Origin of the sequence: Streptomyces sp. NPDC056231, assembly GCF_048270745.1 — a bacterium.
Classification (GTDB): Bacteria; Actinomycetota; Actinomycetes; order Streptomycetales; family Streptomycetaceae; genus Streptomyces.
The window spans coordinates 114117-171442 of sequence record NZ_JBLVKW010000009.1; the positions used below are offsets into that span (position 1 = coordinate 114117).

46 protein-coding genes, 1 tRNA gene and 4 pseudogenes (1 of these 51 only partly in view) are annotated in these 57326 nt (G+C 68.4%); 22 read left to right on the forward strand and 29 right to left on the reverse strand.

Annotation, left to right across the window (positions count from 1 at the left end; all coding sequences use genetic code 11):
* Positions 1-50 precede the first annotated feature (50 nt).
* The 4 genes from ACNPQM_RS10635 to ACNPQM_RS10650 all read left to right on the forward strand — a co-directional run bounded on the left by ACNPQM_RS10635 (position 51) and on the right by ACNPQM_RS10650 (position 6491).
* The gene (locus ACNPQM_RS10635) at positions 51-1799 is read left to right on the forward strand and encodes a type I restriction-modification system subunit M (RefSeq protein ID WP_418083814.1); all 1749 of its coding nucleotides are present in this window, start codon (positions 51-53) and stop codon (positions 1797-1799) included.
* Between the two features lie 83 nt (positions 1800-1882).
* The gene (locus ACNPQM_RS10640; RefSeq protein WP_418083815.1) at positions 1883-3016 is read left to right on the forward strand and encodes a restriction endonuclease subunit S; all 1134 of its coding nucleotides are present in this window, start codon (positions 1883-1885) and stop codon (positions 3014-3016) included.
* Positions 3016-6165 (forward strand): type I restriction endonuclease subunit R, encoded by a 3150-nt coding sequence (locus ACNPQM_RS10645; protein ID WP_418083816.1) that lies wholly within the window; start codon positions 3016-3018, stop codon positions 6163-6165. Before ACNPQM_RS10640 ends, ACNPQM_RS10645 begins: the two co-directional genes overlap by 1 nt.
* Before the next feature lie 32 nt (positions 6166-6197).
* The gene (locus ACNPQM_RS10650) at positions 6198-6491 is read left to right on the forward strand and encodes a hypothetical protein (RefSeq protein ID WP_418083817.1); all 294 of its coding nucleotides are present in this window, start codon (positions 6198-6200) and stop codon (positions 6489-6491) included.
* 63 nt (positions 6492-6554) lie between these two features.
* On the opposite strand, the gene ACNPQM_RS10655 is transcribed toward ACNPQM_RS10650, so the two are convergent.
* The 9 genes and pseudogenes from ACNPQM_RS10655 to ssd all read right to left on the reverse strand — a co-directional run bounded on the left by ACNPQM_RS10655 (position 6555) and on the right by ssd (position 18749).
* The gene (locus ACNPQM_RS10655) at positions 6555-7283 is read right to left on the reverse strand and encodes a hypothetical protein (protein WP_418083818.1); all 729 of its coding nucleotides are present in this window, start codon (positions 7281-7283) and stop codon (positions 6555-6557) included.
* Positions 7284-7518: 235 nt separating this feature from the next.
* Positions 7519-8745, reverse strand: coding sequence for a reverse transcriptase family protein (locus tag ACNPQM_RS10660; RefSeq protein ID WP_418083857.1), 1227 nt, complete (start codon positions 8743-8745; stop codon positions 7519-7521).
* A 105-nt stretch (positions 8746-8850) separates the two neighbouring features.
* Positions 8851-10434, reverse strand: coding sequence for a hypothetical protein (locus ACNPQM_RS10665; protein WP_418083819.1), 1584 nt, complete (start codon positions 10432-10434; stop codon positions 8851-8853).
* A 141-nt stretch (positions 10435-10575) separates the two neighbouring features.
* Complete coding sequence (locus ACNPQM_RS10670; RefSeq protein ID WP_418083820.1) at positions 10576-11004, reverse strand: hypothetical protein; 429 nt, start codon at positions 11002-11004, stop codon at positions 10576-10578.
* The gene (locus ACNPQM_RS10675) at positions 11004-13376 is read right to left on the reverse strand and encodes a hypothetical protein (RefSeq protein ID WP_418083821.1); all 2373 of its coding nucleotides are present in this window, start codon (positions 13374-13376) and stop codon (positions 11004-11006) included. The genes ACNPQM_RS10670 and ACNPQM_RS10675 overlap by 1 nt, the downstream gene beginning before the upstream one ends.
* Complete coding sequence (locus tag ACNPQM_RS10680; protein ID WP_418083822.1) at positions 13373-15349, reverse strand: hypothetical protein; 1977 nt, start codon at positions 15347-15349, stop codon at positions 13373-13375. The genes ACNPQM_RS10675 and ACNPQM_RS10680 overlap by 4 nt, the downstream gene beginning before the upstream one ends.
* The gene (locus tag ACNPQM_RS10685) at positions 15349-16827 is read right to left on the reverse strand and encodes a site-specific integrase (protein WP_418083823.1); all 1479 of its coding nucleotides are present in this window, start codon (positions 16825-16827) and stop codon (positions 15349-15351) included. Before ACNPQM_RS10685 ends, ACNPQM_RS10680 begins: the two co-directional genes overlap by 1 nt.
* Before the next feature lie 75 nt (positions 16828-16902).
* A pseudogene (locus tag ACNPQM_RS10690) lies at positions 16903-17625 on the reverse strand (CpaF family protein); the annotation flags it as partial.
* Positions 17622-18749, reverse strand: a complete 1128-nt coding sequence (ssd, locus tag ACNPQM_RS10695) for a septum site-determining protein Ssd (protein WP_418083824.1) — start codon at positions 18747-18749, stop codon at positions 17622-17624. The pseudogene ACNPQM_RS10690 and the gene ssd, both read right to left, overlap by 4 nt.
* A 500-nt stretch (positions 18750-19249) precedes the next feature.
* Here ssd and ACNPQM_RS10700 point away from each other — a divergent pair, with 500 nt between their 5' ends.
* A complete protein-coding gene (locus ACNPQM_RS10700; RefSeq protein WP_418083825.1) occupies positions 19250-20089 on the forward strand; it encodes an HAD family hydrolase in 840 nt (279 codons plus the stop codon).
* A gap of 552 nt (positions 20090-20641) precedes the next feature.
* Here ACNPQM_RS10700 and ACNPQM_RS10705 read toward each other — a convergent pair.
* Positions 20642-21466: an oxidoreductase gene (locus ACNPQM_RS10705; RefSeq protein WP_358857107.1), complete on the reverse strand. Its 825-nt coding sequence runs from the start codon at positions 21464-21466 to the stop codon at positions 20642-20644.
* 102 nt (positions 21467-21568) lie between these two features.
* Between ACNPQM_RS10705 and ACNPQM_RS10710 the strand changes: the two genes are divergently transcribed.
* The gene (locus tag ACNPQM_RS10710) at positions 21569-22564 is read left to right on the forward strand and encodes an ATP-binding protein (RefSeq protein ID WP_418083826.1); all 996 of its coding nucleotides are present in this window, start codon (positions 21569-21571) and stop codon (positions 22562-22564) included.
* Positions 22565-22621: 57 nt separating this feature from the next.
* Here the strand turns inward: ACNPQM_RS10710 and ACNPQM_RS10715 are convergent, their stop codons facing one another.
* Positions 22622-23947, reverse strand: coding sequence for a hypothetical protein (locus ACNPQM_RS10715; protein ID WP_418083827.1), 1326 nt, complete (start codon positions 23945-23947; stop codon positions 22622-22624).
* Between the two features lie 286 nt (positions 23948-24233).
* Between ACNPQM_RS10715 and ACNPQM_RS10720 the strand changes: the two genes are divergently transcribed.
* The 6 genes from ACNPQM_RS10720 to ACNPQM_RS10745 all read left to right on the forward strand — a co-directional run bounded on the left by ACNPQM_RS10720 (position 24234) and on the right by ACNPQM_RS10745 (position 32805).
* A complete protein-coding gene (locus ACNPQM_RS10720; protein ID WP_418083828.1) occupies positions 24234-26852 on the forward strand; it encodes a bifunctional SulP family inorganic anion transporter/carbonic anhydrase in 2619 nt (872 codons plus the stop codon).
* Between the two features lie 169 nt (positions 26853-27021).
* On the forward strand, positions 27022-29019 hold the full coding sequence (acs, locus tag ACNPQM_RS10725) for an acetate--CoA ligase (protein WP_358857103.1): 1998 nt from the start codon (positions 27022-27024) through the stop codon (positions 29017-29019).
* Between the two features lie 451 nt (positions 29020-29470).
* Positions 29471-30877 carry a Na+/H+ antiporter NhaA gene (gene nhaA, locus ACNPQM_RS10730; protein WP_418083829.1) on the forward strand — a complete coding sequence of 469 codons (1407 nt, stop codon included), beginning with the start codon at positions 29471-29473 and terminating at the stop codon, positions 30875-30877.
* 47 nt (positions 30878-30924) lie between these two features.
* Positions 30925-31464 (forward strand): phage holin family protein, encoded by a 540-nt coding sequence (locus ACNPQM_RS10735; protein WP_418083830.1) that lies wholly within the window; start codon positions 30925-30927, stop codon positions 31462-31464.
* Positions 31461-32438 (forward strand): alpha/beta fold hydrolase, encoded by a 978-nt coding sequence (locus ACNPQM_RS10740; RefSeq protein WP_358857100.1) that lies wholly within the window; start codon positions 31461-31463, stop codon positions 32436-32438. Before ACNPQM_RS10735 ends, ACNPQM_RS10740 begins: the two co-directional genes overlap by 4 nt.
* Before the next feature lie 163 nt (positions 32439-32601).
* Complete coding sequence (locus ACNPQM_RS10745; RefSeq protein WP_418083831.1) at positions 32602-32805, forward strand: hypothetical protein; 204 nt, start codon at positions 32602-32604, stop codon at positions 32803-32805.
* Between the two features lie 55 nt (positions 32806-32860).
* Here the strand turns inward: ACNPQM_RS10745 and ACNPQM_RS10750 are convergent, their stop codons facing one another.
* From ACNPQM_RS10750 to nth, 3 genes are all read right to left on the reverse strand, one after another.
* Positions 32861-34066 carry a MarP family serine protease gene (locus tag ACNPQM_RS10750; protein WP_418083832.1) on the reverse strand — a complete coding sequence of 402 codons (1206 nt, stop codon included), beginning with the start codon at positions 34064-34066 and terminating at the stop codon, positions 32861-32863.
* Positions 34067-34155: 89 nt separating this feature from the next.
* Complete coding sequence (locus ACNPQM_RS10755; RefSeq protein ID WP_358857097.1) at positions 34156-34881, reverse strand: NUDIX hydrolase; 726 nt, start codon at positions 34879-34881, stop codon at positions 34156-34158.
* Positions 34882-34942: 61 nt separating this feature from the next.
* Positions 34943-35842 (reverse strand): endonuclease III, encoded by a 900-nt coding sequence (gene nth / locus ACNPQM_RS10760; protein WP_418083833.1) that lies wholly within the window; start codon positions 35840-35842, stop codon positions 34943-34945.
* A gap of 313 nt (positions 35843-36155) precedes the next feature.
* Here nth and ACNPQM_RS10765 point away from each other — a divergent pair, with 313 nt between their 5' ends.
* A complete protein-coding gene (locus tag ACNPQM_RS10765; protein ID WP_030925113.1) occupies positions 36156-36830 on the forward strand; it encodes a Crp/Fnr family transcriptional regulator in 675 nt (224 codons plus the stop codon).
* 127 nt (positions 36831-36957) lie between these two features.
* Here the strand turns inward: ACNPQM_RS10765 and ACNPQM_RS10770 are convergent, their stop codons facing one another.
* The 4 genes from ACNPQM_RS10770 to ACNPQM_RS10785 all read right to left on the reverse strand — a co-directional run bounded on the left by ACNPQM_RS10770 (position 36958) and on the right by ACNPQM_RS10785 (position 39500).
* Entirely contained in the window at positions 36958-37788 is an 831-nt protein-coding gene (locus ACNPQM_RS10770; protein ID WP_358857095.1) for an MBL fold metallo-hydrolase, read from the reverse strand.
* The gene (locus tag ACNPQM_RS10775; RefSeq protein WP_418083834.1) at positions 37785-38699 is read right to left on the reverse strand and encodes an NUDIX hydrolase; all 915 of its coding nucleotides are present in this window, start codon (positions 38697-38699) and stop codon (positions 37785-37787) included. The genes ACNPQM_RS10770 and ACNPQM_RS10775 overlap by 4 nt, the downstream gene beginning before the upstream one ends.
* 172 nt (positions 38700-38871) lie before the next feature.
* Positions 38872-39342: a RidA family protein gene (locus tag ACNPQM_RS10780; RefSeq protein WP_358857093.1), complete on the reverse strand. Its 471-nt coding sequence runs from the start codon at positions 39340-39342 to the stop codon at positions 38872-38874.
* Positions 39342-39500 (reverse strand): DUF4177 domain-containing protein, encoded by a 159-nt coding sequence (locus ACNPQM_RS10785; RefSeq protein ID WP_019992579.1) that lies wholly within the window; start codon positions 39498-39500, stop codon positions 39342-39344. The genes ACNPQM_RS10780 and ACNPQM_RS10785 overlap by 1 nt, the downstream gene beginning before the upstream one ends.
* 71 nt (positions 39501-39571) lie before the next feature.
* Between ACNPQM_RS10785 and ACNPQM_RS10790 the strand changes: the two genes are divergently transcribed.
* Positions 39572-40558, forward strand: coding sequence for an ArsA family ATPase (locus tag ACNPQM_RS10790; protein ID WP_358857092.1), 987 nt, complete (start codon positions 39572-39574; stop codon positions 40556-40558).
* Positions 40555-41925 (forward strand): ArsA family ATPase, encoded by a 1371-nt coding sequence (locus ACNPQM_RS10795; RefSeq protein ID WP_418083835.1) that lies wholly within the window; start codon positions 40555-40557, stop codon positions 41923-41925. The genes ACNPQM_RS10790 and ACNPQM_RS10795 overlap by 4 nt, the downstream gene beginning before the upstream one ends.
* A 33-nt stretch (positions 41926-41958) precedes the next feature.
* Here ACNPQM_RS10795 and ACNPQM_RS10800 read toward each other — a convergent pair whose 3' ends face one another.
* Positions 41959-42306, reverse strand: a complete 348-nt coding sequence (locus ACNPQM_RS10800; RefSeq protein ID WP_037690812.1) for a WhiB family transcriptional regulator — start codon at positions 42304-42306, stop codon at positions 41959-41961.
* 408 nt (positions 42307-42714) lie between these two features.
* On the opposite strand from ACNPQM_RS10800, the gene ACNPQM_RS10805 reads away from it, so the two are divergent.
* Complete coding sequence (locus ACNPQM_RS10805) at positions 42715-44928, forward strand: transglycosylase domain-containing protein (protein ID WP_418083836.1); 2214 nt, start codon at positions 42715-42717, stop codon at positions 44926-44928.
* 82 nt (positions 44929-45010) lie between these two features.
* On the opposite strand, the gene ACNPQM_RS10810 is transcribed toward ACNPQM_RS10805, so the two are convergent.
* Entirely contained in the window at positions 45011-45475 is a 465-nt protein-coding gene (locus tag ACNPQM_RS10810; protein ID WP_358857089.1) for a GatB/YqeY domain-containing protein, read from the reverse strand.
* A 79-nt stretch (positions 45476-45554) separates the two neighbouring features.
* Here ACNPQM_RS10810 and ACNPQM_RS10815 point away from each other — a divergent pair, with 79 nt between their 5' ends.
* Positions 45555-46493, forward strand: a complete 939-nt coding sequence (locus ACNPQM_RS10815) for a metallophosphoesterase (RefSeq protein ID WP_418083837.1) — start codon at positions 45555-45557, stop codon at positions 46491-46493.
* Positions 46494-46592: 99 nt separating this feature from the next.
* Positions 46593-46666 (forward strand) — tRNA-Pro (locus ACNPQM_RS10820).
* Positions 46667-46682: 16 nt separating this feature from the next.
* On the opposite strand, the pseudogene ACNPQM_RS10825 reads toward ACNPQM_RS10820, so the two are convergent.
* A pseudogene (locus ACNPQM_RS10825) lies at positions 46683-47261 on the reverse strand (hypothetical protein); the annotation flags it as partial.
* Positions 47262-47292: 31 nt separating this feature from the next.
* A pseudogene (locus ACNPQM_RS10830) lies at positions 47293-47403 on the reverse strand (TerD family protein); the annotation flags it as partial.
* 151 nt (positions 47404-47554) lie between these two features.
* On the opposite strand from ACNPQM_RS10830, the gene ACNPQM_RS10835 reads away from it, so the two are divergent.
* Both ACNPQM_RS10835 and ACNPQM_RS10840 read left to right on the forward strand, forming a co-directional pair.
* Complete coding sequence (locus ACNPQM_RS10835) at positions 47555-47989, forward strand: sec-independent translocase (RefSeq protein ID WP_418083838.1); 435 nt, start codon at positions 47555-47557, stop codon at positions 47987-47989.
* Positions 47990-48021: 32 nt separating this feature from the next.
* Complete coding sequence (locus ACNPQM_RS10840) at positions 48022-48237, forward strand: hypothetical protein (RefSeq protein ID WP_358857086.1); 216 nt, start codon at positions 48022-48024, stop codon at positions 48235-48237.
* Positions 48238-48252: 15 nt separating this feature from the next.
* Here ACNPQM_RS10840 and tatA read toward each other — a convergent pair whose 3' ends face one another.
* Positions 48253-48540 carry a Sec-independent protein translocase subunit TatA gene (tatA, locus tag ACNPQM_RS10845; RefSeq protein WP_418083839.1) on the reverse strand — a complete coding sequence of 96 codons (288 nt, stop codon included), beginning with the start codon at positions 48538-48540 and terminating at the stop codon, positions 48253-48255.
* Between the two features lie 385 nt (positions 48541-48925).
* On the opposite strand from tatA, the pseudogene ACNPQM_RS10850 reads away from it, so the two are divergent.
* Positions 48926-49111: pseudogene (locus ACNPQM_RS10850) on the forward strand (undecaprenyl-diphosphatase); the annotation flags it as partial.
* Between the two features lie 22 nt (positions 49112-49133).
* On the opposite strand, the gene ACNPQM_RS10855 reads toward ACNPQM_RS10850, so the two are convergent.
* The 6 genes from ACNPQM_RS10855 to ACNPQM_RS10880 all read right to left on the reverse strand — a co-directional run bounded on the left by ACNPQM_RS10855 (position 49134) and on the right by ACNPQM_RS10880 (position 57124).
* The gene (locus tag ACNPQM_RS10855; RefSeq protein WP_418083840.1) at positions 49134-50843 is read right to left on the reverse strand and encodes an LCP family protein; all 1710 of its coding nucleotides are present in this window, start codon (positions 50841-50843) and stop codon (positions 49134-49136) included.
* A 323-nt stretch (positions 50844-51166) separates the two neighbouring features.
* The gene (mgtA, locus tag ACNPQM_RS10860) at positions 51167-53818 is read right to left on the reverse strand and encodes a magnesium-translocating P-type ATPase (RefSeq protein WP_418083841.1); all 2652 of its coding nucleotides are present in this window, start codon (positions 53816-53818) and stop codon (positions 51167-51169) included.
* Positions 53811-54173 carry an ArsR/SmtB family transcription factor gene (locus tag ACNPQM_RS10865; RefSeq protein WP_418083842.1) on the reverse strand — a complete coding sequence of 121 codons (363 nt, stop codon included), beginning with the start codon at positions 54171-54173 and terminating at the stop codon, positions 53811-53813. The genes mgtA and ACNPQM_RS10865 overlap by 8 nt, the downstream gene beginning before the upstream one ends.
* Positions 54174-54290: 117 nt before the next feature.
* Positions 54291-54647: a hypothetical protein gene (locus ACNPQM_RS10870; RefSeq protein ID WP_418083843.1), complete on the reverse strand. Its 357-nt coding sequence runs from the start codon at positions 54645-54647 to the stop codon at positions 54291-54293.
* Between the two features lie 426 nt (positions 54648-55073).
* Positions 55074-56456 carry a sensor histidine kinase gene (locus ACNPQM_RS10875; protein WP_418083844.1) on the reverse strand — a complete coding sequence of 461 codons (1383 nt, stop codon included), beginning with the start codon at positions 56454-56456 and terminating at the stop codon, positions 55074-55076.
* Positions 56453-57124, reverse strand: a complete 672-nt coding sequence (locus tag ACNPQM_RS10880) for a response regulator transcription factor (protein WP_418083845.1) — start codon at positions 57122-57124, stop codon at positions 56453-56455. The genes ACNPQM_RS10875 and ACNPQM_RS10880 overlap by 4 nt, the downstream gene beginning before the upstream one ends.
* 171 nt (positions 57125-57295) lie before the next feature.
* Between ACNPQM_RS10880 and ACNPQM_RS10885 the strand changes: the two genes are divergently transcribed.
* Positions 57296-57326: the 5' end (the start) of a DUF4956 domain-containing protein gene (locus ACNPQM_RS10885; protein WP_418083846.1), read on the forward strand. It continues 635 nt past the right edge of the window; the window shows 31 of its 666 coding nt (coding positions 1-31); its start codon is at positions 57296-57298; the stop codon falls past the right edge of the window.

Consider the following 57326-nt stretch of genomic DNA (forward strand, 5'->3'; position numbering starts at 1 on the left):
TGTCTCCGGCAAGATGACATCCGTCTAGCTGATCCCCCGTAAGGATTGTTGTGAGCACACTCGGTAGCTTCATCTGGTCGATTGCTGACCAGCTTCGGGGCCCCTACCGCCCCAACCAGTATGGAACCGTGATCCTGCCGCTCACGATCCTGCGCCGCCTCGACTGCATTCTCGAACCCGACCGCGCGACCGTGCGCGAGCTGGCCGCCAAGTACGACAACCCCAACCGGCTCAAGGTCGAGGTCGCCAAGGCGACCGGCAGGCCGTTCTACAACACCTCGCACTACTCCTTCGCCAACCTCCTTGCAGATGCCGACGGTCTTGCGGACAACCTCGCCGACTACATCGACCGGTTCTCCGCGGACGTCGACGTGTTCGACTACTTCGACTTCAAGAAGGAGATCCTTGCGCTGGAGAAGGCAGGGCTCCTGCGCGAGATCGTCAAGGCGTTCGGAGCCGTCGACCTCCATCCCGACGTGGTGTCCAACTCGGACATGGGGGACGCGTTCGAGTACATCATCCGCAAGTTCAACGAGGCCGCCAACGAGACTTCCGGTGACCACTACACCCCACGCGACGCAATCCGTCTGCTGGTCGACTTGCTCTTCGCCGAGAAGGACGCCGACCTGACTGAAGCGGGCATCATCCGGTCGCTCTACGACCCCACCGCCGGCACCGGCGGCATGCTATCGCTCGCCGAGGAGCACCTGCTCGCGCAGAACCCGGGCGCCCGGCTGGGCCTGTACGGCCAGGAGTACAACCCGCAGTCCTACGCCATCTGCAAGTCCGACCTGCTCGCCAAAGGCCACGACGCGACCAACATCTCCTTCGGCAACACGCTCACCGACGACGCGTTCAAGGGTCGCCAGTTCGACTTCTGCATGTCCAACCCGCCCTACGGCGTGGACTGGAAGCAGTACGCTAAGACCGTCACAATGGAGCGCGACTCCGCAGGCCCCCACGGCCGCTTCGCGCCCGGCCTCCCGGCCACCTCCGACGGGCAGATGCTGTTCCTGCTGCACCTAGCCCACAAGATGCGGGCGCCGGAGGACGGCGGCGGCCGGGTCGGGATCGTCATGAACGGCTCCCCGCTGTTCAACGGCGCCGCCGAGTCCGGCCCGTCGAACATCCGAAAGTGGCTGCTGGAGAACGACCTCGTCGAGGCCATCGTCGCGCTGCCGACCAACATGTTTTTCAACACCGGCATCGCCACCTACATCTGGATCCTCGACAACACCAAGCACCCCGACCGCAAGGGCACGGTCCAGCTCATCGACGGCTCCTCGTTCTGGACCAAGATGCGGAAGAACCTCGGCGCCAAGGGCCGCGAGATCAGCGACACCGACCGCACCGAGATCGTCAAGCTGTACGCCGACTTCACCGACGCCGACCCCGACACCTCCAAGGTGCTGCGCAATGACGAGTTCGGCTACTGGACCATAACCGTCGAGCGGCCACTGTTGGACGAGGACGGCAAGTCGGTCACCGACCGCAAGGGCAAACCGAAGCCCGACACCAAGAAACGCCTCACCGAGAACGTGCCCTTCACCTACGGCGGCTCCACCGCTGGCCCGGCAGGCAAACTCGATGTCATCCAGTCCTACTTCGACACCGAAGTGAAGCCGCACGTCCCCGACGACGCCTGGATCGACTGGACCAAGGTCAAGACCGGCTACGAAATCCCCTTCACCCGCCACTTCTACAAATACGTCGCGCCACGGCCGTTGGCCGAGATCGATGCGGACCTGGAGAAGCAGGTCACCAAGATCCTCGACCTCCTGCGGGAGGTGGAGCAGTGACGCGCGCTGGCTGGTTCGGTGTGTCGCCAGCGGGCTGGTCGTCGGCGCCACTTGGCTACTACTCAGACGTCATGCTCGGGAAGATGATCAACGCGAGCAAGGACTCCGGTGTTGCAAGATCGGCGCCGTACCTCGCAGCTGGGTCGATCCAACCGGAACATCTGATCCTTGACGAGACAAGGACTATGCCTTTCTCCGACACCGAACTTGTCCAGTGCGATCTGCGTAAGAACGACATCGTCGTTGTGGAGGGCGGCGCCGGGTACGGACGCAGCCACTTGCTCAAGCAAGACTTGCCTGGTTGGGGTTTCCAGAACCACGTTGCCCGCGTACGGCCCTACGAGGCGGTCAGTCCAGGATTCGTCGTCTATTGCTTGAAAGCATGCCTCGCCAGTGGCTATGTCGAGGCCAACAACCGGACGGCGACTCTGCCTTCGCTCTCGCGCGACGTTCTCCGGTCGATTCCGATTCCCCTTCCTCCTATCGAGGAGCAGCACGCCATTGCTGACTACCTCGACCGTGAGACCGCCCGCATCGACACCCTCATCGAGGAGCAGCAGCGCCTGATCGCCCTCCTCCGCGAGCGTCGCGACGCCGAAGCCGATGACCTTCTCCGGTCGCCGTCAGAGGCACGGCACACGACTGTCAAGCGGGTACTTCAACCTCTTTCTCGCCCTGCCGCGTCAGGACTCGGCGTCATTACTGCCTTTCGGGACGGCATTGTGACTCTCCGAAGCAACCGCCGCGAGGAGGGGTATACGTTCTCCAACACAGAGAACGGATACCAAGAAGTCCGCCCAGGCGACCTCGTGTTCCACGCTCTCGACGGTTTTGCCGGTGCGGTCGGAGTGTCCGACAGCCACGGAAACGCAACGCCGGTCTATCACGTTTGCGTTGCCACGGCCGGCGACGATGTCGCATATGTTGCGCGGTTGCTCCGTTACTTGGGACGCAGCGGATTTCTTGCCACCCAAGCCCCGAACGTGCGTGAACGGAGCGTTGACTTCCGAAACTGGTCGATGTTCGGTCGGTTGCCTCTGACGTTGCCACCAGTCGATGAGCAGCGCCGCATAGCTGCGCATCTCGATGAGCAGGCCGCCAAGGTCGACCAGCTCATCACGGAGACCGAGCGGTTCATCGAGCTCGCTCGGGAACGCCGCGCGGCGCTGATCACGGCTGCGGTGACGGGTCAGATCGACGTGCGAGAGGCGGCGTGATGGCTGACCACAACGAGGTGGTCTTCGAGACCGAGATCTGTGAGCACCTCCACGCGCACGACTGGCTGTACTCGGACAAGGACACCGGCTACGACCGCGAGCGGGCGTTATTCCCCGAGGACCTGTTCGCCTGGCTGGAGGCGACGCAGAAGCCGAAGTACGAGAAGGCTTTGAAAGCCGCTGGCTCGCAGGAGAAGTTCCTCGATGTGCTGGTCGCGGCGCTGGACAAGCCCTTGGAACACGGTGGCGGTACACTCAACATCCTCCGCAATGGCGTGCAGTACATCGGCGGCGGGCGGCTGAAGCTGGCCCAGTTCCGCCCCGAGACGACGCTGAACGCGACCACCAACACCGAGTACGCCGCGATGCGGGTGCGGGTGATGCGGCAGGTGCACTTCTCCACCGCCGACCGGCGCAGCATCGACCTGGTCTTCTTCGTCAACGGCCTCCCGGTTGCCACGGTCGAGTTGAAAACCGACTTCACGCAGTCCCTGGAAGAGGCGATCAACCAGTACAAGAAGGATCGCAACCCACTGACGAACGGCCGCCCTGAGCCGCTGCTGTCCTTCGGCCACCGGGCGCTGGTTCACTTCGCCGTCTCGAACGACCTCGCCGCGATGACCACCAGGCTGGAGGGGGAGAAGACCCACTTCCTACCGTTCAACACCGGATTCGACGATGGCGGCGGGAACCCTCCCGGCGAGGACGGGAAATCCGCGACCGCCTACCTGTGGGAGCGGGTCTGGGAGAAGCACGCCTGGCTGGGCATCATCGGCCGCCTAATGATCGTGCAGACCAAGGACGAGTGGGACGTCGCCACCGGCACCTCGGTGCGCCGCACGAGCATGCTCTTCCCTCGGTTTCACCAGTGGGAGGCGGTGACGAACATTGTGGCCGCGGTGGCCGAAGAGGGTGTGGGCCATCGCTATCTGATCGAGCACTCGGCCGGGTCCGGGAAGACGAACACCATCGCCTGGACAGCCCACCGCCTGGCACGACTCCACGTCGAGGACAAGAAGGTCTTCGACTCGGTCATCGTGGTGGTGGACCGCACCGTGCTCGACGGGCAGCTACAGGACGCGATCCGGCAGATCGACGGCCCCGGCAAGATCGTGGCCCCGATCAGCCCCGAGGACGTCCGCAAGGCGGGCGCGAAGTCGAAATCCGGCCTGCTCGCACAGGCATTGAAGAACGGCGAGCTGATCATAGCCGTGACGGTGCAGACGTTCCCGTACGCGCTGGAGGAGATCCGGGCCGACTCCGGTCTGAAGGGCAAGCGGTTCGCCGTCATCGCCGACGAGGCGCACTCGTCCCAGTCCGGCCAGATTTCGACCAAGCTCAAGCAGGTGCTGACCGCCGATGAGCTCAAGGAGATCGAGGACGGCGGCGCGGTCGGCGTCGAGTCGGTCCTGGCCTCGGAGATGTCCGAGCGCGCCGAGTCGCCGAACATCTCTTACCTCGCCTTCACCGCAACCCCGAAGAACAAGACGCTGGAGCTCTTCGGTCGCAAGGGCCTCGACGGCAAGCCGGTCGAGTTCCACCTCTACTCGATGAAGCAGGCGATCGAGGAGGGCTACATCCTCGACGTGCTGAAGGGCTATCAGTCCTACGACACCGCGTTGAAGATCGCGGGCAAGGCCGCCGGTGCCAGTGCCGGTGACGGGAGCGACGGCGACGAGGTCGAGGAGGCTGCTGCCCGTAAGGGTCTGATGCGGTGGGTCCAGTTGCACCCGACGAATATCGGCCAGAAGGTCCAGATCATCGTCGAGCACTTCCACGCCAACGTCGCGCATCTGCTGGACGGCAAGGCCAAGGCGATGATCGTGACCGGCTCGCGCAAGGCCGCGGTGAAGTACAAGAAGGCGATCGACGCCTACATCGCCAAGCGTGCGGCCGAGGACGCCTCCTACGACTACCGGACTCTGGTCGCGTTCTCCGGGTCTGTGTCGATGGCCGAGGACGAAGAGTGGGGCACAGACTGGGGACCGGCGCCGACCAAGGACGACGAGTTCACCGAGGCGAACATGAACCCCGGAGCCGGCTCCGATCTGGCCGTCGCGTTCACAGGCGAGACCTACAAGATCATGCTGGTCGCCAACAAGTACCAGACCGGGTTCGACCAGCCGCTGCTCTCCGCGATGTACGTCGACAAAAAGCTGTCCGGCGTCACCGCGGTACAGACGCTCTCCCGGCTCAACCGCACCCACCGCACGGCGAGCGGGGAGCAGAAGCGCAAGACGTTCGTCATCGACTTCGTGAACAAACCCGAGGACATCAGGGCGTCCTTCGAGCCGTACTTCAAGAACGCCACCTTGGAGACCGAGACCGACCCGTACGTCGTCATCCACCTCGCCACCAAGCTCGCGCAGGCCGGGATCTATACCGAGGACGACGTCCGCAAGGTCGCCGAGCTGTGGGTCACCCGCAAGGGCAACAACGCGCTCTCCGCAGCGATCAGCCCGGCGCAGCACGACTTCCGGCGCCGCTACGCCAGAGCGATCGAGGGAGAAGACAAGGTCACGCTCACAACCCTCGACCTGTTCCGCAAGGACGTCTCCACCTACGTGCGGCTCTACGACTTCATAAGCCAGATCGTCGACTACGGCGACCCGTACATGGAGATGCTCTCGATCTTCCTGCGCCTGCTGGAGAAGGTCATCGCCGAGTCAGCCTGGGCCGCTGAGGTCGACCTCTCCGACGTGGTGCTGGTCGGGGTGAAGCACACCAAGGCGAGCATGGTCGACATCTCGCTGACCGGCGACGGCGAGCTGAAAGGCATCAACGCGGCGGGCACCGGCACGAAGAAGGAACCGAAGTACGTCGCGCTCCAGGTGGTCATAGACAAGATGAACGACCTCTTCGGGGCCGAGTCGTTCGTCGAGTCCCAGGTCCGGGAGTTCGTGCATGGACTGGTCCAGCGGCTGCTGGCCTACCCTGACCTGGTCAATCAGACCAAGGTGAACTCGAAGAAGCAGTTCATGGAGTCGCAGGACTTCCAGGTGGCGGTCACCGAGGCAGTTGTGGACAACCAGGACGCCCACAACACGATGGCTGACTACTTCTTCAGCGACGGACCTGCGATCAATGGCGTCATCGTGGCACTCGCCGACGCCTTCTACGAGGCGGCGGTCGATCAACCCGCGAGCTAACCAACCCAACTGGATAGGAAAACTCAAAAACTATGCCTCAGCTGCACCGCTTCGACAACGACAGCAAGATCGGCGACATCTCCGAGGAGCAGCTCCGGTTCCTCAACCACCACCTCGCGAATGACGAGGACACAGAGTTCTACGTTGACTACACCATCCTCAAAGGCCTCGCCGCCAACGGGGCCGACCCGAAACTCATCGGCATGCTGGAGAACTCCCTCGGCCACCACAGCTGGATGAAGTTCACCTGGAGCACCAGCGGCACACACACGCCGTGGATCCACGTGGTGCCCGCCAAGCCCGACCGCAGTGGCGGCCGGGCCTGACGCGGGTCCGTGAGTTCATCCACCGCCCCGCACCGGACTCGGCATCGCAGCCTGAGCTGCCGTTCAAGTCTTGGGCGACTTCTTGGCCAGCGAGGGATGAAGGCCCAGCAGCAGACGCGGCATTTCCTCCCACTTCGGCGATGGCTGGCCCACATACTCTGCTGCGGCTTCGGCCGTGACTCGGACGACCGAGGTAAAGAAGTTCCGGCAGTCGATCGCATCGGTCAGCCGGAGTGTCGGGTTGGCCTTCAGCTTGGCGGATGCCTTCGGGTCACGGACGGCAGTCAGGATCGGGAGGGCGTGAACGGTTGCGTGGCCATGGGCGACGTCGTGACGAATTCGCAGCCACATCCCGATCACGTCAACCACGTGCTGGGGGTTCACCTGCACCGGGCCGCTGCCCTGACCGCCTCGCTGTTGCCATGCCCAACTCGGTCGGGGATTGAACCCTGCCCTCTTCAGCAGTGAGATCGTCTGATCGGCATCTGGCGTGGAGAACTTCTTCGTTGCGCCGTCGAAGTCGGACCTCCACTGCGTCATCGCCGAGGTCAGGAGGGGGCGGTCGAAATCGCCACCCATCTCGGTGAAGGTCGCGTCCCGCAAGGCCGTGGCCAAGTCCTGGACAAACGCCTGCCAGGCAGCAACGGTCATGACTATGGCGCCGCGGTTGATCGAGGTCTCGGCATCGCGCCGTCCGCGTCCACCGTTTCCTGCGGCCCGGTGAGCCTTTTCAAGATTCTTGCAGTGCTTGATCGCGCTCGCGTAGTTGCCCACCGCGGTCTGAACGTCCACCCTCTGCCCCCTCGGAGACCGTTGAGGCCCCATCGTCGCGGACCTCGGCGTATTGAGCACCGCGTTCGATGTCGCCGCTTGATCACGTTGCCGCATGCTTTCCCTCCTCAGAGGGGAAACGGACGAACGTCCCCGGTCGCGTACGACTCTGTCGTGCGCCACGACGTACGGATACCTGTGCTCACGTTCATGAGGGGCGCTGCTGGCCTGCACGATAGGGGAGGCCGACCTCTGCTCACCAGAGGCGACGTTCCTGGGCCGTAAGACCCGCAGCATTCATCAGGTGCTCCCACTGGGCAGCCAGCGGCTTCGACCACGCAGGGTCTACGCCATGCCCGTACGCAAGCAGCCCGTCGATGTGGTTGACGAACCCTTGCAGGGAGCTGTAGCCGGCGTGCTCGACGTGGGTCCCAAGCCCGAACTTGGCGACACCACGGATGTGATCTTCGAGTCCCCTTCTCGTGTGCCGCGGCAGTCGGAGTCTCTCGCCGTCCACCAGGAGGCCCAAGACGATCTTGCGGGCACCTGGCGGCACAACGCGGGTTTTTTTCCTGTGTAGCCGGAACCGGGTGGCGGACACCGTTGCCGAGATCTCGGAGACGCAGCGTGTGAGCGTGGAGCGGTCGAGGCTCCTCAGAGTTGAGAAGGTCATGTCGTCCGCATAGCGTGTATACGTCATGCGGTACCGGTCGGCGACGGATGAGAGAGCCTCGTCCAGTGGGCGGGCGGCCAGATTGGCAAGGGCGCCACTCGCGGGGCCTCCCTGTGGGAGGTAGCCCAGGTCCTGCGCTCTGTAGGTGGGGATGGCCTGGTACGCACTCCTGAAGTACGGCCAGGTGATTCCGCCCGGGACGCGGGTACAGACGCGGGCGATTTCGAACGAGACGAGACTGTTGTAGCCGACCGCCCGCAGGATCGATTGAACTGCACGCTCGTTGACGGAGTGGAAGAAGTCATGAAGATCAAACTTCAGTAACCACGAGGCACCAAGGTGAAGCTGCGCGCACTGCACGGCAGAGCGTCCCTGCTGGTAGGCGTAGCTCGCCCCGTGCGCTGGGATCGGGCTGACTACGTTGGTCAGGAGCCAGCGTTGCACGTCCATCAATACGGGCGCTGGGGCCGCGATTGTGCGAGATTTGCCGGGCTCACGCTTGGGGCGGGAGAACTCGGTGTATGGGTCCTGTCGCCGCTGGACGATCCTTCGTAGGTAGAGGTAAGGCGCGCCAGTCTGGTGGGCCAGGTGCCCCAGCGTCAGTACAGGCGTGAGTCCTTGACTTCGAACTCGTCGCATCTGCTCCAAAGCCTCGTCGATGACTGAGGAAGTGACGCCGTTCCTGCGGCCGAGGCTCCTGTAAAGCGCGGGAGAGTCGATGGGGTGGCCTACCTTCGGTGTATCCCGCCCCCGGCGGGTGGTGCGAGTCGCGCGCCAGGCCCACGTAGGAGACCGTGCGCCTTGCACCATCCAGGCGTTCGACAGCTTGTCCACAGCGTGCGGCTCACGACCGCAGCCTGACCTACAAATGCAGATCGTTGACTCGGCGATGACCTCGCCGATTGCGCTAGGCCGTCACCGACTCTCCCGCAAGGTGCCAGGGTAGTAAGGCTCCTGACTGCCCCGCAAGCGGCTCACGACGAGCCGGGGCTTCGCTTTGGCTGCCCGCAGCTCCTTCCATCCTGCGTCGGTAGGCCGCGTTTGAGAGTCCACCAAACCCAGCTTCTGGGCCTGGAGGACGAGGTTTCTGGCCATCGGAACGGAGACCGAAACATCGGTCGCCAGTTGTTCGGGGTGCCTATGGCCTTTCGCGATGTGGCCAAGGACCTCAACAAGGTCCCTGATGCCGCCGCGATAGCGCACGTGTAGCTTGCCCGATCCTGTCAGCTGGACTCGCCCCATGCCACGCGGCCTGGGTTCTGCGTTGCGCTCTGGCCGGTATCCGACGAGGTCACGCATGAGCCCCGGCGGCGCAGTGCGGTGCTCGAAGAACGGTGCCCACTTCCCGTCGGGACGCCGAGTCCGGCCCCTGGATTGGCGCAGGATGGATGGCAGATTGTTCGGCACGGTGTGCTCGAACACGAGCAGCCCCTCGCTGCCCGACCAGCCTGCACCGTCTTCGGGCCGCCGTGCATAGTCTTCGCACAGCTTCCTGATCCTCCAGAGCTCGTCCGTATGCCACTGAGCCGAGGGAAGGTCCATCCCGCGGTGCAGCACCGACACCCCGTCGTACAGCCCACTGGCACGGATGCGCCGCAGTCCGGTGGTTGCTGCGGCGAAGAGGACCAGGTGCAGCCGGACCAACCTCAGGGAGCGCCAGCTGCGGATCGTCGCATTCCGCAGCCAGGCCCGCGCGTACGCCAGAGACTCCTCGCCGGAGCCGGCGTAGTCGGAAACGAACACTAGACTCCGTGCACGACGCTCCCGAAGAAGATCAATCGATATAGCGTTGCGCGTCACGACGGAGGTATCCAGGCTCCGCTGCACATCACGGATGATGTTCTGGACTATCAACTCGCTACCGCCGCCATCTCCGCCAGAAACCAGTGGTGACACGTTGTTTATGAACATCGTGTCCGTCGGTTTGCAGGAGCGGACGCCATACAGTGCCGCCGGTTTCTCCATGCTGGCTGCACCAGCTAGGACTGACCCCAGATGTTCCAGCAGCCCCTGCCTGAACGTCGTCTCCGACACGATATGCAGGCTGTCGAGCAACTGCGCAGCCGTCTCAGTGTCCCTGGGGGCGAAGTTGGTCAGCCACTCGATCCCCTGATGGGTTTCGCTTGGCCTCGTTGGCTCCCCCACGGCACGCATGTGCACCGCGCCCCCTTGTGCCTGATTTCGTATCTGAGTTGGCGTACCCCACCGTAGCGACTGCCCAAGCCTGTGTGGGCGTAGAACCCCAAGGCATAGCTCGCCTGGAACCAGCGGGCTGCCGCCATTCCCTCCGGGGTCTTCACCCGTTCCGTCGGGACACGGCTCGCGATCGTCGGGACCGCCCACCTTCAGGCCCGCGACCTCGACCAGGGTCTCAATCTCGGGAACCGGTCCGTCGACATCCTCGCCCGAGTCCAGTCCTCCCGGGCCAAGGACTTCGTCCGCGAGTTCAACACCGCCCTCGCCCCCCTGGCGCCGCGAGCCGGCCGTCCGCGAGTTCATCCACCGCACCCGCACCGAACTCGGAATCGCGGCCTGAGCATGCCGTCTGGTTCCTCCCCCCTCGAGGAGGGGGGAGGAACCAGCAAACACACCCGGCCGCGTACGACTCTGTCGTGCACCACCACGTACGGATCTGTGTGCTCAGCCATCCGTTCGAACGGGACCGGGCTCCGCGGCGGGAGCCGGGAGGGAGGCCAGGCGTCGGCTGGTGCCGAGCTTCCTCTTCAGCGCGAGGTTCTCGTGGTAGAGGTTCGCGGTCACCGCGGCGAGTGCATCGAACTTGCCCTGCAATTCCGTGACTTCGGCCTTGGACTCGCGAAGCTGTCGACGGAGCTTTGCGATCGTCTCGTCCCGTTCGACTTCGCCCGGGCTTCGCAGGACCGGGCGGGCGACCTTGGCGTCCCACTGGGCAAGGATGTCCTCGGCCCGGTGGATGGTGGCGTGGCTGACCTGGGCCTCGCGGGCGAGGTTCTCCTTCGTCAAGGCGCCGTTGGTGTGCAGGGGCTCACCGGCCAGCAGCCGGGCCATGGCCTCGCGGATCTTGGTGGCGGTCGCGGCGGATACCGGCATCAGAGGTCACCTTCCAGGGTGGCGAATTGTGCGGTGACCGACTGCACCTCGGCGAGCCGGATCTCGAGGGACTCACGTCGCGGTGGGGAGAGCCGTTCGCGTCGCAGGGTGTCCCGCAGATCGCCCTCTTCAGCGATCCAGTACGGAGCATTCTTCAAGGTCAGCACGGAGTTGCGGCACTTGCCGGGCTGGCAGGCGCCGAGCAGGGGCTGCTTGCCCCGTTGCTCGGCCGGCAGCTGGTTCTGGCACTCGGCGGTCGATGCCTGCCACAGACAGTGGTTGACCGTGCCGAAGTGCAGCTGGGCGAACTCATCCCGCAGCAGGCTGACCTGCATCCGTTCGTCCGCGATCTGAGCCTGGAGGTGCGGGTCGCTGTCCATGGTCGTGATGACCTTGTCCAAGCCAGCGTGCAGCCGGGCGGCGCCGGGGCCGATAGCGACCGGCTCGCCCTGCCAGCGGGCTTTGAGGAGCTCGACGAGTTTGCGGGCCGCGGCCAGCTCGAGCTGGTTGTCGAACTCTTTGCGCCAGTTCTGGTCGAGCTGGCCGTAGCCGGCGGTGACCCGGTTGGCCAGGGCCCGGCGGGCGGCGTGCTTGAGCTGGATGCCGAGCGCGATCTCCCCGTCGGGCTGCTGTGCGGTGATGATCGCCATGGTCCTGCGGAACATGTGCGGCCTCACCAAGCCTGCGGGGATGGCCTCCAGCCCGGTCTGGTCCAGCGTCCTGTTGATGTTCTCGATGAAGAAGTCGATGTCGCGGAACGCGTCGAACCCGGCCCGGCCGCGGGTTCCTTCCGGCAGGAACCCGCTGGGCGGGGCCAGGGTGGCGAAGATGTGGCTGTCGTGCCAGGACAGGCGTTCGGCGACCGCCACGGCCTGTGCGACCGGCTCGGTGATCCACCACTTGAGGCGGGGCCGGGATTCGTCGTGCTTGACCTTCCGCGAGGCCAGCGCCGGAGAGCCGAAGTGCTGGACCACGGAGTTCCGTTCGATCTCCTGCAGTTCGCTGTCACGCATGAGGGTCAGTGCGGCGATGAAGATGTAGCAGGCCGCTCGGACCATCCGCAGGGCGTGCTCGAGATCGCCGTCCTCGATGTAGTCGGTGCGGTCCTCGGTGATCGCCGCACGGACCCACTGCTGTCGCTGCCGGGTGCGGGCGGTGCCGCTCGTGAAGACGTTCGCCCTGGTCACCGTGCCGAACACGCGGCCTTCCAGGGTCAGCCAGACCGGCTCGCCGGCCGGCCCGTGGGGGCTGTTCTCCCGGCGGACCGGGATGCGGTTCGCCGGGTCGGCCAGCCACTGCCGGACCTGGGCGTCGAGCTCGTCGGGCCGCCGGTTGCGGCCGCGTGCGGGACGGGCGATGTCGCCAAGGGCAGCCCGGCCCTCGGTAGCTGTGATGGGTCGGACCCGGCCGGCATCGACCAGCCGTTGCACCATCCTGCGCCTCATCTGGTGGCGCTCGGAGTCCCGGCCGGTCTTGAACATGCCCTGGCTGATGCCGTCTGTCAGCCACAGGCTCAACGTCGACCACATCACGGTGCCCGCCGGGTATCCGCGGTAGTCCCTGGCGTGGACCGGCACCAGGGAGACGGGGTCCTGCACCCACGCGGCGAGCTTGGCGTCGATGTCCCGGGCGTGATGGGTCTGGCGCCGCGTCCCGGCCGATGCGGCCACGGCCGCGGCCTGCTGGTCTCGGCGTTCAAGGATCTGCGGGGCCATCTCCTCGATGTAGAACCAGCTGGCCCGCAGCAGCGGCCACCAGATGGCCGGGGGGATGGAAGGGGTAGTCAGCTCTCCCGTGAATGTCCGCTCAGCCACCTCCGCAGCGGATTTGCCGGGCCAGGGATCCTCGAGCAAGCCCCCGCCCGTCAGGAGCGGAGCGAAGTCCAGGAGGCGGCGAATGGTGAGGACATCGTTGGCCAGAGTCGATGTTCCGGACGTCAGGGCGTGATGGTCGAGGTAGTTCTGCCAGTCGTCCGCCGCCCAGGCCGCCAGATCGTGCGGCATCTTCTGCTCGACCGCCCATTTGGCGATGAGCCGCATCTTGTCGCACGTCAGCTTGACCGAAGGCAGGCTCCAGTTCTCGGCCCGGAAGAACAGACCTGCATCCCGGAGGATCTTGTGGCTGGAGTTGAGCATCCCGAAGGAGATCTCGCGGGTCCGCAGGTTCCAGAGCGGGTCCGTGGGGAACGAGGCCCGCCAGGCGCTCTTCACTCGGTTCGCCGGCCGGCGCAGGCAGTCGCCGGGCCAGTACCCGGCCTGCCCGAAGAGCGGGACCTCCGCTCCGAGGATGAGGTTGCGGTGGCCGCCGAAGACGGGTGTGTCGTCGGGGATGGTCTGCGAGGGCAGCGACTGGAAGGCTGCGGCGGTCGTCATCGGTCGTACTCCGTTCGCATTCCGAGCGGCAGATCGAGGCGGAATTTGCCCTCCTCGATCTGCTGACGGGCATCAGGAAGCTGTTCCGCGCACTCGGTGAACACTTCCTTCAGTGCCGCTGCCTGAACGCCCCAGGTGGCCTGCCAGACCGGTGGGGTCAGCACCTTGCGCATGTGGGCGATGTGGTCGTCGAGCATCAGCAGCCGGGGCAGCTGCGAGGTGAACACCACCGCGTTCGGGCAGATCATGCACATCGCCGGCGCGACATGGCAGAGCCTGCCCTTGGGCGTGTGCGGGGAATCGTGCGGATTTCGGCAGTTGACGACACCCATGTCGAGCTCTCCGTGCTGCAGGGCTTTGCCCTGCTCGGCCGAGATGCCCAGTTCAGCGGCTGTTTCGGGCTCCGCCAGCATGGCCTCGGCCCCCTCGATGACCAGCACGGGCCTGCCTGGTTTGATCTTGTTGAAGACTCCGCGCTGGGCCCGGTTGACGGCCCGGCCTGCGAGGACGTGTGCGGTCGTGCCGTGGGCGTAGTGGCCGCGGAAGACCTCGATGTGGTGATCATCGCCGGCCAGGTCGCTCAGGCTGCCGCCCAGAGCGGCGACCCGGGTGGTCTTCGACGTCTTGCGCAGGCGCCGCACGTCGTGCGGCAGGGAGATCTTCGCCGGTTCGCCCTCCATGTCCGGATGGGTGGTGATCCAGTCGGAGAAGCGGCGTCCGGGGGCTCGAAACAGTGCCCGCCCCGCGATCATGTGACGCCGGTAGTCGGTGGATTCGACGGCCGTGAACAGCCACGGCTCAGTCTCGAATGCCTCCCGCGTCATGGTGTTCACCGCGATCAGGCGCCGCAGCAAACCCGGGACGTCCCAGTTTCCGGCCCCCGGGTAGGCCGACTCACCAGGTGCCTCGTCTTCCTCGAGCGGGCGCTCGTTCACCCGCGGCCCGTCGTTGCCGTGCAGATGCGGTCGGATCCGCTGGGCTCGCAGCTTGGTCTGCACCACCCGCACTCCCTCGTCGCTGAACTCCAGGTCATCCAGGGCGAGATCGTGCACCTCCTCGGAGGTGGCGTCGCCCATGGCCAGCAGGAGCAGGACACGGAACGGCTGCAGGTCGAGTTCGGTGGGGAACAGCAGGCCGCTGACCGCGGTCATCACGCCGTACTTCCCGCCGAAGCGGGCCATGTAGAGCGGGTCGGTCACCACATCCCGCAAGCGCTTCGGCCACCACTTGAAGTGCGACGGGAGATGAGACAGCAGAGCGGGCATGTCCAGCACTCCGTGCCAGGCCGCCCAGACCAGATTCGGCAGCGACCGCCAGCCCTCGCTTCGCGGGTCCTGCCCCTCGGCGAGCAGGGCCCGGCCAACGGCGAGCCGCTTCTCAAGGGCCCGGATGTCGGCTTGGGCACTGTCCCGCAGGAGCAGACGCTCGTGGTTGGCGAACTCATCCAACGGCTCGCTCGAGCCGCCCCGGAACGTCGGGGGTCCCTCCGCCCGCCGCCTCAGACGCTCGGGCACCTTCGCGTCCCGGACCGCCCGGTGGCCCACAAGGATGAGCAATGCCCCGGCCAGCACATTCGGCCGGTTCGAGCCCGGCTTGTATCGGGGCAGGAGGTCTTCCTCCCACTGGTAGATGACCTCGGTCAAGTCGATGGGTCCGCCATCCAGCCGTGCTTCACGCGGGTCGAGGCCCGCGGCCGCCAGATGTGTGTCGGCGAACGCCAGAAAGCTGCGGATCGCCGAGACGTACTGGTTGCTGGAGGTCAGGCTCGCCTTGTGGTGATAGTCCAGCCAGGCGTCGGCGAGCTGGCCGGCCAGGAGCGAGCACCGGAAGTCCACCGGATCGATCCGGTGGGCCATCCGCTGGTGCCGGTAGACGTAGACCAGTTCCCGGACCGCGATCCGCCCCTGCGGAGCCAGTGGCTTCGCGGTAACCGTGGGACGCGGCCGGCTCTTGCGTTCTCCCCGGCGCGGCATCAGGCAGCCCTCCCCGGCGCCAGACGGGCCGCGTAGTCGGCGTAGGTGGTGTCCTGGGCGTTCCAGTCCGCGATGGCCCGGGCGACCAGCAGGTTCGTCTTGCGGATGTAACGCAGGTAGCGCATGGTCGACGTCGCCTGGCGATGGCCGAGCAAACGCTGAACCGTCAGCTGCGGCGACCTGCTGATGTGATCGGCCAGGTAGACGGTGTGCCCGCCCAGGCGCCGCAGTTCTGCCTCTTGGGCCGCCACCAGCTCGGTCAGCAACTGGAGCATGAAGATCGCGAACGTGTGCCTCAGATCGTGAATCTTGAAAGCCCGCGGAACCACCGTCTCGAGCTTGTGCTCCTTGCTGATCCTCAGGGCCCGCACGTGGGCGTCCTCGAAGACCTGGTGCCAGCGCTGAGGGGACAACATGCGCCCGCCACGACCGACGAACAGTGCCATCGGCTCCAGACCCCGGTCGCCCTCGATGACCGCGATCCGGCGCGTGGCCACGTCCATGTCCTTGACCGTGAAGGTCCGCCGGCGCCCGTGCAGGACTCCGCTGACCTTGCCTTGCCGGGAGTTGATGTCGTCGACGACGAACAGCTCCGCCCGGTGACGGTGCAGCGTGCGGGCGGCAGCGTGCACGATCTTCGCCCGCTCGGTGCGCCGGTAGAAGTCGATCTCCCTCAGGGTGGCGTGCTGGATCTCCACCGTGCGAGGCAGCTTGTACTTGGCCATCTCCCGCAGATCCACCAGGGCCGCCGAGCCGTCCCGGCGTGGCGGCCCGACCTCGATGTCGAGGAGAGTGCTGAACTCCCGCAGACGCATACCGGTCGTCACCGCCACCTCCGCCGCCGCGCTGTTGCGCAACGGCGCCGCCCCACGGAACGACCGGTCCACCCGCTCGTCGGGCAGCAGGCCGCGAAGGCCCACCTGCTTCAGGAACCGCCACTGCGAATAGGTCAGATGCCGGACGTCAAGATCGTTGACCACCGACACGGACAGAACGTCCTTGCCGTTCTTGCGCCGGTGGTACGGGCGCCGGTCCAGCAGCTTCACGTCCTCGACGGCCCAGTCGTAGAAGTTGTGGATCGCCGCCCGCCGACGCATCCACGTCGCCGCCGACACCGGCTCGTCCCGGTACTCCATGAGCTCGTCCTTGTACGCGACGAGGTCGTCCTCCGTGGCCGACAGTAGATCCGTCGGCGGATCCAGATCCTCGAGGAAGCCGACCAGGTCCATCAGGTCGTAGGCGTAGTCCTCGAGCGAACCCGCATCCAGACGCTTGGCCAACTCGAAGAAACACGAGGTCAACGGCTCCAGTGGACGCAAATCCGAACCCAGGAAGAACGGCGTGCCCTCCTTGAGCGCCCCCGCACGGGTCACGTACTCGACCCAGTCCAGATCCACACCCTCCACGGCACCCGCGTGTCGCCGCACCTTGCGGTGCGACACGAAGACGTACTCCACAATGCCCCCACTGTGAGACATGAACGATCCCTTGAAGCTAACAGCGACCCCTGGTGTACCGCTGAGACAGAGAGACATCTATGAACTCTTGATCTAACCGGCACCCTCCTGGTTGGCAGGGCGTGACTCCAGCCGCACCACATGCGGATGGTCCGGCCGCAGCTCCGCCGAGTCCTCGGCGAGCACGATCCGCTCCCGCTCCCCGACGGCACCCAGCAAACTCGACAGCAATGTGGTCTTCCCCGCCCCCGTCCCGCCACTGATCAGGTACGAAACCCGGGCCTCGACCAGCGCCCGCAGCACCCGGTCACCGCCCGGCGGTACGGTGCCCGCCGCGACCAACTCCGCCAGCGAGAAGGCCCGGGGGCGCACCACCCGCAACGACAGACAGGTGGAACCCACGGCCACCGGTGGCAGGACCGCATGCATCCGGGTCCCGTCCGGAAGCCGCGCGTCCACCCAGGGCCGGGCATCGTCCAGCCGCCGCCCTGCCACCGCAGCGAGCCGCTGCGCCAGCCTGCGCACCGCCGGAGCGTCGCGGAAGGTCACCCCGGTGAGTTCGAGCCCACTGCCCCGGTCCACCCACACCCGGTCCGGTGCGGAGACCAGCACATCCGTCACCGCCGGATCCGCGAGCAGCGGTTCCAGCACTCCCGTACCGACCAGTTCGCCGCGCAATTCCTCTGCCGCGCCGAGCACTTCGGCATCGCCGAGAAGCCTTCCCTGGGCGCGCAGCGCGGCCGCCACCCCGGCCGGGGTCGGTGCGGTGCCGCTCTGCGCAAGCCGCTGCCGCACGGCGTCGAGGAGCCCGTCGGTCATGACGCGCCTTCCCCACCGAGGCCCCCGCCGGCTTCACCGGCAAGCGCCCTCTCCCAGAACGCCGTACAGAATCTGGCGAGCGGTCCGCGGGCGCCCGAGCCGGGCGGCGCCCCATCGTCCTGAGCCGCCAGCAAACCCGATTCCAGCGGGAGTTCACCGGCGAGCGGCAAGCCGAGCGCCTGCGCCACCCAGCGCTCGTCCAGCCCCGCCGCGTAGGGGCCGCGTGCCACAACTCGCAGGTCGCCCAGGACCATCCCGGCCGTCGACGCCACGCGTTTTGCCGCCGCGACCGCCCGCAGTTCACCGGGGACCACGAGCAGCCCGAGGTCCAGCTGCGCAAGCGCCTTCGCCACCGACTCGTCGACCCGGCGCGGCAGGTCGACGACCACCACCCCGCCGAGCCTGCGGGCGGCCGCCAGCACCGCCTCCATGGCCTGCGGCGGGATAACCACCCAGTCGTCACGCCCCCAGCTGAGCACCCGCAGCCCGTGCAGTGCGGGCAGCGACTCCTCCAGGGCGCCACCGCCCACCCGTCCTTTGGAATGAGCGAAATCCGGCCACCTCATCCCCTCAGCCCGCTCACCCCCGAGCAGCACATCGATGCCACCACCCAGCGGATCGCCATCGATCAGCATCGTCCGCCGCCCGGCCTTGGCTGCGGTCACAGCGAGAGCACAAGCCAGCGTGGACGCGCCGGCGCCGCCCCGCCCGCCGATCACTCCGACGGTGAGAGCGGGCCGCCCCACCCCTTCTGCAGCATTGGCGATCTGATCGACGAGCCAGCTCTCCGCATCGGGCAGCCGCAGCACATATTCGGCCCCGATCTCGACGGCCTGCCGCCAGACATCCGGTGCGTCCTGGTCGTGCCCGACGAGCATCACGCCCTGTCTGCGCAGCGCTCCGCGGCACCGCGGAGCCGCGTCATCACCCACCAGGACCATCGGTGCCTGCTCCCAGCCGCCCCTGCCCTCGGGCAGCGTGTGGTGCACCTCAGGCTCCGCGCCGGCGGCCGCGCACAGCCGCAGCAGATCGTCGAGCAGTTCCACATCCTCGGTCACGATCAACGGTCCGCCCCGGCGTTCTCCGACGACCGGCAGACGATCCCGTGCGATGGATTCAGCCACGGTCTCCGCCCCCTTCTCACTGCACCTTCACCGCGGTTTCGCAGCGACCTCGGAGCGTTCCGAGTTCGGCGATATCCGGAACCCGCGGACTTCGCGGGTGGAATCACCGTGCAGCGCTTCGGAAAATCGTGTGGATCTTGCTCTAAAACTGTGGACAACTCCACCGTTGTGAATATCTCGGTCACCCAAACCGACGACTTCCGGAGAGCAGCACATCCGTTACACACTGTGACGACAAGAGTCGTGCGGGACTCAGAAAAGACAGGCCGTCGCGGCCGAGAAGGAGGCAGAATGCTTGATTCCGAGCAGCAGAAACGCGTCCGGACATGCGACGACCCCCGCCGGGGGGGAGAGCGGGGGTCGTCCCCACGGCCGACTCGGGGGGGGAGGAGTCGGACCGGGTTAGCACGGTCGCGAACGATCCGTGACTTCCATGGTGTACCCGAGAGCCTTCTCAGGCAAACCCGCACACCAGAGTTTACGCCGAATGGTGCCCCCCTATGCTCTGCCTTGTGGAAAACCACTCCTTGCCGCGCACAGCGGCCTTCTTCGACCTGGACAAGACGGTCATTGCGAAGTCATCGACTCTGACCTTCAGCAAGTCCTTCTACCAAGGCGGACTGATCAACCGCCGCGCCGTACTGCGCACCGCGTACGCACAGTTCGTGTTCCTCGCCGGGGGCGCCGATCACGACCAGATGGAGCGGATGCGCGAATATCTCTCCGCGCTCTGCAAGGGCTGGAACGTCCAGCAGGTGAAGGAAATCGTCGCCGAGACCCTGCACGATCTGATCGACCCGATCATCTACGACGAGGCGGCGACCCTCATCGAGGAGCATCACACCGCCGGACGCGACGTGGTCATCGTCTCCACCTCGGGCGCCGAGGTCGTCGAGCCGATCGGCGAGCTGCTGGGCGCCGACCGGGTCGTCGCCACCCGGATGGTCGTCGGCGACGACGGCTGCTTCACCGGCGAGGTGGAGTATTACGCGTACGGGCCGACGAAGGCCGAGGCGGTCAAGGCGCTCGCCGTGTCCGAGGGATACGACCTCTCGCGGTGCTACGCCTACAGCGATTCCGCGACCGATGTACCGATGCTGGAGTCCGTGGGCCACCCGCACGCGGTCAATCCGGACCGTGCGCTGCGGCGTGAGGCGACGCTCCGGGAATGGCCGATTCTCGTCTTCGACCGCCCGGTCCGGCTCAAGCAGCGGCTGCCCGCCCTCTCGATGCCGGCGCGCCCGGCACTCGTCGCCGCGGCGGCGGTGGGCGCGGCGGCCGTCACAGCGGGGCTGGTCTGGTACACCTCGCGCCGGCGCACGACCACAGCATCCGGCTGACCTCCCGCATCCAGCCAGGATCGACATCCGGCCCGGACCTGCACCCGAACCCGGCCCGCACCCGAACACGCCCTCGACCGCCGTCCCAGGACGTGAACCGGGGTGCCACCCACTCGCATCCGGCACCCGCCGCCGTCCGGATCCCCCCGACCGCCCGCCCGGCCCATCCATATTTGAACGCAAAAGTAAAGAAGTACGGCCAGCACTACCGTTCGTCCTGGCCCTGGAGTACAAAGGACTCAACGGCCCGCGAGACCAAGGACATCCGAAAGGATTAACCTGAAAACGCAGAGAAGGCCCCACGGACCGAGCATGAATACCCAGCACCCACGCGACGTCGACCCGTCGATTACGGGCCAGCTGCACCAGGGAACGGGCTGAGTTCCCGACCTGATGGGCAATTTTCGAGGACGCATGGTAACAGGGTGGACGTGCCAGCGGCGGTACCGCGGACGGTACCGCCGCAACCCTTTTATCGGGCAGTGAAACTGACGAAGCACAATGAGCTTGACTGTCCCGTCAGTGGAGGCGCGTACCGGCAGCCCCGGACGGTTAAGCGGCTCCGCGCTGAAGCGCTTCGCAGACCGCCGTCGATTCTCTGACTCCCAGTTCCACCGCGCGCCCACAGTGTGCGATCCAGGCGGACATCCCGTCCGGCGTTCCCGACCGATACCCCTCGAACGCTGCGACGTACGCGGCCCTGCCCAGCTCGGCGTAACCGACCTCGGCGGGACAGATCGCTTTCGGGTCGAGCCCGCTTCCGATCAGGACGATCCGCTCGGCGGTCCGCGCGACGAGGCCGTTGCACGAGCCGAAGGGACGCAGCGCCAGCAGTTCGCCGTGCACGACCGCGGCCGTCACCAGCGCGGGCGCCGCGCTTCCCGAAAGGATCAAGCCGGAGAGCCCCTCCAGCCGGCCGGCGACCTCGTCGGCATCAGGCAGCGGCGCTTCGATGAGCGGCTCGTCGACCGGCTCACCGGCCAGCCGCGGGCGGCCGACCGCGTCGTCGGGCGCGGCCCCGCCTGCCGCCACGAGGTGCAGCCGGGCGAGGACCCGCAGCGGCGACTGCCGCCAGATGGAAAGCAGTTGGCCGGCCTCCGCGGTCAGCCGCAGAGCGGCGCCGATTACCCGCGACTCCTCGTCGCCGCTGAAGTCGGTGCGCCGGCGCACCTCCTCCAGGTTCCAGTCGGCACCGGAGAGCGCGGCGGAGCCGCGAGCGCCGCGGAGCGCCGCCTCCGCGGTGACCTCGTTGCTGCGGCGTCGCATGACACGGTGGCCGTAGACCCGGTCGACGGCCTTGCGTACGGAGTCCACCGCATCGGTGACCCCCGGCAGGGCGCCCAGGGCGGCGAGCGGATCTGAGGCAGTCGTACTCATAAGTAGGGAGGCTACGCGCCCCCCGCGCCCTCACCACCCCGGAGTGGCCTTCTTCACGAAGTGTGACTGCGTAGCGCAGTTACACCGCTACCCTAGGTGAACATGAAGATCGCTTTCGTGGGGAAGGGCGGCAGCGGCAAGACCACGCTGTCCTCGCTGTTCATCCGCCACCTTGCCGCCAATGAAGCCCATGTCGTCGCGGTGGACGCCGACATCAACCAGCACCTCGGGGCCGCGCTCGGCCTCGACGAGGAGGAGGCCGCGGCACTGCCCGCCATGGGTGCGCATCTGCCCCTGATCAAGGAGTACCTGCGGGGAAGCAACCCCCGCATCGCCTCGGCGGAAACAATGATCAAGACGACTCCGCCCGGCGAGGGCTCGCGGCTGCTGCGGGTCCGCGAGGACAACCCGGTCTACGACGCGTGTGCCCGCGCGGTCGGACTCGACGACGGGGAAATCCGGCTGATGGCCACCGGACCGTTCACCGAGTCGGATCTCGGGGTGGCGTGCTACCACTCCAAGGTCGGCGCGGTCGAGCTCTGTCTCAATCACCTTGTCGACGGCCCCGACGACTATGTGGTCGTCGACATGACCGCCGGTTCGGATTCGTTCGCATCCGGCATGTTCACCCGCTTCGACATGACGTTCCTGGTCGCCGAGCCGACCCGTAAGGGCGTCTCGGTCTACCGCCAGTACAAGGAGTACGCGCGGGACTTCGGGGTCGCCCTGAAGGTCGTGGGCAACAAGTTGCAGGGCCGGGACGACCTGGACTTCCTGAGGGCCGAAGTCGGCGCCGACCTACTGGTCACGGTCGGGCACTCGGACTGGGTCCGGGCGATGGAGAAGGGACGTCCGGCCCGCTTCGAGCTTCTGGAGGCGGACAACCGGATGGCCCTGCAGGCTCTGCAGAACGCCGCGGAGGACTCGTACGAGCAGCGCGACTGGGAGCGCTACACGCGGCAGATGGTGCACTTCCACTTGAAGAACGCGGAGAGCTGGGGCAACGAGAAGACGGGCGCCGACCTGGCCGCCCAGGTCGACCCCGCCTTCGTGCTCGACGAGCGGAGCGCGCAGGCAGCCGCCGTACAGCCCGCGTGAGCCGGTCGCCCGAAGCCCCGTTCACCAACGACCCGGCGGGCGGCGGATCGGCCGGCGTCAGCGCTCCGCCGGCTTCGTGCCGGATTCACCGGGAGCCTTGACGGTTCCCGGGGTCCCGGCCGGCCCGGAGGGCTGGGCGGCGAGATGAGCCGCCCAGCCCTCCTTCGGCGCCTGGCCGACGTCGAGCGTGCGGAGCTTCGCCAGCGTCGCCGGGTCCTGGGCGTCCAGCCAGTCGGCAAGCTGCCTGAAGGACACACAGCGCACGCCCTCCTTGGTGCAGACCGTCTCGATCACCTCCTCGACGGCGCGCATGTACGTGCCACCGTTCCAGGACTCGAAGTGGTTGCCGATGATCAGCGGGGCCCGGTTTCCCTCGTACGCGCGGTCGAAGGCCTGGATCAGGCCGTCGCGCATCTGGTCGCCCCAGTACTCGTACTGGTCCGGGTCGCCCTGCATGGCCGCCCCGGACTGGTTGGACATGAAGCTGTAGTCCGTCGACAGTGTCTCGGCCTCCCGCCCCGGCACCGGCACGAATTGCAGGGAGAGGTCCCAGACGCCGTCCTTCTTCTCCGGCCAGACCTGCTTGTCTGCGCCGCTGGAGTCGTAGCGGAAGCCCATCGACCGCGCTGCGGCCACCATGTTCTTCCGCCCCTCCAGGCAGGGGGTGCGGCCGCCGATCAGCTCCGTGTCGTAGTCGAAGGGCAGCGGCTTCTCGTCCGCGAGGTCCGGGACGTTCGTCCTCCATTTCTTCACGAAGGCCTTGGCCTGGCTGATCTCGCGCTTCCACTCGGCGACCGACCAGGTGCCGACACCACCGTCCGGGCCGCAGAAGTGGCCGTTGAAGTGGGTGCCGATCTCGTCGCCGTCCTGCCAGGCGCCCCGGATCTGGGTGATGGTGTCCCGGATCCCCTTGATGTCGTTGAAGCCGATGTCGGAGCTGCCCGCATTGTGCTTGGGCGGGTCGTAGAGCTCCCGCTTCTCCTCCGGCAGCATGTACACGCCGCTGAGGAAGTACGTCATGTTCGCGTTGTACCTCTTGCCGACCTCGCGAAAGCGGGAGAAGAGGTCCTGGCTGTCCCCACCCACGCTGTCCCAGGAGAACACCACGAACTGCGGGGGCTGTTGACCAGGCGTCAGGCGCATGGGTACGGGCTGCTTGGGCTGGCTGCCGGTGAAGGCGGTGGAGCCGTCACCGATGAGCCGGAAGGCCTTCTCGGGGGCGTTCCCCTTGGGCCCGGCGGCCCCCTTCTCGGCACCCGGCCCCGCAGCCCCGAAACCCGAACCCGAAGCCGAACCGGAGCCCGAGCCGGAACAGCCGGCGGCTCCCGCAACGAGCGCGATGGCCATGGCACCCAGGGCGGCCCTCTTCGTGGCGGCCATCATCCGCCCACCCTCTTCCTTTTCAGGTAATTTGCGTGGAATGCGCCGACGCGGCGCAGCCACGTTCGCACGTGCCCATGAATGAATCGACACGACAGGCCATATGAAAAGCTGCCTATTCACGTGAATGGGTGATCGAGTGGGCTATTTGCCCTCAATCATGGACACAACTCTTTACTCTCCATTACGATCTATTTACCAAGAGTTGAGAAATCCCGCCGCTGCACGCCGTGACCCACGGCCGCGTCCCCACGTTCCGCGACCGCGCTGCCCCGGAGGAGACGGGAACATGTCCGCCTGCGTCCCCACACGTCATGACCACACGTCCCGCAGTTGGCGCCAGTCCAACGGCCCGGGAATCAAGCGACCTCACAGCCCGCCACCGCCGCGTCGCGGCGGACGATTCCGTATCGCGGGCGCCGACCTGTCCGCATCGATCACTGTCTTTCTCATTGCCGTCCCCATGTCGCTCGGCCTCGCCGTGGCCATGGACGCCCCGCTGGAGGCCGGACTCGTCGCCGCGGCCGTCGGCGGCATCGCCGCCGGACTGCTCGGTGGCACCCTCCTTCAGGTCAGTGGCCCGTCCGCCGGACTGACCGTCGTCACAGCCGAGTTGATCCAGATCTACGGCTGGCGCACCACCTGCGCGATCACCATCGGCGCCGGGCTGCTGCAGATGCTGCTGGGAGCGGCGCGTGCGGCGCGCAGCGCACTCGCCGTCAGTCCCGCCATCGTGCACGGCACCCTGGCCGGTATCGGCGTGGCCATCGCACTGGCCCAGCTGCATATCGTGCTCGGCGGCTCGCCCCAGAGCTCAACCATCGACAACGCCCTGGCACTTCCCGCACAGTTGGACCGGATCACCCCGGCCGCCCCTCTCATCGGCGGACTGACCATCGCCATCCTGATGGCCTGGCCACGGCTCCCCGGGCGGATCGGACGGGCGGTACGGAGGATTCCGGCGGCCCTCGCCTCGGTGGCGATCGCAACAGCGGTGGCCGCGGTGGCGGCTCCCGGGATCGCCAGGGTGGACCTGCCCTCCTGGCGGTCGCACGCCCTGCCCGAACTGCCGCAGGGTCCCGTACTGGCCCTCGCCACCGCCGTGTTCACCGTGACGCTGGTGGCCAGCCTCGAATCCCTCCTCGCGGCGGTCGCGGTGGACAAGCTGACCACCGACCGCGCCGGACGGCAGGGCGCCGAGCCTTCCGCCCCGGCAGCCCCGCCGGTCAGGCGGTCCGACCTCGACCGCGAATTGCGCGGCCAGGGCATCTCCAATGTGCTGTCCGGCCTGCTGGGCGGGCTGCCGGTGTCAGGGGGAGCGGTACGGAGTTCGGCGAATGTGCGGGCCGGGGCCACCGGCCGCGCCTCCACCGTTCTGCACGGTGTCTGGGTCCTGCTCGCCGCCGGGTTGCTGGTCACGGCTCTGGAGTGGATCCCGCTGGCCGCGCTCGCCGCGCTCGTGATGATGGTCGGCATCCAGATGGTGAGCTTCGCCCATATCCGCAATGTTCATAAGCACCGCGAATTCCCGGTCTACGGGGCGACGATCACCGCTGTGGTGCTTTTCGGTGTGCTGAGGGGCGTAGTGATCGGCGTCGCGGTGGCCGTCGTCATCGCTCTGCACCGGCTGGCCCGCACACGGATCACGGTGACAGATCGGGGAGAACAGCATCTCGTGATCGTGCGCGGGCAGTTGACGTTCCTCGCGGTACCACGTCTCAGCCGGACGCTCGGCCGGATCCCCCAAGGCATTGATGTCGTAGTCGAGTTGGACGGCTTCTTCATGGACCATGCGGCATACGAGACGATCCAGGACTGGAGCAACGCTCAGACCGCCCAGGGCGGCCGGGTCATCTTCACCGGCAGATCAGGCGGCCGGATCGCCGAGCCCGACTCAGCGGCGCACTCCTGCTGCCGCCCTTGGACGCCGTGGCGCAATCACCACTGCCATGACCGGCCCGAACCAGCAAGCGTCCACCACGGCCGCGGCACGCGAGCCGACGTCGGCGACGGTCAGCATCACGCCACCGCCATCACCGCCGACCCCAGTCCCGGAACAACCGACACCACGGCGGCCGACACCATGATCGACGTCACGAGGAACCCAACGACCAGCACGAGCGCCGCGGCCCCGGCCACCGAACCCGTTCCCGGCACTCCGTCATCCTCCACACCCCCCGCCGCTCCCCGTCGGACCGGCGCGCACCGGCTGGTCAGTGGTCTGAGTTCGTTCCAGCGCAATACGGCTCCGCTGGTGCGCGAGGAGCTGGCCCGGCTGGCCCGGGAGGGGCAGCGCCCCTCCCAGCTCTTCATCACCTGCGCGGATTCCCGGCTGGTCACCAGCATGATCACGGCCAGCGGTCCGGGCGACCTGTTCACCGTGCGGAACGTCGGCAATCTGGTGCCCCCACCGGGCGCGGAAGCCGGCGACGACTCGGTGGGCGCCGCGATCGAGTACGCGGTGGAGGTGCTGCAGGTCGAGTCCATCACTGTCTGCGGCCACTCCGGCTGCGGCGCAATGCAGGCACTGCTGGGCGCCAAGCCGGACAACCCGCAGACGTCCCTGTGGCGGTGGCTGCGGCACGGTCTGCCGAGCCTGGAGCGGATGACGTCCCGGCATCGCGCCTGGGCGCGGATCTCCGGCAGGCTGCCCGAAGACGCCGTGGAGCAGCTCTGCCTCACCAACGTGGTCCAGCAGCTGGACCATCTGCGCGCCCACGAATCGGTGGCACGACGACTCGCGGAAGGCACGTTGCAGCTCCACGGGATGTACTTCCACGTCGGTGAGGCGCAGGCATACCTCCTGACCGAGGGCGCGAGCGCCGGTGCATGTCTCGACGAGGTCTTCGACCACGTGGGCCCCGGCGATCCTTCCGGTTCCGGCGAGTTGGAATGTACAAGCGCCTGAACCGCACGCGCCTCGGTTCCGTGAGACCTTGTGGTCCCGCTTCCGCCTTGCACTGTGCTGCACCGCATCGCAGGTGAGGGGGGAGCCGGACCGTGCCCCATACACGAAAACACAGGTCTAAACCAATTCCTGGCAGACACTTGTCACCCGGCCCCTGGACTGATGAGCTATGCCCCGGGACACAACGGACACCCTGGGAATGGGAGATGTCGTGAGCAACGAAAGCCTGGCCAATCTGCTCAAGGAGGAGCGGCGGTTCGCACCGCCTGCCGATCTGGCCGCGAACGCCAACGTCACAGCGGAGGCGTACGAGCAGGCCAGGACGGACCGGCTGGGCTTCTGGGCCGAGCAGGCCCGGCGCCTGACCTGGGCCACGGAGCCGACCGAGACGCTCGACTGGAGCAACCCGCCCTTCGCGAAGTGGTTCGCGGACGGCAGGCTGAACGTCGCGTACAACTGCGTGGACCGCCACGTCGAGGCGGGCCACGGAGACAGGGTCGCCATTCACTTCGAGGGCGAGCCCGGCGACAGCCGCGCGATCACCTACGCGGAGCTGAAGGACGAGGTCTCCCGCGCCGCCAATGCCCTCACCGAGCTCGGTGTCGGCAAGGGCGACCGGGTCGCCGTCTACCTGCCGATGATTCCCGAGGCCGCCGTCGCGATGCTGGCCTGCGCCCGCATCGGTGCCACGCACTCGGTGGTCTTCGGCGGCTTCTCCGCCGACGCCATCGCCGCCCGCATCCAGGACGCGGACGCCAAGGTCGTCATTACCGCCGACGGCGGCTACCGCCGCGGCAAGCCGTCGGCGCTGAAGCCTGCGGTCGACGACGCCGTATCCCGTATCGACAGCGTCGAGCACGTCCTCGTGGTGCGGCGCACCGGCCAGGACACCGCGTGGACCGAGGGCCGCGACGTCTGGTGGCACGAGATCACCGGCCGCCAGTCCGCCGAGCACACCCCTGAGGCCTTCGAGGCGGAGCAGCCGCTGTTCATCCTCTACACCTCGGGGACGACGGGTAAGCCGAAGGGCATCCTGCACACCTCCGGCGGCTACCTCACGCAGGCCGCGTACACCCACAACGCGGTCTTCGACCTCAAGCCGGAGACCGATGTCTACTGGTGCACGGCCGACATCGGCTGGGTGACCGGGCACTCGTACATCGTGTACGGACCGCTGGCCAACGGCGCAACGCAGGTCATGTACGAGGGCACGCCCGACACCCCCCACCAGGGGCGTTTCTGGGAGATCGTGCAGAAGTACGGCGTCACGATCCTCTACACCGCGCCGACCGCGATCCGTACGTTCATGAAGTGGGGAGACGACATCCCCGCCAAGTTCGACCTGTCCTCGCTGCGGATCCTCGGTTCGGTCGGTGAGCCGATCAACCCCGAGGCATGGATGTGGTACCGCAAGCACATCGGCGCCGACAGGTGCCCGATCGTGGACACCTGGTGGCAGACCGAGACCGGCGCGATGATGATCTCGCCGCTTCCCGGTGTCACGGACACCAAGCCCGGTTCGGCGCAGCGCGCCCTGCCCGGCATCTCCGCCACTGTCGTCGACGACGAGGCCCATGAGGTGGAGAACGGCGGGGGTGGCTACCTCGTCCTCACCGAGCCGTGGCCGTCCATGCTCCGCACCATCTGGGGTGACGACCAGCGCTTCATCGACACGTACTGGTCGCGCTTCGAGGGGAAGTACTTCGCGGGCGACGGCGCCAAGAAGGACGAGGACGGCGACATCTGGCTGCTCGGCCGCGTCGACGACGTGATGCTCGTGTCCGGGCACAACATCTCGACGACCGAGGTCGAGTCGGCGCTCGTGTCGCACCCGGCGGTCGCCGAGGCGGCCGTCGTCGGCGCGGCCGACGAGACAACCGGTCAGGCCATCGTCGCGTTCGTGATACTGCGTGGCACGGCGGCCGCCTCCGACGAACTCGTCGCGGACCTGCGCAACCACGTCGGTGCCACGCTTGGCCCGATCGCCAAGCCGAAGCGGATCCTGCCGGTGGCCGAACTGCCGAAGACCCGCTCCGGCAAGATCATGCGGCGCCTGCTGCGTGACGTCGCCGAGAACCGCGAGCTGGGCGACGTCACCACGCTCACCGACTCCTCGGTGATGGACCTCATCCAGACGCAGCTGCCGACGTCGTCGTCCGAGGACTGACAGACGCACAGGCAGGAGGCCGGAGCACCGGCCGACGTACATGTACGAACCCGAGGGGCAACCGGCAACGCGCCGGTTGCCCCTCGGGCATTTTGGACCGGCCGGCAATTGGGGGGTGGGTGAAGGAGCGGGGCTGGGGTGCGTGCATCGCAAGGCGGAGGATTGAGCCGGATGGGGTCTCCCCTGCTCGAGCGGAGCCGAGAGCTCGGGGAAGGAGCCATGGTGACTGACGACAATGCGGCGAGGTGCGTGCCCCAGCCCCGTGACGCCGCCCGCCGATCGCCGGCCGGTCTAAGGTGAAGATCACTGGGTACGCCCCCGCACACCCCGGGTACAGTGGCAGCAACGTCAACAACACATCAAGAAATCTCCACAGGGTGTGCCGGGAAGTCTGGTCGGCAAGTGCATCAGCCATGCCATCGCTGCCGTACCGACCCGGAGGTCTCCACTCGTGGCCGCGCCCACCCGCACACCCCCGACGTCCCGCCGGACCTTCCTCGGGCGCCTCTCCCTCCCTGAGCGGAACTACCTCGCGGACGCCCTGCGCACCGAGACCGTCGGCGGGGTCATCCTGCTGGTCGCCGCGCTCGCCGCGCTGGTCTGGGCGAACACTTTCGGCTCCAGTTACCGGGCCCTCAGCGACTTCCACTTCGGTCCTGGTTCCCTGGGACTGAATCTCTCCGTGCAGCACTGGGCGGCCGACGGGCTGCTCGCGGTCTTCTTCTTCGTCGCGGGCGTCGAGCTCAAGCGCGAACTGGTCGCAGGCGAGCTGCGCGATCCCAAGGCGGCCGCGCTGCCGGTCATCGCCGCCGTGTGCGGAATGGCCGTGCCGGCCGTCGTCTACACGCTGGTGAACGTGCTCGGCGGCGGTTCGACCGCTGGATGGGCCGTCCCCACGGCCACCGATATCGCCTTCGCACTGGCTGTGCTCGCGGTCATCGGCACCTCGCTGCCGTCCGCGCTCCGCGCCTTCCTGCTCACGCTCGCCGTCGTCGACGACCTCCTCGCGATCCTGATCATCGCGGTCTTCTTCACCAACGACATCGACCTCACCGCGCTCGCCGGCGCCTTCGTCGGCCTCGCCGTCTTCTACCTTCTGCTGCGCAAGAACGTGCGCGGCTGGTACGTCTACGTCCCGCTCGCCCTGGTCATCTGGGGACTGATGTACAACAGCGGCATCCACGCCACCATCGCCGGTGTTGCCATGGGGCTGATGCTGCGCTGCACCCGGCGCGAGGGCGAGGAGCACTCCCCCGGCGAGCACATCGAACACTTGATGCGCCCGCTGTCGGCCGGTCTCGCCGTGCCGCTGTTCGCGCTGTTCTCGGCCGGCGTATCGCTCTCCGGCGGCGCGGTGGCGCATGTCTTCACGCGCCCCGAGACGCTCGGTGTCGTGCTGGGGCTCGTCGTCGGCAAGACGGTCGGCATCTTCGGCGGTACGTGGCTGACCGCCCGCTTCACCAAGGCGGAGCTGAACAAGGACCTGGCCTGGGCGGACGTCTTCGCGGTCGCCTCACTCGCCGGGATCGGCTTCACCGTCTCGCTGCTCATCGGCGAGCTGGCGTTCGCGGGCGACGCATTCGTCGAGAACGAGATCAAGGCAGCCGTGCTGCTGGGGTCGCTGATAGCAGCCCTGTTCTCCGGTGTGCTGCTCAAACTCCGGGTACGTACCTACCAGGCCCTGTACGCGGCGGAGGAGCGCGACGAGGACGAGGACGGGGTACCCGACGTCTACGAACAGGACGATCCGGCGTACCACCTCCGGATGGCCGCGATCTACGAGAAGAAGGCCGCAGAGCACCGGCGCCTTGCCCAAGCGGCGGGGGCGGCGAGCAGCAAGCCGGACAGTCCGGCATGATCTGACACCAGATGTGTTGAGCAGGAGAGCAGAAGAGGGAGTCAGGGATGAGCGACCCCGGTAACTACGCGGGCAGCGCAGACCGCAGTCTCGGGCAGCTGGTCGCCTCGGCGACGGCCGAGGTGTCCGCGCTGGTGCACGACGAGATCGCCCTGGCCAAGGCCGAGGTGCGGCAGGACGTCAAGCGGGGCGTGACCGGCAGTGTGGCGTTCATCATCGCGGGAGTGCTGATTCTGTTCGCGATCCCCGTGCTGAGCTTCGCGGCGGCGTACGGAATCCATTACCTGGGGCTCGGACTCGCCGTGTCGTTCACGATCGTGGGCGCCGCCTTCATCCTGCTGGGTGCGTTGCTCGCACTGTTCGCCATCGCCAAGTTCAAGAAGGTCAAGCCGCCGGAGAAGTCGATCGCGTCGGCCAAGCAGACGGCGGCCGTGCTGCAGGGCGTCAAGCCGCACCCGCGTCCGGCGGTCACCGCGCGTGCCGGTCTCCCGGCCGTCACAGCCTCGGGCAGCACGCGGCCGGAGAAGGCCGGAGCGGAGTCCGCGGTCAAGGACGAGGCGTCCGCTGTGGCACGCTCGTCCACATGACCGTCCCCGATTCCAGCGCATTCGACCCCAAAGGCCCCGGCTCGGCAGGCCCCGGCCCCGGCAGTCCCGTACGGATCGACGGTCCCTGGATCCACCGGGATGTGGCGGCCAACGGGGCACGCTTCCACATCGCCGAGCTGGGCGACGGCCCTCTGGTACTGCTGCTGCACGGCTTCCCGCAGTTCTGGTGGACCTGGCGCCACCAGCTGACCGCGCTCGCCGACGCCGGGTTCCGTGCCGTCGCGATGGATCTGCGTGGGGTGGGCGGCAGCGACCGTACGCCGCGGGGGTACGACCCCGCCAACCTGGCCCTCGACGTCACCGGCGTGATCCGGTCGCTCGGTGAGCCGGACGCGGCGCTGGTCGGCCATGACATGGGCGGATACCTCGCCTGGACGGCCGCGGTGATGCGGCCCAAGCTGGTGCGCCGGCTGGTGGTCTCCTCGATGCCGCATCCGCGCCGCTGGCGGTCCTCGATGCTCTCCGACTTCGCGCAGTCCCGGGCGGGCTCATACATCTGGGGCTTCCAGCGCCCCTGGGTGCCGGAGCGTCAGCTCGTCGCGGACGACGGGGCCTTGGTCGGCCGGCTGATCCGCGACTGGTCGGGGCCGCGGACGCCCGAGTTCCCCAACGACGCGACGGTGGACGTCTACCGGCGTGCAATGTGCATCCCGTCGACGGCTCACTGCTCGATCGAGCCGTACCGCTGGTTGGTGCGCTCCATGGCGCGCCCGGACGGCATCCAGTTCAACCGCCGGATGAAGCGGCCGGTCCGGGTGCCGACGCTGCATCTGCACGGTTCGCTCGATCCGGTGGCCCGTACGCGGAGTGCGGCGGGGTCCGGCGAGTACGTCGAAGCGCCGTACCGTTGGCGACTTTTCGATGGTCTGGGGCACTTCCCGCATGAGGAGGATCCGGCCGGATTCTCGACCGAACTCATCAACTGGCTCAAGGATCCCGAGCCCGACCGGTAGCCCGGGACGGGGCCCTGGGGGTCGCCGGACAGGTAACCGGGCGCAACCAATCCGTGGCCGGAAGAGCACAGTTGTCCGACGAACAGCCAATTGCCTGGCGCATAGGCCAATTGGCTGGCGCCCGCACGATTACCGACCATGAGGCACGGGCAGACGTCGGGGTATGGGCTGGACGCACGACTTCGGTGACACAGCACGCAATCGTCGCTCGACCGCTATGACGGATCCGAGCATTCATGAGGGGGACGGCCTTCATGGCCGGGTGCCCGGTGTGCATGACCTGCATGATCCCCAGCTGGGCATTCCGCGCATTCTCCGCCGCCGGGCCCGCTGGGTCTCGGCGCGGCTGCGCCATCCCCGCGGATGACGCAGTCCTGACTTGATCGCACCGACCGGACCCGGGCCGACCCCTGTCTGTTTCCCTACAGCGCGCACGCCTGGCTGTCGACCTGCTGGTTGGCGGTGCGGCCGTCGGCGATGTCCTGGCGGATCTCGTCGGCGGTCAGTGCGTAACCCGTGTCGGGGTCGTCCAGCGACTTGGCGAAGACGACCCCGTACACCTTGCCGTCGGGGGTCAGCAGCGGTCCGCCGGAGTTGCCCTGGCGGACCGTCGCGAAGAGCGAGTACACATCGCGGCGGACGGTGCCCCGGTGGTAGATGTCCGGGCCGTCGGCGTCGATGCGGCCGCGGACGCGCGCGGAGCGTACGTCGTACGAGCCGTTCTCCGGGAAGCCCGCGACGATGGCATCGTGTCCCGTCGTGGCGTCGTGATCCGTATCGGTGAACTTCAGCGGCTTCGCGTCGAGGTCCGGGACGTCGAGTACGGCGATGTCGCGCTGCCAGTCGTAGAGGACGACCTTCGCGTCGTACAGCCGCCCCTGGCCGCCGATCTGGACGGTCGGCTCGTCGACGCCGCCGACGACATGGGCGTTGGTCATCACCCGGCGGTCGGAGAAGACGAAGCCGGTGCCTTCGAGGACCTTGCCGCAGCTCGGGGCCGTACCGACGACCTTGACGATGGACTGCTTGGCGCGGGCCGCGATGGGGCTGCCGGCCAGGGCCGGATCCGGGGCCTTGACCGCGGTGATCGGCTCATTGGCGAACGGGCTGAAGACCTGCGGGAAGCCGTTCTGCGCGAGGACGGAGGAGAAGTCCGTGAACCAGTTGGAGGCCTGGGCGGGCATCACCCGGGAGATCCCGAGCAGCACCGAGGAGTTACGCACCTCCTTGCCCAGCGTCGGCAACGACGTGCCCGCCAGTGCGGAACCGATCAGCCACGCCACCAGCAGCATCGCGACCACATTGACGAGTGCGCCACCCGTGGCATCGAGGGCGCGGGCGGGCGACCACGTGATGTACCGCCGGAGTTTGTTGCCGAGGTGGGTGGTGAACGCCTGACCGACGGAGGCGCACACGATCACGATGATGACCGCGACCACGGCGGCCGTGGAGGAGACCTCGGAGCCGTCCGTCAGCTGATCCCACAGGACCGGCAGCAGATAGACGGCCACCAGGCCGCCGCCCAGGAAGCCGATGACCGACAGGATGCCGACGACGAAGCCCTGGCGGTAGCCGATCACTGCGAACCACACGGCGCCGGCCAGCAGCAGGATGTCCAGCACGTTCACCGTCTATTGCCTCGCAGATTCGTCACCGGACCCGTTTCGTTCGGCTGGGACCGGGCAGGCCCGAACGGCCCAGCACGGAAGTCAGCCTGTCATGCGCGCCAGTCGAGCGGCACCTGCCTGGTCCTGTCCCAGGGGCGCTCCCAGCCCGCGAAGTGCAGAATGCGGTCGATCACCCCGGCGGTGAAACCCCAGACCAGTGCCGATTCGACCAGGAATGCCGGGCCCCGGTGACCGCTGGGATGCACCGTTGTCACCCGATTGGCCGGATCAGTGAGATCCACCACGGGAACCGTGAAGACCCGGGCAGTCTCGGCCGGATCGACGACCCCGACCGGGCTCGGCGCCCGCCACCAGCCAAGTACGGGCGTGACGACGAAACTGCTCACCGGGATGTAGAGCCGGGGCAGCACACCGAAGAGCTGGACGCCGCGCGGATCGAGTCCGGTCTCCTCCTCAGCCTCCCGCAGAGCCGCCCTGAGCGGCCCTGCGGTCGCCTGGTCGCCGTCCTCGGGGTCCAGGGCTCCCCCGGGGAAGGAGGGCTGTCCGGGATGGGAACGCAGTGAGCCCGAGCGTTCCATCAGGAGCAGCTCGGGCCCGCGCTCGCCCTCACCGAACAGGACAAGGACCGCGGACTGGCGCCCGGCCCCGTTCTCGGGCGGCAGAAAGCGGCTGAGCTGCTGGGGCTCGATGGTCCGTGCGGCGCGGGCGACGGGCTCGAGCCACTCGGGCAGCCCGTGCGTCGAGACGGCGATCGCGTCGTCCCGGCCCACACCTGCGGAGTGATCCTCCACGTGGCTCTGTTCGTGCGTCTTCATAGGCACCCCTCGTCTCACAACGCCTGCGGTCGCGCATTTCGTTCCGGAAGAGGCGCCCCCGTCACCCGGCTCCCAGCGCAGGCGCGGGCTTGCCCGGGTAGTCGGGCGGCGGGCTCAGCCGCTGGCCGGGCTGTCCGCCCATCTCGTACTTCAGGAGCTTCCTGGCCTTCTCCGGATCCGTCTCGCCCTCGCCGTACGAGGGGCAGAGCGGGGCGATCGGGCAGGCACCGCAGGCAGGCCTGCGGGCGTGGCAGATGCGGCGGCCGTGGAAGATGACGCGGTGCGAGAGCATCGTCCACTCGCTCTTGGGGAAGATCGCGGCGATCTCAGCCTCGATTTTCTCCGGGTCCTCCTGCTCCGTCCACTTCCAGCGGCGTACCAGCCGGCCGAAGTGGGTGTCGACCGTGATGCCGGGGACGCCGAAGGCATTGCCGAGGACGACATTGGCGGTCTTGCGGCCGACGCCGGGGAGCGTGACCAGGTCCGCGAGCCGCCCCGGGACCTCACCGCCGAAGTTGTCCCTGAGGGACGCGGAGAGCCCTATCAGCGACCTGGCCTTGGCCCGGAAGAAGCCGGTCGGCCGGATGATCTCCTCCAGCTCCTCGGGCACGGCCGCCGCCATGTCCTCGGGGGTCGGGTAGGCGGCGAACAGCGCGGGGGTGGTCTGGTTGACTCTCAGATCGGTGGTCTGGGCGGAGAGGACGGTGGCGACCAGGAGCTCAAAGGGGTTCCGGAAGTCCAGCTCCGGGTGGGCGTACGGATAGACCTCGGCGAGCTCGCGGTTGATCCGGCGGGCGCGGCGGACCATCGCGAGGTGGGACTCCGGCTTCCCGGACTTTCCCGGCTTCACCGCCGCCCCGACCGTCTTCCCGGGCGCCCCGGACGTCTTCGCCGCTGCCCCGGCCCTCTTTGCGGTGCCGTTGGACGCCTTCGCCGGCCCCCCGGACTTCACCGGCTTCATCGGCTCCCCAGTCGGGCGTTTTGCGGCTTTTGTCGGTCGACTCGCGGCCTGTTCGCCCACAGCGGAATTACGGTCTTCCGACACTCCATCAGCCCCCTTGGCCTGCGCTCTCACCGGCTTGTTGGACACCCGGCCAGCCTAGAGCCAGGCAGTGACATCCGCCCCGGTCACTGTGGATCCGTCCCCAATCGGGGCCCTGCGGCACGATGGGGCGCGCCTGTGCGTCAAACTGGTTTGTGATTGATCGCACTGTTTTACCGTCCGGCATGATGGGGACCACGGTTCCCTGAACAGGCCGACAAGGAGAGAACTCGTGGACGACGTTCTGCGGCGCGCCCCGCTTTTCGCGGCGCTCGATGATGAGCAGGCCGCGGAGCTCCGCGCCTCGATGAGTGAGGTGACCCTCGCACGCGGCGACGCTCTCTTCCACGAGGGCGACCAGGGTGACCGCCTGTACGTGGTCACCGAGGGCAAGGTGAAGCTCCACCGCACGTCCCCCGACGGACGCGAGAACATGCTGGCCGTCCTCGGCCCCGGCGAGCTGATCGGTGAGCTGTCGCTCTTCGACCCGGGCCCGCGCACCGCCACCGCCACCGCGCTGACCGAGGTCAAGCTCCTCGGCCTCGGCCACGGCGACCTCCAGCCCTGGCTGAACGCCCGCCCCGAGGTGGCCACGGCCCTGCTGCGCGCCGTCGCCCGCCGACTGCGCAAGACCAACGACCAGATGTCCGACCTGGTCTTCTCCGACGTACCGGGCCGTGTCGCCCGCGCCCTCCTCGACCTGTCGCGCCGGTTCGGCGTCCAGTCGGAGGAAGGCATCCATGTCGTCCACGACCTGACCCAGGAAGAGCTTGCCCAGCTGGTCGGTGCCTCCCGCGAGACGGTCAACAAGGCGCTTGCCGACTTCGCGGGCCGCGGCTGGCTCCGCCTGGAGGCGCGCGCCGTGATCCTGCTGGATGTGGAGCGCCTGGCGAAGCGTTCGCGCTAGCCGGACACCACCCCCTCACGACGCGAGAGGCCACGCCGGACGGCGGGGCCTCTCGCGCGTCACGGCGCCTCGGCCACGCGCCGGCGCCGCGCAGCCCCGATATCAGCGCCACGGGCGTAACAGCGGCTCAGATCAGCCCGTGCTCGCCCAGGTACGCCAGCTGCGCCCGCACCGACAGCTCCGCGGCGGGCCACAGCGACCGGTCCACGTCCGCGTACACGTACGCCACCACCTCCGTGGCCGAGCGGTGCCCGGCCTCCACCGCCGTCTCCACCTGGGCGAGCCGGTGCGCGCGGTGGGCGAGATAGAACTCGACCGCGCCCTGTGCGTCGTCCAGGACCGGACCGTGCCCCGGCAGCACTGTGTGCACCCCGTCGTCGACCGCCAGCGAGCGCAGCCGCCGCAGAGAGTCGAGGTAGTCGCCGAGCCGCCCGTCCGGGTGCGCGACGAGCGTGGTGCCGCGCCCGAGGATCGTGTCGCCGGTCAGCACCGCCCGGTCGGCGGGCAGATGGAAGGAGAGCGAGTCGGAGGTGTGCCCGGGGGTCGGGACCACCCGCAGTTCGAGCCCTCCGGTGGTGATCACGTCGCCCGTCGTCAGCCCTTCCTCGCCGAGCCGCAGCGCCGGGTCCAGCGCCCGCACCGCCGTACGGGTCAGCTCGGCGAAGCGCGCCGCGCCCTCCGCATGGTCGGGGTGACCGTGGGTGAGGAGCGTGAGGCCGATCCGCCGGCCGGCGCGCTCGGCGGTGTCGATGACGGCCTGCAGATGGCTGTCGTCCAGCGGGCCCGGGTCGATGACGACCGCGAGGTCGGAGTCGGGCTCGGCGACGATCCAGGTGTTGGTGCCGTCGAGCGTCATCGCCGAGGCGTTGGGGGCGAGGACGTTGACCGTACGGGTGGTCGCGGGGCCGGAGAGGACCCCGCCGCGAGGCTGCCCGGGGAGCGCTGCTGCGTCGCTCATGCGGAACCATCTCCGGTCGGGATGTGCTTGGTGAATTCGTCGTGCCCCGGCCAGCTCAGCACCAGTTCGCCGTCCTCCAGCCGGGCCTGCGCGAGTACCGGAGCGAGGTCCTGGGAGGACGCGGCTTTCAACGCCTCGGCTGCGGTGCCGTACGGGCGCAGCTGACGCAGTGTCGACACGGTCGGCGGCATCATGAGCAGCTCGCCCCGGTCGTATCCGTCGGTGGCTTCCGCCGGGGAGATCCAGAGCGCGAGGTCGGCCTCGGTGGAGGCGGAAGGCGCGCCTCCCATGCCTTCAGGGCCGTGGGAGAGGGTGCGCTGCCCTTCGGGGAGCGCGGCGACGAAGAACCAGGTGTCGTAGCGCCGGGGTTCGAACTCGGGCGTGATCCAGCGCGCCCACGCCCCGAGCAGATCGGAGCGGAGTACGAGCCCGCGCCGGTCCAGGAACTCGGCGAAGGACAGCTCGCGGGCGACGAGGGCCCCGCGGTCCGCCTCCCAGTCGGCGCCCGTGGTGTCGCTGACGACGGTGTCGGCGGTCGGCCCGGCGAGGAGGACACCTGACTCCTCGTACGTCTCACGGACCGCCGCACAGACGATGGCCTGCGCCTCGGCGACCGTACCGACGCCGAGCCGCTCGGCCCAGAGCTCCAGCGCGGGTCCGGCCCAGCCGACGAGGCGGTCGTCGTCGCGCGGGTCGACGCCGCCACCCGGATAGGCGTACGCACCGCCGGCAAAAGCCATGGAGGTGCGGCGGCGCAGCATGTGGACGGTGGGCCCACCCTCGGTGCCAGCGGGGTCCCGGAGCAGCATCACGGTGGCGGCGCGCCGGGGGGTCGCGGCCGTGAGCTCGCCTGCGGCGAGTGCCCGGATCCGGTCGGGCCATTCCGGTGGGTACCACTGACCATTGGACATGGCCGGAGGCTATCCGGAACCGCGACGATGTTCGAGAGGCGGCAGGGGGCGCGTGGGACGAGACACGCGTCACGCCTGGACTCCAGGGGTGTGAAACGCGTGATCCCGCCCGGTCGCACGGACCGGGCGGGATCACGGATCACGGAGATCCCCGCTTCACTGCAACAGCGGCTCAGGCCCCGTCCAGCTCGACCTGCACCTCGACCTCGACCGGCGCGTCCAGCGGCAGCACCGCGACGCCCACGGCGCTGCGCGCGTGCACGCCCTTGTCGCCGAGCACCGCGCCGAACAGCTCGCTCGCACCGTTGATCACGGCGGGCTGCCCGGTGAAGTCGGAGGCCGAGGCGACGAAGCCCACCACCTTCACGACCCGCTTGATCCGGTCCAGGTCGCCCGCGACCGACTTCACAGCGGCCAGCGCGTTGAGCGCGCAGGTCCTGGCCAGCTCCTTGGCCTCGTCCGGCGTGACCTCCGCACCGACCTTGCCGGTGACCGGAAGCTTGCCCTCCACCATGGGCAGCTGACCCGACGTGTACACGTACACACCGGACTGGACGGCCGGCTGATACGAGGCGAGCGGCGGTACGACGTCCGGCAGCGTCAGCCCGAGTTCGGCGAGCTTCGCCTCGACTGCGCCCGCCACTACGGCTTCTCCCGCTTCAGGTAGGCCACAAGTTGCTCGGGGTTGTTCGGGCCGGGAACGACCTGGACCAGCTCCCAGCCGTCCTCGCCCCAGGTGTCCAGAATCTGCTTCGTCGCGTGCACGAGGAGCGGCACGGTCGCGTATTCCCACTTGGTCATAGGCCGACTGTAATGCCTGGCGCGTACGGGCTCGTGCGTAGCCCGGGGCCGTACTGGTTAGGCTCGAATACGTGAGCAGGTTCCAGGTCGTCAGCGGCAAGGGCGGTACCGGTAAGACCACGGTCGCCGCCGCCCTCGCGCTCGCCCTCGCGACCGAGGGCAAGCGCACCCTTCTCGTCGAGGTCGAGGGCAGGCAGGGCATCGCCCAGCTCTTCGAGGCGGATTCCCTTCCGTACGAGGAGCGCAAGATCGCCGTCGCACCGGGCGGCGGCGAGGTGTACGCGCTCGCGATCGACGCGGAGCGCGCCCTCCTCGACTACCTCCAGATGTTCTACAAGCTCGGCAGCGCGGGCCGGGCGCTCAAGAAGCTCGGTGCAATCGACTTCGCCACGACGATCGCACCCGGTGTACGGGACGTGCTGCTGACGGGCAAGGCCTGCGAAGCCGTACGCCGCAAGGACAAGCAGGGCCGGTACAGCTACGACTACGTGATCATGGATGCGCCGCCCACCGGCCGCGTCACGCGCTTCCTCAATGTGAACGACGAGGTGGCGGGGCTGGCTCGGATCGGTCCGATACACAATCAGGCACAGGCCGTGATGCGGGTGCTGAAGTCCCCGGAGACGGCGGTCCACCTGGTGACGCTGCTGGAGGAGATGCCGGTCCAGGAGACCGCGGACGGCGTCGCGGAGCTGCGGGCGGCCGAACTGCCGGTGGGCAAGGTCATCGTGAACATGGTGCGTCCGCATCTGCTGGACGAGGACGCGCTGCGTACCGCCTCCGGGGGCCGCCGCAAGGAGATCGCCAAGGCGCTCACCCGGGCGGGCGTGACCGGGTCGGCGGCGCTGGTACGTCCGCTGATCGAGCAGGCCTCCGAGCATGCCCAGCGGGTCGAGCTGGAGCGCGAGCAGCGCGCGGCCCTCGCGGATCTGGAGCTGCCGACCAACGAACTTCCGCTGATCGGCGAAGGCGTGGACCTGCCCGGTCTGTACGACCTGGCGGTCGAACTCCGCAAGCAGGGCGTGGGCGAAGAGGCGGGCCAAGGGGTGGGTGCATGAGAGCGGGTACGGAACCGGGCACCGATGCGCATACGGACGCCGGTACAGGCACAGCAACGGCCACCGCGCCCGCGCTGGACACCGACGCGCTGCTCGACGATCCGGACATCCGGATCATCGTGTGCTGCGGCTCGGGCGGCGTCGGCAAGACCACGACCGCGGCGGCGCTGGGTGTACGGGCCGCCGAGCGCGGCCGGAAGGTCGTCGTCCTCACCATCGACCCGGCTCGCAGGCTCGCCCAGTCCATGGGCATTCTCTCCCTGGACAACGTCCCGCGCCGGGTACCGGGCATCGAGAGCGCCGGTGAGGGCGGCGGTGAACTGCACGCCATGATGCTCGACATGAAGCGGACCTTCGACGAGATCGTCGAGGCGCACGCGGAGGGCGACCGGGCGCGCGCGATCCTGGAGAACCCCTTCTATCAGTCCCTGTCGGCCGGTTTCGCGGGCACGCAGGAGTACATGGCGATGGAGAAGCTGGGGCAGCTGCGGGCGCGCAACGAGTGGGACCTGATCGTCGTCGACACCCCGCCGTCGCGTTCCGCTCTGGACTTCCTGGACGCTCCCAAGCGGCTCGGCTCTTTCCTGGACGGGAAGTTCATCAAGCTGCTGATGGCTCCGGCGAAGATGGGCGGCCGGGCCGGGATGAAGTTCCTCAACGTCGGCATGTCGATGATGACCGGGACGCTCGGCAAGCTGCTGGGTGGCCAGTTCCTTCGCGACGTACAGACGTTCGTCGCGGCGATGGACACCATGTTCGGTGGTTTCCGGACCCGGGCGGATGCCACGTACAGACTGCTGCAGGCGCCCGGCACGGCGTTCCTCGTCGTCGCGACGCCGGAGCGGGACGCACTGCGCGAAGCCGCCTACTTCGTGGAACGGCTGGCCTCGGAGGACATGCCCCTGGCCGGTCTGGTCCTCAACCGGGTCCACGGCAGTGACGCCGCTCGGCTCTCTGCCGAGCGCGCCCTGGCAGCCGCAGAAAATCTTGACGACATCGGCATTGTGGATCAGACGACCGGGAAGGCTGGACTTCGTGACCCGGCCGACTCGGCAGTCACCTCTCCCGAAGACCCCGAGTCACCGCCCTCCTCCGCCCGTTCCGAGCACACCCAGGATGCTGACACCGAACCAGAGGCTGATGCCGTCTCCGTCGAACAGCTGACCGCAGGCCTGCTGCGGCTGCACGCTGAACGCATGCAGGTGGTCGCGCGCGAACAGCGCACTCGCGACCGCTTCATCGCACTGCACCCCGAGGTCGCCGTGACCGAAGTCGCGGCGCTGCCCGGAGATGTACACGACCTCGCAGGACTGCGGGCCGTCGGGGACCGGCTCGCGACCGATTCCGCTCCGGCCGGAGCTGCGTAACCCCACCCGGACGGCCGGGTGGTCCCCGGCGGCCTACCCCACGGCGGCGTACGTCTCGTGGAGTTCGTCGTCCAGACCGATGGCCACCGGCAGGATGCCCGTGGACCGCTCGTACTCACTGCGAGCGGTCTCCAGCAGCCGGCGCCAGGACGTGACGGTGGGTCGCCTGCGCAGCAGCGCGCGACGCTCCCGTTCCGTCATTCCGCCCCACACGCCGAACTCGACGCGATTGTCCAGCGCATCGGCCAGGCACTCGGTCCGCACCGGGCAACCGGTGCACACCGCCTTGGCCCTGTTCTGCGCTGCCCCTTGTACAAACAGTTCATCCGGATCGGTAGTGCGGCAGGCTGCCTGCGCACTCCAGTCGGTTACCCAGCCCATCCCGGCGCCGTCCTCTCCCGAATCGAGGCTCCCCCACGGCGGTAGCGGCATATTCACCGCTGCCAGTTGAGGACGTTACGGAAGGTGGCGACAGCACAACACCCCCTTCGGGCCCAATCTTGAATGGCCCGAACGGACTATGCGTACGCGGCAGATCACCCAGGGGAGTGAGGTGAGGACATACAAGAATATCCCCGCAAAACAGGGACAATTGATCTGAGTCACAACGGATGTTCAATGACACATGGGGCGAATTCGGGGGCGCCCGACGTGCTGGCCGTACCGTGATCGGGTCACGGCCGAATGCTGCATGGGGGTTGATACGGAACCGGACGGCTGTGACAGTTGGGAGCAGCTTAGGCCAACGCCTGTACGCCTGTCCGGCGAATGAGAACGTAGGCTGCCTCCATGCCAAAGAACCGCTCGGGCGGGGGTCTCACCGCGACCCAGCAGGCCGCCAAGTTCCTCGGTGTCGCCGCACTCTCCGGAGTCGTGCTCGCAGGCATCGCGCTGCCGGCCGCCGGAGCTCTGGGGCTCGCCGCGAAGGGAACGGTCGAAGGATTCGACGAGATCCCGGCCAACCTCAAGACTCCGCCGCTGAGCCAGCGCACCAAGATCCTGGACAGCAAGGGCGACATGCTTGCGACGGTCTACTCGCGTGACCGCACCGTCGTTCCACTGAAGGACATCTCCCCGTACATGCAGAAGGCGATCGTCGCGATCGAGGACGCCCGCTTCTACAAGCACGGGGCGGTCGACCTCAAGGGCATCCTGCGCGCGATGAACCGCAACGTACAGGCGGGCGGGACCGCGCAGGGCGCGTCGACCCTCACCCAGCAGTACGTGAAGAACGTCTTCGTCGAGGAGGCGGGCGACGACCCGGACAAGGTCGCGCAGGCCACCCAGCAGACGATGGGCCGCAAGGTCCAGGAGCTGAAGTACGCGATCCAGGTCGAGGAAGAGCTCGGCAAGAACAAGATCCTGGAGAACTACCTCAACATCACGTTCTTCGGGCAGCAGGCGTACGGCGTCGAGGCGGCCTCCCAGCGCTACTTCTCCAAGTCGGCGAAGGACCTGAAGCTGGAGGAGGCCGCCCTGCTGGCCGGCATCGTCCAGTCGCCGAGCCGCTACGACCCGGTCAACGACGCGGAGGAAGCGACCAAGCGTCGCAACACCGTGCTCCAGCGGATGGCGGACGTCGGGGACATCACCCGCACGGCGGCGAAGAAGGCGCAGGCGACGCCGATCAAGCTGAGGGTCAGCAAGCCGAAGAACGGCTGCATCACGGCCGTCAACGGGTCCTCCTTCTTCTGTGACTACGTCCGCAAGGTCTTCCTCACCGACCCGGTCTTCGGGAAGACGAAGGAGGAGCGGGCCAAGGTCTGGAACCAGGGCGGACTCACGATCCGCACGACGCTCGACCCGCAGGCGCAGGCGGGCGTGCAGGACTCGATCAGGAGTCACGTCTACAAGACGGACAAGGTCGCCACCGCCGTGACGCTGGTCCAGCCCGGCACCGGCAAGATCATGGGCATGGGCCAGTCCAAGCCGTACGGTTTCGGGCCGAACGAGACCCAGTACAACTACTCGGTCAACAAGGACATGGGCGGCTCGAACTACGGCTTCCCGACCGGGTCGACGTTCAAGCCATTCGTGGCCGCCGCGGCCATAGAGCAGGGGAAGCCCGCCACCCAGATCTACTCGTCGCCGTACGAGATGCCCTATCCGACAGTGAGCACCTGCGACAAGCCGTATGTGAACCTGAACGGTGAGCGGGTTCCGAACGAGGACGAGTCGGAGCGCGGTCCGTACGCGCTGAAGGAGGCGATGGCGAAGTCCGTCAACACCTACTTCATCCAGATGGTGCAGGACATCGGCCTCTGCCCCGTGGTGCAGATGACGGACAAGCTCGGCGTGGTCCAGGGCAACGGTGAAAAGCTCCCCCAGTCCCCCGCCATCGCACTCGGCTCGAAGGGGCTCTCTCCGCTGACGATGGCCAGCGCGTACGCCGCTTTCGCCAACCGCGGCACGTACTGCACGCCGATCGCCATCGAGGCGGTCACGACGGCGAACGGCAAGTCGCTCCCGGTACCGAAGACCACCTGCTCGCAGGCGATGTCCCAGATGACGGCCGACACCGTCAACACCCTGCTGCGCGGTGTGATCGACTCAGGTACCGGTCGGCAGGCCGGCCTGCAGAACCGCGACAGCGCGGGCAAGACGGGTACGACCGACGCCCGTAAGAACGCCTGGTTCGTCGGCTACACGCCGAACATGTCCGGCGCGGTCTGGGTCGGCAGCCCGTCCCAGAGCGTCGAGATGGAGCGCATCACCATCGGTGGCGTGTACCAGGACAAGGTGTACGGCGGTCAGGTCCCCGGACCGATCTGGCGCGACGCCATGACGAACGCCCTCGGCGGACTGCCCACCCCGTCCTTCAACACCGTCAACATCCCGGACCCGCCGGACGACAGGCACGAGGGCAGGGGCAGGGGCAGGGGCCGGGACAGGGGGCGGGACGGGGGCGACGGCAACAACCCGTTCCCCGACCTCCCGCCGGACAACAACGGCGGGAACTACGGACCTCAGCGCCCGGGGCACGGCGGCACGAAGGGTCCCTGACCGGCCGCCCGATCCATGAACGAGGAGGTGGGGTGACCCGGAATGTTCCGGGTCACCCCACCTCCTCGTATGTACGGTCCGCTCAGCCCGCGAGGAGCTTCTTCACCGCGGCGGCCACCCGGCCGCCGTCCGCGCGCCCCGCGACCTTCGGATTCACGATCTTCATGACGGCACCCATCGCCCGCGGCCCCTCGGCACCGGCGGCCTTCGCCTCGTCGACCGCCGACGCGACGATCGCACCCAGCTCGTCGTCACTGAGCTGCTTGGGCAGGTAGGCGTCGAGCAGCTCGCCCTCCGCCTTCTCGCGCTCGGCCTGCTCCGTCCGGCCGCCCTGGGCGAAGGCCTCGGCCGCCTCGCGGCGCTTCTTCGCCTCCTTGGCGATGACCTTCTGCACCTCGTCGTCGGAGAGCTCACGCGACGTCTTGCCGCTGACCTCCTCCTTGGTGATCGCGGTGAGGGTCAGCCGGAGCGTCGACGAGGTCAGCTCGTCGCGCGCCTTCATGGCCGCGGTGAGGTCTTCCTTGAGCTTGGACTTGAGCGTGGTCATGTGCTGATTGTGGCAGGTGCGGGGTGGCCACCGCCCGCCGGTTTTCCTCTCGCCGCATCGTGTCTGCGACGATGGGCGCATGCGCGCACGCTACGGAGTACCCCTGAAAGTCACGGCAGTCGGCTCAGCGGTCGGCGCCGCCGGGCTCGTTTACGCGGCAGGTTTCGAAGCCCGCTCGTTCCGGCTCCGACGGGTCACCGTCCCCGTGCTCCCGCACGGGGCACGCCCGTTGCGCGTGCTGCAGGTCTCCGACATCCACATGGTGAGCGGCCAGCGCAAGAAGCGCGGCTGGCTGCAGTCGCTGGCCGGCCTGCGCCCGGACTTCGTCGTCAACACCGGCGACAATCTCTCCGACCCGGAGGCCGTACCTGAGCTGCTGGACGCGCTCGGTCCGCTGATGGAGATCCCGGGTGTGTACGTCTTCGGCTCCAACGACTACTACGGGCCCAAGCTCCGCAACCCGGCCCGCTACCTCTTCGAAAAGGTCCAGGGCAAGCACGGCCTCAACGGCAACGCCCCCGCGGTCGGCGTCGTCCACAACCCGTGGGAGCCGATGCGCGATGCGTTCGACGAGGCGGGCTGGCTGAACCTGAGCAACACCCGGGGCCGTCTCAAGCTCGACGGCCTGGAGCTCGCCTTCACCGGCCTCGACGACCCGCACATCAAGCGCGACAGGTACGCGGAGGTCTCGGGCGGCCCCGAGACGGGCGCCGACCTGTCCATCGGCGTGGTCCATGCCCCGTATCTGCGCTCCCTCGACGCCTTCACCGCCGACGGCTACCCGCTGATCCTGGCGGGTCACACCCATGGCGGCCAGCTCTGCATCCCCTTCTACGGGGCCCTGGTCACCAACTGCGACCTGGACACGGACCGGGTCAAGGGGCTCTCCAGCCACACGGTCGGCGACCGGCGCGCCTACCTCCACGTCTCCGCAGGCTGCGGTACCAACCGCTACACCCCGGTCCGTTTCGCCTGCCCGCCCGAGGCGACCCTGCTGACGCTGACGCCCCGCGACTGAAACCTGGGGGGCGCCCCGCCCACCGGGGCAGAAACCGGATTTCGTCTCCGGGCGCGGGTGGGCTAAAGTAATCGATGTCGCCGGGAGACCGGCGGCGATCGGGGTGTAGCGCAGCTTGGCAGCGCGCTTCGTTCGGGACGAAGAGGTCGTGGGTTCAAATCCCGCCACCCCGACAGCTGAAATACCAGGTCAGGGGCCTGATCCGCGAGAGCGGGTCGGGCCCCTGAGTGGTTTTCTGGCCCTCGGGGAGTGGCACGGGGAGTGAATCAAGGAAATTCCTCCATGTGATCCACTCCCCCGCTCCCGGGCAAAGCCACGGCCCGTGCCCCCATACGCAAGAAGACCCTGCATCCGTGGAGTCGGAGACAGGACCTTCGCAGCTGTCCACGCTCTCAGCAGCGCGTCGAGTGTCGGCACCTGTGTTCGCGGGAAGAGAGCCGGCCTTGCGGCCAACGACTCCTCCCACTGCTCGGTGAGGCCACCCATGAGCCTCCCCCTCATCCCCTTCGTGATGTGGGTGTATCGGGCCTGGACCGAGCCGTCCTCGTACCCCATCCGCTCGTCCATGAGCTTCGGCGGGGTGCCGAGGTCTTCCAAGAACGTCTTGTGGGTGTGCCGGAGCCCGCGGGGTTTCAGGCCTCGGGCGATCGGTACCCAGCAGGCTTCCGCCCGCCCGGCGGCGCTACGACCGCGGACGGGGATCCCCGGCGGGGGGTCGGCCGACAGCGGCACTGGATGCGCCTCGTACGGAGCCTTCTTCGGGAACCAGCGTCACCCTCGCCCTCATCCGTCAGGTTGTCGCCGGCGTGGTGGTGCGCACGTCCCAGCCCAGGCCGACCACGACCGCACTCAGGCCCGGCGCCTCCTTGCTCAGCGACACATTGCCACCCTTGGCCAACGAAATTCCCACGGCTGATCCTCCGGATTCCATGCCGTCTATCCGGTCACCGGCTACCTACGCCGAACCCGACGCTATAGTTCCAATAGTTGCGCAACACCTAAAGTGTTGATGTGGCAGCCCGCAACAGGCGATCGGCGCAGGCAAGGGCAAGGGGTGCCAGGTGTTCTTCGACATGGGTCCGCTGGAGGTCGTCACACTGGCGATCCTCGCCGTCCTGCTCTTCGGTCCGGACAAACTTCCCGAGATAATCCAAAACGTGGTCGGATTCCTGCGCAAGGTGAGGGAGTTCTCCGACAGCGCCAAGGAGGAGATCCGTTCCGAACTGGGGCCGGAGTTCCGGGACTTCGAGTTCGAGGACCTCCACCCGAAGACGTTCGTCCGCAAGCACGTCCTCGACGGCGACAGCCTCGGGCTGGACGAGATCCGCAGCGCACTCGACCCGAGGGCAGATCTGGCACAGGTCGCCGACGCGGTGCGCGAAGCCACCACCGAGAGCCCACGGGAGCCGGTGACACCGGAGCACGTGTCCTTGACGAAGGACGCGCAGTCCGGATCACCCGCTCACGCGGCGGCCTTCGACCCGGACGCCACCTAGAAACAACCATCACCGTGAAGGAGAAAACTGACGTGACCGGATGGGAGACCGCGGTGCTCACCGGAGGCCCAGCGGACGGACTGCGCGTGAAAGTCCCCGATCGGCCGCAGGTGCTCCAGGTGACATACCCCTGCAAGGTCGAGGCCGACCCGGACGGGATCCGGGTCGCAGGGGTGTACGTGTACCGCCGCGACTACGCCGTGGACAGCGAGCCGCTACGGTACGGCTTCGACGTCGCCAGCCCCTGACGCCCCACTGGAGCTTCAGTCGACCTGAGAGCTCTCAGCCGTGACAGGGCGGGCCGAAGCGGACTCTCCGGGCGCGGACCGGATGACGCGAGCAGCAGGCTGCGCGGCCGCGTCATCGGCCGGTGGAGCGGAGGAGGGCTCAGCGGTGCCGTCGTCCTTCATGGCCTTGGCCTCGCTCTTGAGAATGCGCATCGACTTGCCGAGCCCGCGCGCCGCGTCGGGCAGCTTCTTCGAGCCGAACAGCAAGATGATCACGATCCCTACGATCAGCAGGTGCCAGGGTTCCAGTCCGTTGCGGAGCATCCCGCACACCCCTCCTCATCGCCTTGGCCGACCGTCAACACGCAGGGCCCGGCCACCAGTCAATCCAGAATAATTGCTACATTGCGCAACTGTACAACCTTGGGGTGGCTCCAGTCCCCCTCTTGTGCACATGACCATGGGGCATCGGCGGACATCGTCCAGCCGCCGACAGACTTCCCCTTCCCGCCGCGGCGGCAGCGAGAGGGACTCGGCGCGCCCGCACGAGAAGGCCGCTGATGAAGGCCAGGGGGCAGTCGGCCCGTTCCAGCCACACGGTGGCCGGAACACACCAATTCACGGAGAATTGCGACCGATGGCCTGGTTTCATGCCACCGCCCGTCCTCGGCCTGCTGCAAGGGCTGAGATCGGCGAAGGAACGGCACCGGCCTGGGGGCCGACGCCATGGGCCACCTTCATCGACTTCGCCTCGGGCTACGCGGTGATCGCCCGGTTCATGAAGTTCATCTCCCGGAACAGCTGCACCCCGTTCGTCGTCCACCGGGTCCTGCTCGGCCTCGCACTACTGGCACTCGTCACCTTCGGCGTGCTCGCCGCCAGCCCTCTGGGCTGAACCGGGCCCCACGGCCCCGGTCTCACTCGTCGGAGTCGGGCTTGTTGCCCGCCGCCGCGTATGCCTGGGCCGGCGTCATCGCGACCCCGTTGAGGCTGACCGTCCTGTACTGGCTGACCTTGGCGCAGGTCTTGGAGTCGTCGGCGGTCGAGGCGTGGGCGTTGGCGGTCGCGGTCTTCGCGGTGGTGGCGGTGTCGGGGTACGTCGTGCCGTTGGACCAGTCGCTGCCGATCACCAGGGTCAATCCGGCGGTCGACGCCTTCTTCAGCGCCGAACCGGGCAGGTTCAGGGCATCGGCGACCTCCTGGGCCTCCGCGTTCTGATCAGGACCGTAGGTCAGCGTCGTGGACGTCGCCTGGCTCGGTGCGTTGGCGGTCGTCGAGCCCGAGCCGAACCCGGCGTCGGTCAGGGCGGTCGCAACGGCAGAGGCGCGGCCCGTGATGTCGGTGCCGTTCTCGACCGTCACGCCGATCTCCGACCTGGACACCGGGGACGCGCTCGCCGTGGCCTTCGCGGTCGCCGAGGGGGCCGTCGACTTCTTGCCCGAACCGGTGGTCAGCGACTGGTCGTTGGCGATGGTCGAGAACAGGCTCTTGGCGCCCGCGCCGACCACGACGCGGTTGCTGTCGCTGGAGTCGGGGGCGGTCTGCATGGTGGTGAAGGTCATCCGCTTGGCGGGGACCTTGTTCACGTCGTCCGCGAGCGAGACCAGCTTGCTGATGCTGCCGAGTCCGTCATCCACGGTCAGTGCCTTGGTGGCGGCGTTGGCGAGATCGTAGACCGCGGTCGGGTCGGTGAGCGTGCCCGCGCTCTTGAACTTGCGGATCATCGCGCTGAGGAAGATGTGCTGGGAGACGGTACGGCCCAGGTCGCTGCCGTCGCCGAAGCCGTGCCGGGAGCGGACGAACTGCAGCGCGGCCTCGCCCTTGAGAGTGTGGGTGCCCTTGGACAGCTTCAGGTGCGAGTAGGTGTCGTACACGTTGCCGTTGACGCACACGGAAACACCGCCGACCGCGTCAGCCATCTTGACCACGCCGGAGAAGTCCAGCTTCACGAAGTGGTCGATGGGGATGCCGGTGAGCTGGTGCACCGTGGCCACCTGGCATGCCGGGCCGTACTGGAGGGCGCTGTTGACCTGCCCGTAGTAGCCGGACGTGGAGGTGTTGTTCTCGGTGTCCTTGCAGGCCGGGATGTTCGTCATGGTGTCGCGGGGGATGCTCATGACCGTGGCATTGGAACGGTCGGCGGATATGTGGACGACCATCTCCACGTCCGCGTTGCCGTAGCCGCTCTGCACGCCGGTCCGCGAACAGCCGCCGCCGAGCTTGCAGTCCGCCGCGCTCGTACGGCCGTCCGATCCCATCACCAGGATGTTGATCGGCGTCCGCCCGAACGCGTCGGCCTTCTCGGTGCCGCCCTTGCCGTCCAGGGAGACGCTGTTGATGTTGCCGTTCAGGTGCTGGTAGAACCACCAGCCCACCCCGGCCGTGCCCAGCACCAGTACCGCGAGACACAGGCCGACGACTTTCAGCAACCTTCCGCCGCGCCCGGCCCGCTTCGCCCGCCGGGACGCGCGTCCGCCACCACCGCCACCACGACGGGACGCCGCTCTCGCCGACGCCCGGCCGTGCGTCGGCCGCTCCGTGCTGGGCGCCTGCGCCCGCGTTCCGGGCGCACGGGTGGTGCGGCTTCGCGTGGCCTGGCCACCCCGGCCGTCCCAGGGGTCGCTCATCTCCCACTCCCATGAACGGTCGAGCCCGATCAGGCATTCATTGCGTGGTTGCGCAATCTAGCAAACATATGGCACGCGGAGGCCAGATCCCCCGGCGATTCACAGGTGAGGGTGCCCGGCCGGGCATCGCCTCGGCATCAAGGCGCATCACACCGGTAGCGAGCGGCGGCCCGTATGTACGCCTCGTTGCAGAGGGTCGCCATCAGCAGCTGGGCGCTGACGCCGGTCTGCCGGGCCCGGTCGCGCACGTGGGGGCGTAGTTCGCGAACCGTGTGAGGCGGTGCTGTGCGGAGGGGACCGCCGAAGGGGCTGCGGACGACGGCTCACGACGCGGCTTCGCGGCGCCCGTTGCGTGCTCGGGCGGCCAGGAGCGCACCGGCATAGAGCGCGAGAACGGCCGTGAGCAGCAGGTAGTACGTCGCCGGCAGTGCGGTCAGGCCGAGCGGTGGGCCGAGCGGTGACGGCGGCAGCAGCAGTCCGATCGCGGCCAGTGCCGCCGCGGCCCAGGCCACGGGGCCGGGCCGGCGTCCCTGGGCACCGACCCGGCCGAGCCGCAGCAGGAGCATCACCAGCGCCTGGGTGAGCAGGTTCTCCGTGAACCAGCCGGAGTGGAACACCGCCTCGTCCTCGGTCGTCCCCAGGCCGTGCAGGGCGAGCGCGAGGACGCCGAAGGTGGCCAGGTCGGCGGCGGCGTTGAGGGCGCCGAAGCCGGTGATGAAGCGAAGCAGTTCGCGGGGGCTGAGCACGGTCGGCCGACGCAGCACGGAGGGGGGCGGGCGGTCGTAGGCGAAGGCGAGCTGGGCCGCGTCGAAGCACAGGTTCTGGGTGAGGACCTGCGCCGGGAGCATCGGAAGGAACGGCAGGAACGGCAGCAGCAGGCCCGCGCAGAGCATGGCGACGACGTTGCCGAGGTTCGAGGACAGGGTGATGCGCAGGTAGCCGGCGACGTTGCCGCTCGCGTGCCGGCCCGCCTCGACGGCGTGGGCGATCGCGGTGAGGTCCTTCTCCGCGAGCACCACGTCGGCCGCCTCGCGGGCCACGTCGGCGGCACCTCGCGGGGCGATGCCCACGTCGGCGGTGCGCAGGGCGGGCAGGTCGTTGACGCCGTCGCCGAGGAAGCCGACGGTGTGCCCGTCGGTGCGCAGGGCCTGGGTGATCCGGGCCTTGTGTTCGGGGGTGCAGCGGGCGAAGACGGCCGTACGGTGGGCCAGGGCGGCGAGTTCGGGTTCGGTGAGGCCGTCGACGCGGTCGGCGGTGAGCACCTGGTCCTGTTCGACGGGGATGCCGAGGTCACGGCAGGCCCGGACGGCGGTGCCCGGGTGGTCGCCGGTGAGGACCTTCACGCTGACGGCCCGGTCGGCGAAGACGGCAAGTGCGTCGGCGGCGGTGGGGGCGAGTGCGTCCCGCAGGGTGACCAGGCCGCGGAAGGCCAGGCCGCGTTCGTCGGCCGGCGTGTAGTCGCGAGCGCGGGCCGGGCGTTCGGCGGTGGCGACCGCCAGGACCCGGAGGCCGGCGTCGGCGTGCCCCGCGGCAAGTGCGCTCGTCCGGGCTCGCGCGTCAGCGTCGAGGGCGCAGCGTTCCAGTACGGCTTCGACGTCGCCCTTGACGACCAGGGTGTGCGTGCCGAGCCGGCCGGGCGTGCGGACGACGGCGGTCGCCAGCCGTCGCAGCGGGTCGAAGGGGACGGCCGCGATCCCGTCGTACGCCATGAGGTCGTCCTCGTCGGCCGTGTCCAGGAGCGCCTCGTCGAGTGCGTCGGGGCTCGGCAGGTCGGCGAGTTGCAGGGTCCACCAGGCGTTGACGGCGGCCCAGTTCAGCACCTCGGGATCGTCCCGGCCGTCCGGGCCCAGGGCGCGGTCGACGACCGGGCGGTCCTGGGTGAGCGTGCCCGTCTTGTCGAGGCAGAGCACGTCCACGGCGCCGATGTCGTGGAGCGCGGGCAGCCGCTTGACGATCACGCCGTGGCCACGGGCGAGCAGTGCGGCGCCCCGGGCCAGGCAGGTGGTGACGAGCACGGGCAGCATCTCGGGGGTCAGCCCGACCGCCACGGCGACCGCGAACGGCAGCGTCTCCATGCCCCGGTCGCGCAGAGCCGCGTTGGCCATGAGGACCAGCGGCGGGGTGAGCAGCATGAACCGGATCAGGATCCAGGAGATGCCGTGCACGGAACGGTCGAACGCGCTCGCCTCATGCCGTACCGGCCCGCCCTGGGCGGCGGCGAACCGGGTGCGCGCACCCGTCGCGGTGACGACCGCCGTGGCGCTGCCCGCGGCGACGCTGCTGCCCTGGAAGCACAGCTGTGGCTGCTCGAACACCCCGGCACCGGGTCCCGGGGGCAGGTCGTCGGCGTGCTTGGCGACCGGCGCCGACTCCCCGGTCAGCGCGGCCTGGTGCACGGTCAGACCGATCGCGCGCAGCAGCCGTACGTCCGCCGGGACCATGTCGCCGGGCCCCAGGCGGACGACATCGCCGGGAACCAGGTCCTCCACCGGGAGCTCGCGGGTCGTCGGCGCCGCGTCCTCGTCGGCCCGCCGCTGCACGGTGGCCGTGGTGGCGACCAGCTCGCGCAGTCCGGTCATGGAGCGGTCGGCCCGGTGCTCACCGGTCGCCCGCAGCACGCAGCTGACCACGACCAGCAGCAGGATCACCGAAGCGGTCCCCCACGCGAAGACCACCGCCGACACCAGCCCGAGGCACCCCAGCACCGCGGTGAACGGGTCCCGCAGGCTGCGGACGAACAGCCGCGGCCAGGACGCCCCGTGTGCGGCCGGCACCGTGTTCTCACCGAACCGGGCCAGCCGTTCCTCGGCCTGGGCCTCCGTCAGGCCGCGCGGACCGCTGTCCAGACCGCGCAGCACCACGAGCAGCGTCGACCCGACAGGGCCCGGTCCGGGTCCGTCGGCTCCGGGTACTGATACGACCGTGGGGTCGGGAGTCTCGGCACCCCGCCCCGAAGCCGCAGTGGTCTCAGCCACCGGTCCCGTGCACCCGGTGCACCGGCGCGGAAACCGGCTGCGAACGTGCGGCCAGCTGGGCGACCATGACGCGCACCACGGTCGCGATGTCCGGGTCGCCGACGTAGTAGATCTGCCGCCGCCCCTCGCGACGGGAATGCACGAGTCCGGCCAGCTTCAGCTTGGCCAGGTGCTGGCTGATGGCGGGCAGCGCGCCGCCCACCCGGTCGGCGAGGTGTGTGACGTCGCTCTCGCCCTGGGACAGGGCCCACATGAGGTGCAGCCTGGCCGACGACGCGAGCAGCCCGAACACCGCGGCCGCGTCCGTCAGCACCTCGGCGGAGGGATCCTTGACGCCACCGGCCTTCCCGTCCACAGTCCGCCTTCTCCCTCTCCCTCTGCCGTCACGGCACGTCACGGTCGACGCCCTTGCGCCCACCCAGTGTAGGCGTCCGGCCGCGCCGCGAAGGCGTGGCCGGACCTCGGCGGCTCGTCAGTCCTCGTAGTAGTTGTTGACGATCACATCGGGTTCGTCGTCGTCGAACGCCTCGTTCAGCAGCGCACCGCCGATCGGACCGGCCGCTCCGGCACCGATCAGCGCGCCGGTACCGAACCGGCGTCCGCCGCCCTGCTGTCGACCGTGGTCGTGGTGGTCCCCGTACGGCTGCCCGTAGCCGTCACCGCCATGCTGCCCGTAGCCGCCCTGCTGCGGATAGCCCTGCGGTACCGGCTGCGGGTATCCCTGCTGGGGTGGTGTGCAGAACGGCGGCGGCGTGGTCTGCACCCACTGCGGGGACCGGGTGACAGTCGTGTTGCCGGGGCCGTGGGCGGGGTCGAAGAAACAGGTCATGGCGGGACTCCCGGTGGGCGGGGGTGCTCGGGACGGGGACCGCGCTGAGGGCGGTTCCATCAGACAAACGGACGCATGATCTTCACTCTTGCCATGGCGGTTGTACTCGCGGCCACGGCCGGGGTGTGCTTGGTCGTACTGCGGCACAGAGGCGGCACGGGGGAAAATGGGGCGCTGCAGCGTGGGGCAGCGAACCAGGGACTCGCACAAGGGCTGGGCATAACCCCCAGGGCATAACTACCACCCCATACGGGACAGCCTCTGGCGCATCGGCCGACAGTCGAGGGGGCCGGAGCCGGCTCCACGGAAGCAGCGGTCGACGGCTTCCGGGCCAGAGGCACGAGCTCGCCGCCCTGCTCGTGATCGCCCCGGTGATCGGTCTCGTACGCCGCCGCTCCGGAGGCGGGTTATACCGGCTCGGCGGGCTCAGCAGGCGATGTCGAGATTGACGGTCGCACCTGATGCGGTGTTCTCGGCATGGGCGGTGCCGTCGTGCGAGGCGGCGACCGCGGCGACCAGAGCCAGACCGAGTCCGGTGCCGGGGGTGGTGCGACTGGTCTCGGCCCGGGAGAAGCGGTCGAAGGCACGCGGGAGGAAGTCGGGCGGGAAGCCGGGGCCTTCGTCGGTGACCGTCAGCCGCAGACGCCCGCCGTGGGTCTCGGCACGCAGCCGGATCGTACCGGCGCCGTGGCGCAGGGCGTTGTCCAGCAGAGTGCCGATGGCCGGTTCGAGCCAGCGCGGGTCGACCCGCACCGTAGCGTCGCCGTGCTCAACGGTGAGGGTGCGTTCCTCGCGTGCGGCAGCCGTCCGGTAGCGGGCGCAGGCGTCGTCGAGGAGGCGGCCGAGGCCGATGGCGCTGGGCTGCACGCCTTCACCGCTGTCGAGCTGTTCCAGATCGAGGAGAGCGTTGGCCAGGCTGACCAGGCGACCGACCTCGGTGTCGACGGAACGCAGTGTGTCGGTCAACTCCTCGGCGTTGCGCGGCCGGTGCAGCGCCACGTCGATTTCAGCCCGCATCAGGGTGAGCGGCGTGCGCAGCTCGTGGCTGGCGTCCGCGATGAACTGGTGCTCGCGAGCGGCGGAGGCGTCCAGCCGGTCGAGCATGCGGTTGAGGGTGTGGCCGAGCCGGGTGATCTCGTCGTCGCGGTCCGTGGGCACCTCCAGGCGCAGGTCCTGGGTCCCGCCCGTGCTGTCGGCGAGAGCGGCGGCGCCACTGCGGTACCGCTCGACGGGGCGCAGCGCGGCGCGGGCGGTGCGGTAGCCGGCGTACGAGGCGGCCAGCAGCGTGAGCCCGGATGCCAGGGCCAGTTGAGCCAGGAGCTCGCGCAGCGCCTCGTCACGATGGCCCCGCCGGACCGCGGCGACCACGATGCGCGGCTGCCCGCCGGCGGTAACCCGCCTGGCCTGCAGACGCAGCGTGTCCGAGGTGATGGGCAGCAGGGAGCCGACATCGCGGCGGACGGTGGCACCGTCAGCGACGGCGGCGCGTTCCGCGGGCGTGAGCAGCTGCTGACCACGCAGGGCCTCGCTGGAGCGCAGCACCCGGCCCTCGGCGTCGAGGACCTGATGGAGGCTGCCATCGGGGCCGGGCGGCAGTACGTCACCGGCGCGCACGGCCCGGTCCAGGCTCTGCTCGTACGTGGCCAGGTCCCCGTCCAATTGACGGTCCAGGGCGGTTTCGACGCGCCAGTAGACCAGGCCTGCGGTGCCCGCCAGAACGAGGGACATGGTGACGGCGACGGCCAGCACCAGCCGTGCGACCACCGGCAGGCGCCGCAAACGCGCCGACAGCCGGCCGGGCCGTGTCACGGGGCGGCCTCCAGGCGGTAACCCCGGCCGCGCAGCGTCGTGATCGTGGTGCGGTCGAAGGCCCGGTCGACCTTGGCGCGCACCTTGGAGACGTGGACGTCTATGGCATTGCTGCGCAGATCGGTCTCACCGTCCCAGACCTCGTCGAGGAGCTGCAGCCGCGAGACGACCCGGCCCGCGTTTTCCATCAGCACGTGCAGCACGGCGAACTCCCGGCGCGGCAGATCGAGTTCGCAGTCGCCCCGCCAGGCCCGCTGCTGCTCCGGATCCAGCACGAGGTCGCCGACCCGGAGGCGTCCCGACGGGTCGGGGCGGCGCCGGGAGATCGCGCGCAGCCGGGCGAGCAGCTCTTCCATGGCGAAGGGTTTGACGACGTAGTCGTCGGCCCCGGCGTCGAGGCCGGCGACCCGCTCACTGACGGCGCCGCGTGCGGTGAGCAGGATCACCGGGACGTCGATGCCCTCGCCGCGCAGGGTGCGGCACACCTTGAGCCCGTCCATCCCGGGGAGCATCACGTCCAGGACCACCGCGTCGAGGCGGGGATCGCGGGCGGCGGCCAGGCCGGAGGGCCCGTCGTAGCGGCCCTCCGCACTGTGCCCGGACTCGGCGAGGTAGCGGACGACCAGATCGGTGAGACGGGTCTCGTCGTCGACGACCAGGTAGTGCATGGCGGCCAGGCTAACCGGAACCGCGGACGCCCCGACCGCGAGGACCCGGCCCGGTCGGCCGAGAAGGCTTCATGGTCTGTTCATGCTTCATCCCTAGCGTTCTTCACGTCGCGGCACATCGCGGACCGGGGCCGGTCCGCCGCCTGGTACGCCGCGGGGGAAGGAACTGCCATGCACACAGCGATATCGGTGCTCGCCGCGA

Excerpts from the sequence above, each read along its gene's own strand:
- ACNPQM_RS10745 (WP_418083831.1), top strand. The coding sequence starts at position 32,602 with ATGGGCTGGACGCACGACTTCGGTGACACAGCACGCAATCGTCGCTCG.
- ACNPQM_RS10645 (WP_418083816.1), top strand. The coding sequence starts at position 3,016 with ATGGCTGACCACAACGAGGTGGTCTTCGAGACCGAGATCTGTGAGCAC.
- ACNPQM_RS10815 (WP_418083837.1), top strand. The coding sequence starts at position 45,555 with ATGCGCGCACGCTACGGAGTACCCCTGAAAGTCACGGCAGTCGGCTCA.
- ACNPQM_RS10870 (WP_418083843.1), bottom strand. The coding sequence starts at position 54,647 with ATGACCTGTTTCTTCGACCCCGCCCACGGCCCCGGCAACACGACTGTC.
- tatA (WP_418083839.1), bottom strand. The coding sequence starts at position 48,540 with ATGCTCCGCAACGGACTGGAACCCTGGCACCTGCTGATCGTAGGGATC.
- ACNPQM_RS10755 (WP_358857097.1), bottom strand. The coding sequence starts at position 34,881 with ATGAAGACGCACGAACAGAGCCACGTGGAGGATCACTCCGCAGGTGTG.
- ACNPQM_RS10650 (WP_418083817.1), top strand. The coding sequence starts at position 6,198 with ATGCCTCAGCTGCACCGCTTCGACAACGACAGCAAGATCGGCGACATC.
- ACNPQM_RS10680 (WP_418083822.1), bottom strand. The coding sequence starts at position 15,349 with ATGCCGCGCCGGGGAGAACGCAAGAGCCGGCCGCGTCCCACGGTTACC.
- ACNPQM_RS10670 (WP_418083820.1), bottom strand. The coding sequence starts at position 11,004 with ATGCCGGTATCCGCCGCGACCGCCACCAAGATCCGCGAGGCCATGGCC.
- ACNPQM_RS10735 (WP_418083830.1), top strand. The coding sequence starts at position 30,925 with ATGAGCGACCCCGGTAACTACGCGGGCAGCGCAGACCGCAGTCTCGGG.
- ACNPQM_RS10685 (WP_418083823.1), bottom strand. The coding sequence starts at position 16,827 with ATGTCTCACAGTGGGGGCATTGTGGAGTACGTCTTCGTGTCGCACCGC.
- ACNPQM_RS10800 (WP_037690812.1), bottom strand. The coding sequence starts at position 42,306 with ATGGGCTGGGTAACCGACTGGAGTGCGCAGGCAGCCTGCCGCACTACC.
- ACNPQM_RS10715 (WP_418083827.1), bottom strand. The coding sequence starts at position 23,947 with ATGATGGCCGCCACGAAGAGGGCCGCCCTGGGTGCCATGGCCATCGCG.
- ACNPQM_RS10785 (WP_019992579.1), bottom strand. The coding sequence starts at position 39,500 with ATGACCAAGTGGGAATACGCGACCGTGCCGCTCCTCGTGCACGCGACG.
- ACNPQM_RS10775 (WP_418083834.1), bottom strand. The coding sequence starts at position 38,699 with ATGTCCAATGGTCAGTGGTACCCACCGGAATGGCCCGACCGGATCCGG.
- acs (WP_358857103.1), top strand. The coding sequence starts at position 27,022 with ATGCCCCGGGACACAACGGACACCCTGGGAATGGGAGATGTCGTGAGC.
- ACNPQM_RS10700 (WP_418083825.1), top strand. The coding sequence starts at position 19,250 with ATGCTCTGCCTTGTGGAAAACCACTCCTTGCCGCGCACAGCGGCCTTC.
- ACNPQM_RS10880 (WP_418083845.1), bottom strand. The coding sequence starts at position 57,124 with ATGCACTACCTGGTCGTCGACGACGAGACCCGTCTCACCGATCTGGTC.
- ACNPQM_RS10710 (WP_418083826.1), top strand. The coding sequence starts at position 21,569 with ATGAAGATCGCTTTCGTGGGGAAGGGCGGCAGCGGCAAGACCACGCTG.
- ACNPQM_RS10740 (WP_358857100.1), top strand. The coding sequence starts at position 31,461 with ATGACCGTCCCCGATTCCAGCGCATTCGACCCCAAAGGCCCCGGCTCG.
- ACNPQM_RS10705 (WP_358857107.1), bottom strand. The coding sequence starts at position 21,466 with ATGAGTACGACTGCCTCAGATCCGCTCGCCGCCCTGGGCGCCCTGCCG.
- nth (WP_418083833.1), bottom strand. The coding sequence starts at position 35,842 with ATGAAGCCGGTGAAGTCCGGGGGGCCGGCGAAGGCGTCCAACGGCACC.
- ACNPQM_RS10640 (WP_418083815.1), top strand. The coding sequence starts at position 1,883 with ATGATCAACGCGAGCAAGGACTCCGGTGTTGCAAGATCGGCGCCGTAC.
- ACNPQM_RS10720 (WP_418083828.1), top strand. The coding sequence starts at position 24,234 with ATGTCCGCCTGCGTCCCCACACGTCATGACCACACGTCCCGCAGTTGG.
- ACNPQM_RS10770 (WP_358857095.1), bottom strand. The coding sequence starts at position 37,788 with ATGAGCGACGCAGCAGCGCTCCCCGGGCAGCCTCGCGGCGGGGTCCTC.
- ACNPQM_RS10810 (WP_358857089.1), bottom strand. The coding sequence starts at position 45,475 with ATGACCACGCTCAAGTCCAAGCTCAAGGAAGACCTCACCGCGGCCATG.
- ACNPQM_RS10675 (WP_418083821.1), bottom strand. The coding sequence starts at position 13,376 with ATGACGACCGCCGCAGCCTTCCAGTCGCTGCCCTCGCAGACCATCCCC.
- ACNPQM_RS10665 (WP_418083819.1), bottom strand. The coding sequence starts at position 10,434 with ATGAACTCGCGGACGGCCGGCTCGCGGCGCCAGGGGGGCGAGGGCGGT.
- ACNPQM_RS10795 (WP_418083835.1), top strand. The coding sequence starts at position 40,555 with ATGAGAGCGGGTACGGAACCGGGCACCGATGCGCATACGGACGCCGGT.
- ACNPQM_RS10855 (WP_418083840.1), bottom strand. The coding sequence starts at position 50,843 with ATGAGCGACCCCTGGGACGGCCGGGGTGGCCAGGCCACGCGAAGCCGC.
- ACNPQM_RS10805 (WP_418083836.1), top strand. The coding sequence starts at position 42,715 with ATGCCAAAGAACCGCTCGGGCGGGGGTCTCACCGCGACCCAGCAGGCC.
- ACNPQM_RS10660 (WP_418083857.1), bottom strand. The coding sequence starts at position 8,745 with ATGGTGCAAGGCGCACGGTCTCCTACGTGGGCCTGGCGCGCGACTCGC.